Annotated in this window: 43 protein-coding genes, 2 tRNA genes and 1 pseudogene; 25 read left to right on the top strand and 21 right to left on the bottom strand. The window is 32.3% G+C overall.

All coding sequences use genetic code 11. The features are described from left to right. Positions 1–291: 291 nt before the first annotated feature. The 6 genes from L6Q46_RS04295 to L6Q46_RS04270 all read left to right on the top strand — a co-directional run bounded on the left by L6Q46_RS04295 (position 292) and on the right by L6Q46_RS04270 (position 6,226). Positions 292–1,380, top strand: a complete 1,089-nt coding sequence (locus L6Q46_RS04295; protein ID WP_291283270.1) for a glycosyltransferase family 2 protein — start codon at positions 292–294, stop codon at positions 1,378–1,380. Positions 1,381–1,431: 51 nt separating this feature from the next. Next, complete coding sequence (locus tag L6Q46_RS04290; RefSeq protein WP_291283269.1) at positions 1,432–2,451, top strand: polysaccharide pyruvyl transferase family protein; 1,020 nt, start codon at positions 1,432–1,434, stop codon at positions 2,449–2,451. Between the two features lie 10 nt (positions 2,452–2,461). Further along, complete coding sequence (locus tag L6Q46_RS04285) at positions 2,462–3,028, top strand: L-threonylcarbamoyladenylate synthase (protein WP_291283268.1); 567 nt, start codon at positions 2,462–2,464, stop codon at positions 3,026–3,028. Between the two features lie 65 nt (positions 3,029–3,093). Then, positions 3,094–4,509, top strand: a complete 1,416-nt coding sequence (locus tag L6Q46_RS04280; RefSeq protein ID WP_291283267.1) for an HD domain-containing protein — start codon at positions 3,094–3,096, stop codon at positions 4,507–4,509. A 74-nt stretch (positions 4,510–4,583) separates the two neighbouring features. Next, the gene (locus L6Q46_RS04275) at positions 4,584–5,603 is read left to right on the top strand and encodes a COX15/CtaA family protein (protein WP_291283266.1); all 1,020 of its coding nucleotides are present in this window, start codon (positions 4,584–4,586) and stop codon (positions 5,601–5,603) included. 47 nt (positions 5,604–5,650) lie between these two features. Then, positions 5,651–6,226 carry a hypothetical protein gene (locus L6Q46_RS04270; protein WP_291283265.1) on the top strand — a complete coding sequence of 192 codons (576 nt, stop codon included), beginning with the start codon at positions 5,651–5,653 and terminating at the stop codon, positions 6,224–6,226. 31 nt (positions 6,227–6,257) lie between these two features. Here L6Q46_RS04270 and L6Q46_RS04265 read toward each other — a convergent pair whose 3' ends face one another. The 6 genes from L6Q46_RS04265 to L6Q46_RS04240 form a co-directional block, all read right to left on the bottom strand. Beyond that, on the bottom strand, positions 6,258–6,851 hold the full coding sequence (locus L6Q46_RS04265; protein ID WP_291283264.1) for a thioredoxin family protein: 594 nt from the start codon (positions 6,849–6,851) through the stop codon (positions 6,258–6,260). A gap of 93 nt (positions 6,852–6,944) precedes the next feature. After that, positions 6,945–7,433: a TlpA disulfide reductase family protein gene (locus tag L6Q46_RS04260; protein ID WP_291283263.1), complete on the bottom strand. Its 489-nt coding sequence runs from the start codon at positions 7,431–7,433 to the stop codon at positions 6,945–6,947. Between the two features lie 62 nt (positions 7,434–7,495). Beyond that, positions 7,496–8,248: a LytTR family DNA-binding domain-containing protein gene (locus L6Q46_RS04255; RefSeq protein ID WP_291283262.1), complete on the bottom strand. Its 753-nt coding sequence runs from the start codon at positions 8,246–8,248 to the stop codon at positions 7,496–7,498. Positions 8,249–8,324: 76 nt separating this feature from the next. Further along, entirely contained in the window at positions 8,325–8,693 is a 369-nt protein-coding gene (locus L6Q46_RS04250) for a 2TM domain-containing protein (RefSeq protein WP_111566790.1), read from the bottom strand. Positions 8,694–8,717: 24 nt separating this feature from the next. Then, a complete protein-coding gene (locus tag L6Q46_RS04245) occupies positions 8,718–10,055 on the bottom strand; it encodes a 2TM domain-containing protein (RefSeq protein WP_291283261.1) in 1,338 nt (445 codons plus the stop codon). Positions 10,056–10,065: 10 nt separating this feature from the next. Then, a complete protein-coding gene (locus L6Q46_RS04240) occupies positions 10,066–10,686 on the bottom strand; it encodes a hypothetical protein (protein WP_291283260.1) in 621 nt (206 codons plus the stop codon). Positions 10,687–11,043: 357 nt separating this feature from the next. On the opposite strand from L6Q46_RS04240, the gene L6Q46_RS04235 reads away from it, so the two are divergent. The 13 genes and pseudogenes from L6Q46_RS04235 to L6Q46_RS04175 all read left to right on the top strand — a co-directional run bounded on the left by L6Q46_RS04235 (position 11,044) and on the right by L6Q46_RS04175 (position 24,044). Further along, entirely contained in the window at positions 11,044–11,637 is a 594-nt protein-coding gene (locus L6Q46_RS04235; protein WP_291283259.1) for an HPP family protein, read from the top strand. A gap of 27 nt (positions 11,638–11,664) precedes the next feature. Beyond that, positions 11,665–12,481, top strand: a pseudogene (glsA, locus tag L6Q46_RS04230) (glutaminase A). A gap of 81 nt (positions 12,482–12,562) precedes the next feature. Then, complete coding sequence (locus L6Q46_RS04225; RefSeq protein WP_291283258.1) at positions 12,563–13,114, top strand: hypothetical protein; 552 nt, start codon at positions 12,563–12,565, stop codon at positions 13,112–13,114. Between the two features lie 103 nt (positions 13,115–13,217). Next, positions 13,218–14,276: a nucleoid-associated protein gene (locus L6Q46_RS04220; protein ID WP_291283257.1), complete on the top strand. Its 1,059-nt coding sequence runs from the start codon at positions 13,218–13,220 to the stop codon at positions 14,274–14,276. Between the two features lie 142 nt (positions 14,277–14,418). Beyond that, on the top strand, positions 14,419–15,078 hold the full coding sequence (locus L6Q46_RS04215; protein WP_291283256.1) for a TetR family transcriptional regulator C-terminal domain-containing protein: 660 nt from the start codon (positions 14,419–14,421) through the stop codon (positions 15,076–15,078). A gap of 4 nt (positions 15,079–15,082) precedes the next feature. Beyond that, complete coding sequence (locus L6Q46_RS04210) at positions 15,083–16,393, top strand: AarF/UbiB family protein (protein WP_291283255.1); 1,311 nt, start codon at positions 15,083–15,085, stop codon at positions 16,391–16,393. A gap of 129 nt (positions 16,394–16,522) precedes the next feature. After that, complete coding sequence (locus L6Q46_RS04205) at positions 16,523–17,419, top strand: ABC transporter ATP-binding protein (RefSeq protein WP_291283254.1); 897 nt, start codon at positions 16,523–16,525, stop codon at positions 17,417–17,419. 6 nt (positions 17,420–17,425) lie between these two features. After that, complete coding sequence (locus tag L6Q46_RS04200) at positions 17,426–18,277, top strand: ABC transporter permease (protein WP_291283253.1); 852 nt, start codon at positions 17,426–17,428, stop codon at positions 18,275–18,277. Positions 18,278–18,293: 16 nt separating this feature from the next. Then, positions 18,294–20,315 carry a choice-of-anchor L domain-containing protein gene (locus tag L6Q46_RS04195; protein ID WP_291283252.1) on the top strand — a complete coding sequence of 674 codons (2,022 nt, stop codon included), beginning with the start codon at positions 18,294–18,296 and terminating at the stop codon, positions 20,313–20,315. Positions 20,316–20,359: 44 nt separating this feature from the next. Then, positions 20,360–21,370, top strand: coding sequence for a bifunctional oligoribonuclease/PAP phosphatase NrnA (locus L6Q46_RS04190; RefSeq protein WP_291283251.1), 1,011 nt, complete (start codon positions 20,360–20,362; stop codon positions 21,368–21,370). A gap of 2 nt (positions 21,371–21,372) precedes the next feature. Next, positions 21,373–21,930: a gliding motility-associated peptidyl-prolyl isomerase GldI gene (gene gldI / locus L6Q46_RS04185; protein ID WP_111566804.1), complete on the top strand. Its 558-nt coding sequence runs from the start codon at positions 21,373–21,375 to the stop codon at positions 21,928–21,930. Positions 21,931–21,936: 6 nt separating this feature from the next. Continuing rightward, positions 21,937–23,025 (top strand): peptidylprolyl isomerase, encoded by a 1,089-nt coding sequence (locus tag L6Q46_RS04180; protein WP_291283250.1) that lies wholly within the window; start codon positions 21,937–21,939, stop codon positions 23,023–23,025. A gap of 8 nt (positions 23,026–23,033) precedes the next feature. Continuing rightward, positions 23,034–24,044 carry a peptidylprolyl isomerase gene (locus tag L6Q46_RS04175; protein ID WP_291283249.1) on the top strand — a complete coding sequence of 337 codons (1,011 nt, stop codon included), beginning with the start codon at positions 23,034–23,036 and terminating at the stop codon, positions 24,042–24,044. 49 nt (positions 24,045–24,093) lie between these two features. Here L6Q46_RS04175 and L6Q46_RS04170 read toward each other — a convergent pair whose 3' ends face one another. From L6Q46_RS04170 to proS, 6 genes are all read right to left on the bottom strand, one after another. Further along, a complete protein-coding gene (locus L6Q46_RS04170; protein WP_111566807.1) occupies positions 24,094–24,525 on the bottom strand; it encodes a hypothetical protein in 432 nt (143 codons plus the stop codon). A 45-nt stretch (positions 24,526–24,570) separates the two neighbouring features. Next, positions 24,571–26,370 carry a translational GTPase TypA gene (gene typA, locus L6Q46_RS04165; protein WP_111566808.1) on the bottom strand — a complete coding sequence of 600 codons (1,800 nt, stop codon included), beginning with the start codon at positions 26,368–26,370 and terminating at the stop codon, positions 24,571–24,573. A 144-nt stretch (positions 26,371–26,514) separates the two neighbouring features. Further along, the gene (rpsT, locus tag L6Q46_RS04160) at positions 26,515–26,766 is read right to left on the bottom strand and encodes a 30S ribosomal protein S20 (RefSeq protein WP_026724626.1); all 252 of its coding nucleotides are present in this window, start codon (positions 26,764–26,766) and stop codon (positions 26,515–26,517) included. A 156-nt stretch (positions 26,767–26,922) separates the two neighbouring features. Then, positions 26,923–26,994: transfer RNA gene (locus L6Q46_RS04155), tRNA-Glu, on the bottom strand. Positions 26,995–27,024: 30 nt separating this feature from the next. After that, positions 27,025–27,096 (bottom strand) — tRNA-Glu (locus L6Q46_RS04150). Between the two features lie 116 nt (positions 27,097–27,212). Further along, positions 27,213–28,691, bottom strand: coding sequence for a proline--tRNA ligase (gene proS, locus L6Q46_RS04145; RefSeq protein WP_291283248.1), 1,479 nt, complete (start codon positions 28,689–28,691; stop codon positions 27,213–27,215). A gap of 101 nt (positions 28,692–28,792) precedes the next feature. Here proS and L6Q46_RS04140 point away from each other — a divergent pair, with 101 nt between their 5' ends. The 5 genes from L6Q46_RS04140 to L6Q46_RS04120 all read left to right on the top strand — a co-directional run bounded on the left by L6Q46_RS04140 (position 28,793) and on the right by L6Q46_RS04120 (position 33,219). Beyond that, the gene (locus tag L6Q46_RS04140; RefSeq protein WP_291283247.1) at positions 28,793–29,755 is read left to right on the top strand and encodes a hypothetical protein; all 963 of its coding nucleotides are present in this window, start codon (positions 28,793–28,795) and stop codon (positions 29,753–29,755) included. Positions 29,756–29,778: 23 nt separating this feature from the next. Further along, positions 29,779–31,248, top strand: a complete 1,470-nt coding sequence (locus tag L6Q46_RS04135) for an outer membrane protein transport protein (protein ID WP_291283246.1) — start codon at positions 29,779–29,781, stop codon at positions 31,246–31,248. A 1-nt stretch (position 31,249) separates the two neighbouring features. Further along, complete coding sequence (gene rimO / locus L6Q46_RS04130; RefSeq protein WP_291283272.1) at positions 31,250–32,524, top strand: 30S ribosomal protein S12 methylthiotransferase RimO; 1,275 nt, start codon at positions 31,250–31,252, stop codon at positions 32,522–32,524. A 3-nt stretch (positions 32,525–32,527) separates the two neighbouring features. Then, positions 32,528–32,902, top strand: coding sequence for a hypothetical protein (locus L6Q46_RS04125; RefSeq protein WP_291283245.1), 375 nt, complete (start codon positions 32,528–32,530; stop codon positions 32,900–32,902). Between the two features lie 80 nt (positions 32,903–32,982). Then, a complete protein-coding gene (locus L6Q46_RS04120) occupies positions 32,983–33,219 on the top strand; it encodes a DUF465 domain-containing protein (protein ID WP_291283244.1) in 237 nt (78 codons plus the stop codon). Positions 33,220–33,263: 44 nt separating this feature from the next. Here the strand turns inward: L6Q46_RS04120 and L6Q46_RS04115 are convergent, their stop codons facing one another. From L6Q46_RS04115 to L6Q46_RS04075, 9 genes are all read right to left on the bottom strand, one after another. Continuing rightward, positions 33,264–34,682, bottom strand: a complete 1,419-nt coding sequence (locus tag L6Q46_RS04115; protein WP_291283243.1) for an MBL fold metallo-hydrolase — start codon at positions 34,680–34,682, stop codon at positions 33,264–33,266. A gap of 79 nt (positions 34,683–34,761) precedes the next feature. Next, entirely contained in the window at positions 34,762–35,922 is a 1,161-nt protein-coding gene (locus L6Q46_RS04110) for a peptidoglycan endopeptidase (RefSeq protein ID WP_291283242.1), read from the bottom strand. Between the two features lie 95 nt (positions 35,923–36,017). After that, a complete protein-coding gene (locus L6Q46_RS04105) occupies positions 36,018–38,282 on the bottom strand; it encodes an aconitate hydratase (RefSeq protein WP_291283241.1) in 2,265 nt (754 codons plus the stop codon). A gap of 115 nt (positions 38,283–38,397) precedes the next feature. Next, a complete protein-coding gene (locus tag L6Q46_RS04100; RefSeq protein ID WP_291283271.1) occupies positions 38,398–41,169 on the bottom strand; it encodes a bifunctional aconitate hydratase 2/2-methylisocitrate dehydratase in 2,772 nt (923 codons plus the stop codon). Between the two features lie 277 nt (positions 41,170–41,446). Continuing rightward, positions 41,447–42,721, bottom strand: coding sequence for a YCF48-related protein (locus L6Q46_RS04095; RefSeq protein ID WP_291283240.1), 1,275 nt, complete (start codon positions 42,719–42,721; stop codon positions 41,447–41,449). A gap of 1 nt (position 42,722) precedes the next feature. After that, positions 42,723–43,676 (bottom strand): MoxR family ATPase, encoded by a 954-nt coding sequence (locus tag L6Q46_RS04090; protein ID WP_291283239.1) that lies wholly within the window; start codon positions 43,674–43,676, stop codon positions 42,723–42,725. Positions 43,677–43,771: 95 nt separating this feature from the next. Beyond that, the gene (locus L6Q46_RS04085) at positions 43,772–45,127 is read right to left on the bottom strand and encodes a peptidylprolyl isomerase (RefSeq protein ID WP_291283238.1); all 1,356 of its coding nucleotides are present in this window, start codon (positions 45,125–45,127) and stop codon (positions 43,772–43,774) included. After that, positions 45,111–45,962 (bottom strand): hypothetical protein, encoded by an 852-nt coding sequence (locus L6Q46_RS04080; protein WP_291283237.1) that lies wholly within the window; start codon positions 45,960–45,962, stop codon positions 45,111–45,113. The genes L6Q46_RS04085 and L6Q46_RS04080 overlap by 17 nt, the downstream gene beginning before the upstream one ends. Continuing rightward, positions 45,962–47,923, bottom strand: coding sequence for a peptidylprolyl isomerase (locus L6Q46_RS04075; protein WP_291283236.1), 1,962 nt, complete (start codon positions 47,921–47,923; stop codon positions 45,962–45,964). The genes L6Q46_RS04080 and L6Q46_RS04075 overlap by 1 nt, the downstream gene beginning before the upstream one ends. Before the next feature lie 127 nt (positions 47,924–48,050). On the opposite strand from L6Q46_RS04075, the gene L6Q46_RS04070 reads away from it, so the two are divergent. Continuing rightward, positions 48,051–49,088 (top strand): peptide chain release factor 3 (locus tag L6Q46_RS04070; protein ID WP_291283235.1); only part of this gene is annotated, 1,038 nt, incomplete at its 3' end.

Here is a 49,088-nt window from a genome sequence, read left to right as displayed (position 1 = left end):
ATGATTTTGAAGCAACTCCTACATAATCAATTTTATGATTTCTATTTTTAAAATACTGAAGCAAGGCAAACGCTCTGGTATTATTTCCTTGATTTAAAGCGGCTGGATTTTCGGGGTAGAAATAAAGTATCTTCATTAGATTATTACTTATTTTCAGCTAAAATATATTAAATAAGTTATTGAATTATTATAAAAATAAAAGTAACACATTAATTGCTAATTACAGTACTCAATATAACTATTTAATATCTAAAAATAATAATATATTTGTTTAATTAAATAGAGCATTATATGAGGCCTTCTATTTCTATTATTGTCCCTTGTTTTAATGGAGAATCATTCATAAAAAACACGATAAACTCAATAAAAAATCAAACCTTTACAGAATGGGAATGTATAATTATTGATGATGGTAGCAAAGATAACAGCAAACAAATTATTAATAATGAAATAGAAGACGACAACCGATTTTGTTTTATTACTCAAGAAAATAAAGGATTATCAAGTACAAGAAATTACGGTATTAATCTTGCAAAGGGAGCATATATCTTTTTTTTAGATTCTGATGATAGTATCCCCGAAAATGCTTTAACTGATTTATTTCAAATTATTGAGTCAAATAAGAATATCGATATCGTTTTTGGTCAAACCTTATGTACAAATGGTCAGGAATTACAACCTGTTAAACATCTTTTAAATGAATGGACAAAAAATGAATTACTTCATAATATTGAAGATAGTTTTATTAAATTCATGGTTGAAAACACCACGACTTGTATAGCGCAAAATCGTTTGTATCGTTTAGAATTTTTAAAAAATCATAACTTGCAATTTCACAATGGAATCTTACATGAAGATGTGTTATGGTATTTTGAAACTATGTTAAAGGCAAATACGATTTTTTGTTCAGAAAAAACAACCTACTATTACAACGTAAGTAATGAAAATGCAATAACGAAAAACATTAAACAAAAGAATATTTTTGACTATTTAACGATAATTGAGCAAATTTATGATAAGTACTATCTAAAGTGCAACAACAAAAAAACAAAAGATTTAATTGGAGTATATATCATTTTTTTAAAAATCTACATGTTAGAACTTATTGATAAATGTATTGATACTAACAAAGAAGAAATTTTTAAGAAAATTGAAATTTGCTTTAACAAAACAAACGTGGAAAGAAATATTGTAAAACTAAATATGAAAATCGAAAAAAAAATTTTTATATTCAACTACATTATAAATAAAAAATCTATTCAACTTCTAGACTTATACGGGAATAGAAATTTTGCTATGAAAATACTATTTAAATTATATAAATTTATTTATCAAAGCTCATTCAATAAAATAAACAAAAACTATTATAAAATAGCATAATTAAAAATATTTTACTATTTTCATAAATACATAAAATTAAAGAATTCAAGCATGAAAGAAGCTTTATTAAAATATGATTTCACAGACAATGGATTAAATATTGGTGACTATATCCAAAGTTTAGCCGCTAAACAATTTTTAAACAATCAAGATCCTATTTTAATTAGTAGAGAAGCTTTAAACAAATACGATGGAGAACAGGTAAAACTAATTATGAATGGTTGGTTTTTAATGAACGGGGAAAATTTTCCTCCTTCGGAAAAAATAACACCTTTATTGGTTTCGCATCATATTAACACTTCAGTACATTCACATTTTAGAAAGGAAGAAGTTGTTAATTTTTATAAAAAAAACGAACCTATTGGATGCAGAGATTACTTTACACTCGAGTTTTTAGAAAGTTTAGGAGTAAAATGTTATTACACAGGTTGTCTTACCTTAACATTATCAGAAAAATATTGTTCAAACGAAAAAAACGACAACATTTACTTTGTTGACCCAAGATATAAAAAAGCAAGAGGTTTAGCTGATCAATTAACTCGTATGTATTTATTGATAACGAAATTTAATACTATTAGTGTTATCCGTTCCAAATACATTAGATATAACAACAAAAAAAGTTGGAGAAAAACTTTAGATTTTTATCGATCATTTTCTCAAATATTCGAGGACGAAGTTTTAAAAAAAGCAATCTACGTAAAACACTATATGCCAGCTGATAAATTCAACAATGATGCCGAAATATTTGCTTATGGTGAAGAATTATTAAGAAAATATGCTTCGGTAAAATATGTAGTTACATCTAGAATTCATTGTGCTTTGCCAAGTTTATCTTTAGGAACTCCTACGTTGTATATTGATATTCCAAACGACCATAACGTAAGCTCTTGTAGACTAAATGGAATTAAAGAATTTTTTCACATTATCCACACAAACGGAACCAAATTATCTTGTGATTTATTAAAGCAAGGTGAAAAATTCAGTTTAAAATCATCTTTTACAAATAAAGAAGATTTTATTTCAGTAAAAGAAAAAATTAAAAAAACAGTAATCGATTTTATAAAAAATTAAAGATTTACTAATGAATATACCAGAAGAAGTACACAACGCATTCGAAGTCATTAAAAATGGCGGCATTATCTTATATCCAACCGATACCGTTTGGGGAATTGGTTGCGATGCTACTAATGAAGAAGCTGTAAAAAAAATCTATACTTTAAAACAACGTGAAGAAACCAAAAGCATGATTGTTTTGATGAATGGCGAACGCATGATGTACAACGTTTTCAAAGAAATTCCTGATGTGGCTTGGCAAATTCTAGATTTATCGGAAAAACCAACCACTTTAATCTTAGATAATCCTCGAAATGTAGCCAAAAATATCGTCGCAGAAGATAGCACTTTAGGCGTTCGAATAGTAACGGAACCTTTTTGTTTTAAGTTGATGGAACGCATGAAAAAACCATTAGTTTCTACTTCAGCAAATATTTCTGGAGAACCTACACCAAAAACTTTCAAAGAAATTAGTCCCGAAATTATAAAAGGTGTCGACTATGTAGTAAATTTGCAGCACGATAAAGTTTGCAAAAATCCTTCTACGATAATTAAATTAGGTTTAGATAGCCAAGTAAAAGTGATTCGCAAATAATTTCGTTTTAAGCACAAAGCATTCAATAACTTGAAACTTTGAACTTGAAACTTGAAACAAAAAGCATGAATTACAAACAACATTTAGAACATAACATCTTCAAAATCATTTCGCAAGCAGCTCAAGAACTCAACTTGGAATGCTATGTAATTGGTGGTTTTGTCCGCGATATATTATTAAACCGAGACCATAAAAAAGACATTGACATCGTTGCCGTTGGTAGCGGAATTGAACTAGCTTTAAAAGTTTCTGAATTGATTCCTTTCCATCCAAAAGTGCAAGTTTTTAAAAACTACGGTACAGCGATGTTACGCTACGATGATATTGACGTGGAATTTGTAGGTGCTCGAAAAGAATCGTACACACACGATAGCCGAAATCCATTAGTAGAAAACGGAACGCTAAAAGACGACCAAGAACGAAGAGATTTCACAATAAATGCCTTAGCTTTTTCATTGAATTCTGAAAACTTTGGTGATTTAGTTGATCCTTTTAATGGTGTGGAAGATTTGAAAAGCAAAATCATCAAAACACCTTTAAATCCAGATATTACCTATTCTGATGATCCGTTGCGAATGATGCGTGCGATTCGTTTTGCTACGCAATTGAATTTCGAAATCGAATCGGAATCTTTAGATGCGATTTCTAAAAATAAAGATAGAATTAACATCATTTCAGGAGAACGAATTGTTGATGAATTGCATAAAATTTTAGCTTCAGATAAACCTTCCATCGGTTTTTTACATTTGTACCAAACGGGTTTATTAGATATCATTTTACCTGAACTTACAGCTTTAAATAACGTCGAAGAAGTCGAAGGTCACACACATAAAAACAATTTTTATCACACTTTAGAAGTTGTGGATAATATTTGTCCAAATACTGATGATGTTTGGTTGCGTTGGTCGGCATTGTTACACGATATTGGAAAAGCCCCAACCAAAAGATTCAACAAAAAACAAGGTTGGACGTTTCACGGACATGAATTTTTAGGTGGAAAAATGGTCAAAAAAATATTTGAACGTTTGCACATGCCTTTGAATCATAAGATGAAATTCGTTCAAAAAATGGTGATGATGAGTTCGAGACCAATCGTCATTGCGGAAGATATTGTTACCGATAGCGCGGTTCGTCGTTTAGTTTTTGATGCAGGCGAAGATATCGATAGTTTGATGACCTTATGTAAAGCCGATATCACTACAAAAAATCCAAAGAAATTTCAGAAATACCACAAGAACTTCGACATAGTAAAAGAAAAAATTGTGGAAGTGGAAGAGAAAGACCGCGTTCGTGTTTTCCAACCACCTATTTCGGGTGAAGAAATTATGGAACTATTCGGATTAAAACCTTGTAGAGAGATTGGAGTTCTAAAAGAAGCCGTTAAAGAAGCTATTTTAGAAGGTGAAATTCCGAACGAATACGAAGCTGCTAAGGATTTTGTCCTAAACAAAGCTTCAAAAATGGGATTGAAAAAAGTATAAAAATTATAATCTGTTAAAGCACTTTTCAAATGCACATTATGTAAATTTGGGGTGCTTTTTGAATATCAAGAAAAATGAAAACAAATAAATCAGTCATTTATTGGCTACTTTCGGGATGTGTTTTGTTATTTATCATGGTTACGGTTGGTGGAATTACACGTTTAACCAACTCTGGTTTATCCATGACCGATTGGCATTTAATCAACGACACCTTCCCTCCTATGTCAGAAAAAAAATGGGTGGAAGCTTTTGAAGAATACAAGAAATATCCAGAATATCAAAAAGTAAATCAATATAAAGATTTTCAATTAGACGATTACAAATTCATTTTCTTTTGGGAATGGTTTCACCGTTTTATTGGCCGTATTATTGGTGTGGTTTTCATTATTCCATTCATCTATTTCCTAATCAAAAAACAATTAGATAATGAAACCATCAAAAAATGTTTCATTCTATTGGGAATGGGAGCTTTTCAAGGATTCTTGGGTTGGTTCATGGTAGCCAGCGGTTTAAAAGACATGCCCGATGTGAGTCACTTTAGATTAGCAATTCACTTAACGTTTGCTTTTATTACGTTTGCATATACACTTTGGGTTGCTTTAGATTTAATTTATCCTGAAAGAAAATTACCTGTTTTAGAATTGCGAAAAATTGCCCGAATTGCTTTGGTAATACTTATCATTCAAATTATTTATGGTGGATTTGTAGCGGGATTAAATGCTGGTTTAATTCACAATCATTGGCCGTTAATGAGCGATGGACAATTCTTTCATGAGAGTATACAATTAGAACAATCGAATTTATTATTAGCATTTACAGAAGGAAAAAGTGGCGTGCAATTTATTCACCGAACTTTTGCCTATTTTGTAGTTGGAATGATTGTTTTCTTATTTATAAAAAGTAGAAAATTTGTGTTGGACAAAACGCAAGATAATGGAGTTAAAACGTTGTTGGTTTTTGTTTTCATTCAATTCATCTTAGGGATTTTTACATTATTATTCCACGTGCCTCTTTGGTTAGGATTAGCACATCAAATTATGGCGTTCTTTTTATTAACAGCGATGACGTTTACGTTGCATAGATTTAGTAAATAATGAGCCGAATAATTCTTCTGTTTTTTACTTTTTTCTGTTTAAATACATTGAACGCTCAACATAGAGAAGTTGTTATTTTCTTTAATGATTCTACTTCATTAGAGGGTTTTGGAGAAGTTAGAAATGATAAAATTTATTTCAAACTTGAACAAAAAGACGAGCTAACCGAGTGGGATTATAATTCGGTTTATGCAATTCATTTTGTTGGATATGGATTTATAGAAAAATATGAATATGTAAGCTCAGATAAATACAGAAAACCTCGGATAATGGAATTAATTGAAGAAGGAAATGTGTTATTATATGAATTACCCAAAGAAATTATCATAACAAATATTGTTTCAAGAATAAATTATGAAGTTAGAAAAACCAGTAATGACTTTGATATAAATAATAATCCCAATAACCCAGTAAAATCTATTAAAGAATATTTTATAAAAATGCCTAATAATGAAAAGGCAATTGATATAGTTTTTAGCTTCAAAACAAGAGTTGAAAGATATTTTTCTGACTGTCCTGAATTAATTGAAAAAGTAAACAATAAAACATTTACAAAATATACTATCCCTGAAATGATTATTTTTTACAATGATTATTGTAACGATGAACTTTTAAGAGATTAAAAAAGGCGAAACAAATGTTTCGCCTTTTTTATTACTTTTTAACCTTAATAGAACAACCAATTGCTTTCGTTGTATTTGGTGTTGGTTCCTCACCTTTTTCCAATGCGGCAATGGCATTTTCTAAATATTTTTCTTTAACCTGAGAAGCATCTTCAACATTATCATCTATTGCTCCAATGTATTTCACAACTAAATTCTTATCTAATAAAAATACGTGAGGTGTTTTCGTAGCACCATATTGCGGATAAATTTTCTGACCTTCATCAAATAAATACGGGAATGAGAATTTCTTCTCTTTAGCTCTTTTTTGCATCAATTCGAAACTATCTTCTGGTTGCGCTGCTGGATCATTTGGGTTAATTGCTAACAAAACATAGCCTTTTGATTTGTATTTCTTAGCCAAATCAATAATTCTATCCTCATATTTTACGGCAAACGGGCAATGGTTACAAGTAAAAACTACGATAAATCCTTTCGCGTCTTTGTAATCCGCCATGCTGTACATTTTATTGTCGACCGATTTTAATTTGAAATCAGTAGCCTTATCTCCTACTTTATAACCTGTAGGATTTGTAAAACTCATTAAAACGCCCATTAATAAGGCAAAAAATCCAATTCTTTTCATATATGTAAAATTTATTTGTTATCGGTCATATATGTTATCGCCTTTTTTTATTGGTGTTTGCTTAGGCAAACTTGTTTAAGTGGCGATTTCATATTAATTTAATTTGGTTAGTGATTCATTTACAAACTGATTTAATTCTTCAAACGAAGCAAATTCTTGTTCTACGAAAATGCCTTTATTTCCATTAATAATCCAAGTAGCTGGAATGGAACCCGACCAATTTTCATCGACTTTTGAAATCCAATTGTTGAATTTTTTATCAGCCATATAAGTGGTTACAAAAGTGTAATTCTTTTTTTTAAGAAACGGTTTCAATTTATTTTCCACTTGTTTATCAAAATCTAAACTTACAGTTACGACTTTTACATTAGGATTTTCTTCATGTAATTTTTGAAAATAAGGCAACTCTTTCACACAAGGCGCACACCAAGTTGCCCAAAAATTAATTACTAAAGATTTTTCTGAATTATTTTGAATGTAAGCATTCAATTCGTCAAAGTTTTGAAACGTAATTAAGTCTTGAGCTTTCGCAGAAAAACTCAAAAAGAAAATCGAAATTACTATGAAACGAAAATATCTCATCTACTTTTTTATCAAAAATAGTGAGATATTTATTTTGTTTGCTGTTAATTAACAATTCTTTATCAACCAATCCATTCCTTAAAATCACCAACACGTTCTCTTGCTACAATCACCTCATCGTCTTTGTATGTTGGTAAAATGATTTTTAATCTTGAATTCGAATACACTTGAATTTCCTTTACTGCTTTCAGTGGAACAATGAATTTTCGGCTTACGCGATAGAATTCTTTTGGATTGATTTCGGCTTCAACAACTTCTAAAGTAGAATCGATTAGATAATCTCTATTGTCTAAGGTGTGAATATAAGTTCCTTTGTTTTCGCTATAAAAACATTCTACTTCATCAATTGAAATGACTTTTAGTTGTTGTCCAATTTTTACCGAAAAACGCTTTTTGTATTCTTTCTCAACTGGATTGATTAACATGCGCTTTATCGCTTCAAAATCTAATGAAATATTTTGTGCTTGGTTTCTGGCTTTGAATTTATTGACCGCAACCTCTAAATCTTCTTCATCAATTGGTTTCAACAAATAATCAATACTATTCAATTTGAAAGCTCGTAACGCATATTCATCATAAGCGGTTGTGAAAATCACGGCGCTTTTAATATCAATTTGCTCAAATATCTCAAACGACAAACCATCAGACAATTGAATGTCCAAAAAAATCAAATCAGGATGCGGATGGTTTTGAAACCAAGCAATAGCTTCTTCCACAGAATGTAACATCGTATTTACTTGCAATCCTAATTTTTCAACCTTGCGTTGCAACAATCGTGCTGCTGGTTTTTCGTCTTCGATAATTAATATGTTCATTGTATTTTTGTTTCAGGTTTTAAGTTTCAGGTTTCAAGTTCTTGTGTTGTCAACTGCGACTGAAAACTGCGACTAATTATTCCCACTTATTCGCTTTTTCTTTCTCCATAAATTCCTTTATCTTGCGTTCTTCCCAGTTTTGTCCCATGATAAAATCAGGTAAAAATACTGATAATCCGTGAGCTAATAATCCTAATCCCCAAAAGAAAGCGGTGAAGAAATTATGCGCTTGAAAATAACTTTCGCCATCTTTTAAGTTTTGAATATTGATAATCACAATCATAATATTAATAACCAAATAAACAACTGCGTGTGTATAAAATCCTTTAATTTTCTTTACTCTTTTAACTGCTTCATAATATCTTGCTTCTTCTGCATTTGATGGAACAAAGTTTTTAAACGCTTCTTTATCCATTCTACTATTGATTCTATCTTGTAAACTCATAATTTCTTATTTTTTAAAATTTAATTATTCCCACTTATTGCTTTTGTCTTGATCTTTTTTCAAAATCTCTTGAATTTTTCGTTCTTCCCACGAACTTCCGTAACCGAAAACTCTAAAAGCGTGAAAAACTAATCCCATTCCCCAACCTAACATCGGAAACCAAAACCATTGAAATCCTGAGAAAGTTCTAAAATTGATAAACACTAAAACCGGAATTACGATGCAATAGGAAATTAAACTTCCGTAAAACTCTTTTATTTCTTTGACTCTTCTTGACGCTCTGTCGTAAGCCGTTTGTTCATTATAATTGTATGTTGTTTCCATAATACTAATTTGTTTTGTTAAAATCGGTAGAAATACTTTGAACTCTTTTTCGTTTTCTTCTACCAATACTTTTCTTTTGGTTAAAATTCCGTAGCGATTCACAATATTTTGTAATCCTACGCCTTTTCGGTCTTGTAAAACTTCTTTTTTCTGAAGATTGTTAGTGATGACTAACTGACCATTTTCAATACTAATCTTTACATGTAGCGGTTTTGCTTCGCTAACTACATTGTGCTTGATGCAATTTTCTAATAACAATTGCAGCGACAACGGAACTACTTTAGCTTCTTCGTTATCAAAACCTTCCGGAATTTCAAAAGTGATGCTGTTTTCAAATCGCATTTTTAGTAAATTCATGTACGTTTTGGCAAATTGTAATTCTTCAGCTACCGAAACTAATTCCTTATCTTTTTGTTCCAAAACATAGCGATAAATCTTGGAAAGCGAAGTCGTAAATTTTTGAGCACTTTCGGGATTTTCCTCGATTAACGAACTCAATACATTCAAACTATTAAAAAGAAAATGCGGATCGATTTGATTTTTTAAACTTTCAAATTGTGCCGAAGCCGTTCCTGCAATGATTTTTTGCTCTTTTAATTTGTTTTCCTGAAACGATTTGTAGAAATAAACCAGGTGAACTACTAACGAAACGATAATCGTAATCACCATTGCCACAACATAATTAGCGGGCATTTCGTTTTGAATAAATTCTTGAATCGTTTTGTTTTCAAACCCAACGTCTTCCAACATTCGCAAAAAGAAAATAGCTAATCCCGAAACAAAAAACGAAGCTAAAAATCCAATTACTAATCTTTTTAAATGAAATCTGTTCTTTTCAAAATACTTATCTAATTGAATAAAAATTAAAGCATTGGCAAAATAAAGTACAACACTATACAACATTGTAAAAATGAAATTCCATTTTAATGAAAGAAGACTTGGTAAACTTCTAGTGATTACAATATTTATGCCTTGAAGTATTGCAAAAATTACAATTCCAATCACTACTGCTTTAACTATTTCTCTTGAATATTTCATTTTAAAAATTTTATTTACAACCCTTTACTGCTTCTTGTGCTTTGTCTAATCCCCAACTTGGATGAAAAGCCGATTCAGGTTTAAAAGTAGCAAAAAGTTCGATTGCTTTTTCAATTTGGGCACACATTGGTTGCGTATCTTGTCCAAAATATTGTGCCATACCTTTTTCAAACGAAGCTTTTTGAAACACAACTCTCGGGTTTTCAGGAGCTATTTTATACGCTTTATTCAAAATATACATCACGTCTCCTGATAACCTTTGTCCGTTTGTCATTGGATCATATACAATCCAAGCGGTGTGAATCATGGCTTGTAGCACTAAAACTTCTGGATTGTCTTGAGCTAATTCGTTACAAACATCTTGTGCTTTTTGAGCCGAATTCAATAAAGACTCCATTTTAGTTTTGTCTTTTTCGCCAAAAGCTTGTGTTGTAGTGATAAAAGCGATGTAGTAATTTGGCAACCAATTTGTTTTTTCAACCGAAGCAATTTTCTCGAATTGAACTAATGCTTCTTTTGAATTTCTTTCTTTCCAAGTTTGTAAGGCTTTTTGCATTCCTTGATCAAACTGTGTTTGCGCTGATACAATTGAAGCGACAAACATTGCGATGATAGTGATTAATTTTGTCATAATTTTAATTGTTTTTACACAGAGCTTCACCGAGATTTTTTGATTTTGATTGTGTTGATTAGAGATTCTCGGAGACACTTTGCTTTTTTTAATTGATTAATACTAATGTTCGTTTTTTGATTTTTGATTTTGATCTTGTTTTTGTTCTTGCGCTTGAACTATCTTATTTTGATGAAGCAAAGTTGCAACAGAAATCGCACCCATAAAATTGAAACTAACCGAACTGTCATTTTTTGAGGATGAATTGTAAGTTTTAGTTTTCTAGTCATGTTTTAATTTAAAAAATTAACTTTGCATTGTTCCTTCTAAAGGAAAAAAATTACAAAAAATTAAACCTCAATTCTTTAAAAAAACGAAATGACAAAAAAGCTAAAACGCAATTACAGAAAAGCAAAATACGTTTTATACAAAGAAACTTTAGTTGATTTTAAAGAACACTTTTGGGCTTTTTTAGGATCGTTTATAGGTTTAGGAATTATAAGTTTACTACAATTTCGGATTTTCTCTGCTTCGGACAATGTTTTTCTTATTGGTTCTTTTGGAGCTACTTGTGTTTTGATTTACGGAGTTATTGAAAGTCCTCTAGCGCAACCTCGAAACCTTATTGGAGGCCACGTTATTTCAGCAATAATTGGAGTAAGTATTTATAAATTATTACCCGATTTAATTTGGGTAGCGGCTCCTTTAGCAGTTTCCTTATCTATTGTTTTAATGCAAATTACAAAAACCTTACATCCACCAGGTGGAGCCACTGCTTTAATTGCCATTGCAGGTTCCGATAAAATAAAAGAATTGGGGTATTTCTATGTGATTTCGCCCGTTTTATCTGGTGCTATTATTCTTTTGATAACTGCTTTAATTTTTAACAATATCCCCTCAAAAAGACACTATCCTTCAAAAGGTAATTTTTTATCAAAAAAAGAGCTCAAAAAACGCATTCCTTTTCTGTAAGTAACTATTTTTACCAAAATTAGTTTCATGGCATACCAAGATATTTTAGACGGAATTTACAACGAAGTCATACAAATCGAAAACACCGGAAAAGTAGCCGATTACATTCCAGAATTAGCAAAAATTGATGCCAATAAATTCGGAATTGCATTCTAAAATTGGAAACGATTTATGGGAACGCGTTGGTTACGAACCTTCTGGAAATTCATTTAATTCCTTAGTACAATTGGAAAATGAAAATGGTATTCCAAGAAATCCATTTATCAATGCTGGTGCTTTAGTTGTTGCCGATTTAATGTTAGATCATTTTGAAAATCCAAAAGCATTCCTTCTTGATTTCGTAAGAGAACTGACAGAAAATCCAAATATCAATTACAACAAAAATGTAGCACAATCCGAAAAAGCTTTTGGTTATAGAAATGCAGCTTTAGTAAACTTTATCAAATCCTTTGGGAACATCAAAAACGAACCCGAAGCAGTTTTAGATTTTTATTACCATCAATGTTCTATTGAAATGACTTGCGTTGATTTGGCTAAGTGCTTTCAAGTATTTGCTAATAATGGCGTAATTCCAAAAAGTGATAAAAAATTCCTTTCGACTAGCAAATGCAAACGCATGAATGCCTTAATGCAAATGTGTGGTTTTTATGATCAAGCAGGCGAATTTACGTTTAAAGTGGGACTTCCAGGAAAAAGTGGTGTTGGTGGTGGCGTAGTTGCAGTTTTTCCAAATCATTATACGGTAGCGGTTTGGAGTCCGAAATTAAACAAAAAAGGAAATTCATTTTATGGCTTGGAAACCTTAGAACGATTAACGACTGAAACCTCATTATCCATATTTTAAAATCTTATCAACAAATCGCAAAAGCAAAAAAGTTTCTCATAAATAATAATTACTTTTGCATTTCTTAAAATTTCAAAGATTATGATTTACAAATTCCGAGTGATTCTCGATGCTGAAGAAGATATTTTTAGAGATATTGCCATTGAAAGCGACAACACCTTAGAAGATTTACACAATGCTATCGTAAACGCTTTTGGCTTTGATGGAACAGAAACAGGTTCATTCTTTACTTGTGAAGACGATTGGACTTGGAACGAAGAAGACGAAATTCCATTGTTTGATACCGGAGAAGTTCCTGGTGAAATGAAAACGATGGTAGACTTCAAAATTGAAGATTTGATGCACCAAGACAATACCAAAATGGTGTATGTATATGATTTCTTTAGCATGTGGACATTCTTCGTGGAATTAGCTGCTATTGAAGAAGAAAAAGAAGCAGGTGAAACTTATCCAGCTTTATTATTTTCTCATGGCGAATTACCAGCAGAAGCAGGTCAAAGCGGATTAAGAGGTGATATTTCTAATGACGATATTTACGGTGACTTTGAAGACGATTTCGATGACGATGATTTCGACATGTTTGATGGCGATGACAGCTTCGAAGACATGGGATTTGAAGAAAATTGGAATTAAAAAATGGGTTAAAAGTTGATATGTTAAAAGCTTATAAGGAAAATACTCCTTACAAACTCTTTTAAACTTCTAAACTCCTAACCTTTTAAACTTAAATTTAAAAATGATCAACTTATTTAACGCACATATCGAAAACCTATCAATTCATAGGGTAGGAAATAAAAGCAGAAATGAAGCTATTTTCTTATCTGAAAATCCATACGGATTGAATGATGAAATCATGCCTTTGTTGAAGGAATTTTTCTTTAAACCTTTTAGAGAAAAAGAAGAAAACTACTTTCAGTTTGCTCATGAAGTAGATTTAGAATACAACGAGATGTACAATTTTGCTACCGAAGTTTTCAATAATCCTAGCGAAATTCACAACGTTTCTAAAAAAATCACAAAACACCTTTTTGAGCAATCAAATCATCCACATATTAAAAACGGAGAAGTGTATGTAGCCTATTTTACACACGTTTCTATCGATAATAATGTAGTTGATGCTATTGGTGTTTTCAAAAGTGAAGTACAAACCGATTTCTTACAATTTGAAGAAAACGGAAGCAACTTAGAAATGATTTTACAACAAGGAATCAACTTGAATAAGTTGGACAAAGGTTGTATCATTTTCAACTACAAAAAAGAAGAAGGCTACAAAATTTTAACCGTTGATAGCAACCGTTACGATGCACGTTATTGGTTAGAGCATTTCTTATCGGTTGATGCGTTTCAAGATGAAAACTTCATGACGAAGAAATACTTAAAATTCTGTCAAGAGTTTGCTAAAGAAGTTGTTTTACCTGCTGAAGACAAACAACAAGAAGTATTATTCATGAACCGTGCTATCAACCACTTTGCGAAAAATGATGAGTTTGAAGAAACGGCTTTCCTGAACGAAGTAATGCAAAATCCTGAGTTCATTCCAGAATTCAAAAATTATAAAGTAGATAAAGGTGCGAAATACAGCATCGAAGACGTTTCAAGTTTCCCAATTGCAAATGCTGCGGTTACTGATGTTCGTCGTACGTTAAAAAATACGATTCAATTGGATACGAATATCCAAATCAAATTGGATTTCATTAACCCAGAAAGTGCGGAGAAATTCGTGGAGAAAGGTTGGGACGAAGAAAAACAAATGTATTATTACTTGGTTTACTTTAACAAAGAGCAGAAATCGTAAACAGTTTACATACAAATTATTAAACCTCAATTACAGCAATGTACTTGAGGTTTTTTTTGAAAGAACTTTAACAAAATATTTTGTTTAACATTTTTGGTTTTAAATTAAACATTCTGTACCTTTGAGAAAAATATTTAGAATCATGGCAAAGAAGAAAGAAATAAACAAAGAAGGCATTTTAAGTTTATACATCGATTATTTCTTAGAACACAACAAGCAACCGAAATCGGTTTATTTGTTTGCCAAACATGCTGGTTTTGAGGAAGGTTTGTTTTACAAACACTATGCTTCTTTTAACCAAATTGAGCAAAACTTTTTCACTTCGCTGTTCGATAATACATTAGAATTATTAGGAAATAGTGAAGAATTCGCTTCTTACGATGCTCGCACGCAATTGTTGAGTTTCTATTTCACTTATTTCGAAATGCTAACGGCAAACAGAAGTTTTGTTGTTGCATTGTTGAAAGAAGACAAAAACAAATTGAAAAGTTTATCCAAACTAAGTGAATTAAGAAAAAGCTTCAAACAGTTTTACGACACTTTAGAAATTGAAAAAATCGATTTAAAACAAGAAAAATTAATCGAATTTCAAGAGAAAACAATTAGTGAAATGGCTTGGTTCCAATTTTTATTCACTCTAAAATTTTGGATTGAAGACACCTCAATTTCATTCGAAAAAACCGATATTTTCATTGAAAAATCAGTTAATACTAGTTTTGATTTAATGGATACTACTCCATTCAAAAGTTTAATTGATTTTGGAAAATTCATGTGGCAAGAAAGAAGCTCATTTAAAATGTAATCACATGAAAACAATCGATAGTATCCCAACATCAAAAATTCAACGTGCTTCTAAACTGATTCAAACCGGTGCAAAAGTAGGTGTGAATTATCTTAAATATTACGGTGACAAAATCACTAAAACCGAAGAAGAAGCCAAAGAAAATCTGAATTTAAACAACGCTTCTGACATTTACGACGGGTTAAAACAAATGAAGGGTAGCGCTTTGAAAGTAGCGCAAATGCTAAGCATGGACAAAAGTATTTTGCCTCGTGCTTATGTGGAGAAATTTTCATTGGCACAATTTTCGGTTCCACCATTATCGCCACCATTGGTAAACAAAACCTTTAAAAATTACTTTGGTAAACAGCCAAACGAAATATTTGACACTTTTAACGCCACTTCAATAAACGCTGCGAGCATTGGTCAAGTGCACCAAGCGAGCAAGGATGGGAAAAATCTTGCTGTGAAAATTCAATATCCTGGAGTGGCTGAAAGTATTAGTTCAGATTTGGCAATGGTAAAACCAATTGCGATAAAAATGTTCAATATTAAAGGAAAAGATTCCGATAAATACTTTAAAGAAGTTGAAGACAAATTGATTGAAGAAACCAATTACATCAACGAAGTCAAACAAAGTATTGAAATGGCCGAAGCTTGTCAAAACATCCCAAATTTGATTTTTCCAAAGTATTATCCAGATTGGTCTTCAGAGAAAATCATCACGATGGATTGGATGACAGGTGAGCATTTATCAGAATTCACTGCTCATAATACTGATACTGAAAAATCGAATATTTTAGGACAAACGCTTTGGGATTTTTATATGTTCCAAATGCACAATTTGAAAAAGGTACATGCCGATCCACATCCTGGAAACTTCTTAATAACGAAAGATACTAAACTAATTGCATTGGATTTTGGGTGTATCAAAGAAGTTCCGAATGATTTTTATGTACCGTATTTTGAATTGGCGAAAAAAGAAAACTTGAACAATCCTGAATTCTTTAAATCGAAACTTTATGAGTTAGAAATATTAAGAACAGACGATTCTAAAGAAGAAACCGAGTTTTTCACAGCAATGTTTCACGAATTATTAAGTTTATTCGCAAGACCATTTCATGCAGAAGAATTTGATTTTTCAGACGAAGAATTTTTCGGTCAAATTGCCGATTTAGGCGAACGCTATTCAAAAAGCACCGAATTAAGAAACATGAACGGAAATCGCGGTTCCAAACATTTCATTTATATCAATAGAACCTTCTTTGGTTTATACAATTTAATGCACGATTTAAAAGCTAAAAATGTAAAAATCAACAACTTTATACAATATTAATTTTGCTCCAAGTTTACTTAAAATCCCTGACCAAGCCATAATGTTAGGGATTTTTTATTTGCAATAAATTTAATCCGTAACAAATCTAAAATTCGTTCGTCTTATATTTAAATCAAAAAACGAACAAACTTGGAAACCATTTTAAAAATCTCGAATCTAAACAAGATTTTCAATAAACATTTGCACGCAGTTAAAAACGTGTCTTTTGAAATCAAAAAAGGAAATGTTTACGGAATTCTTGGACCCAACGGCTCTGGAAAATCAACCACTTTAGGAATTGTATTAAATGTTGTCAATAAAACTTCAGGCGATTTTGAATGGTTTGGCGGAAAAGTTGCAACACATGACGCCTTGAAAAAAGTAGGTGCCATCATCGAACGACCGAACTTTTACCCATACATGACGGCCAAAGAAAATTTGGAATTGGTTTGTAAAATCAAGGGGACGCCATTTTCAAAAGTAGACGAGAAATTAGAATTAGTAGGACTTTTAGAACGCAAAAACGACAAATTCAAAACTTATTCTTTAGGAATGAAACAACGTTTAGCTATTGCTTCTGCCCTATTAAACGATCCAGAAATCCTAATCTTAGATGAACCTACCAACGGTTTAGATCCGCAAGGAATTCGTCAAATTCGAGATATTATTAAAGTAATTGCATCACAAGGAACAACCATTTTATTGGCTTCGCATTTGTTAGACGAAGTAGAAAAAGTGTGTAGTCATGTGGTAGTTTTACGAAAAGGCGAAATGTTGTATCAAGGAACCGTGCATAACATGATTGAGAACAACAGTTTCTTCGAACTAAAATCAAATGATATTGTTCAATTAAAATCCGTTTTAGACCAACATTCTTTTATAGAAAACACTATTGAAGAAGATGGAAAACTTTTGGTGTATTTAAAACAAGACATTGCTGCTCAGGATTTGAATTCATACTTATTTGAGCAAAACATTGTTTTAGAACACCTTGTAAAAAGAAAAAACAGCCTTGAAGAACAATTCCTTGAATTAACAAAAAACTAACCACCGATGAAAAGATTACTTTCTATAGAATTTCAAAAAATTTGGAAAAACAAAGCCAGTCGCGTTTTATTATTAACCTATTTTGTCTTATTAAGTTTCATTGCCTTAATTGCTTCTATTAAATTTAGCATTGGAACTTTCGAAATCAGAATTGCTGACCAAGGAATTTTCAATTTCCCATACATTTGGCATTTTAATACTTATGTTGCGGCATTTTTCAAGATATTTTTAGCTATTGTAATTGTTTCCATGATGGCAAATGAATACACTTACGGTACGCTAAAACAAAACCTTATTGATGGTTTAAGCAAAAAAGAATTTATACTTTCTAAGTTTTTAGTTGTTGCTAGTTTTGCTATAGCTTCAACAGTTTTTGTATTCATAATGTCATTAATTTTAGGATATTCATTTTCTTCCTACAATGAATTATCAATCGTTTTCACAGACTTAGAGTATTTGTTAGCTTTTTTCATCAAACTTTTTGCCTTTTTCTCTTTCTGTTTGTTCTTAGGGATTTTAGTAAAACGAAGTGCTTTTGCTTTGGGATTTTTATTTGTTTGGTTTGTTGCAGAAAATATCTTTTATTGGATAGTAAAATTTGTAATCTTAGGTGGCGATGACAAACATAAAAACTTCGGAGACACTATTATTCAGTACTTTCCAATTGAAGCGATGAGTAATTTAGTAAAAGAACCAATCACCAGATTAAGCGCAATTAAAACAATAGAAAATGCAGTTGGAGGAGCTCAAGCCGCAAAAGATTACAGCATTCATTTCTCACAAATCAGCATTGTTTTAGTCTGGACATTTATATTTATTTTAACATCTTATTACATTTTGAAAAAGCGCGATTTGTAGTATCTTTGCCGATGCTATGAGTATATTAAAATATATCATTTTCTGTTTAATTTTTGGGCTTGGAATCCAATTTGGAAACGCACAAAATATTTCGGTTGATGAAAGTTACACCCCGCAAGATTTAGTTGAAGATATCTTAATCAACAGTCCTTGTGCTAACGTTTTTAATGTGAGTGTTTCAGGAGGAAATTTTGCCACTGGAGAAAAAAGTTTTGGCTATTTTGATGCTACAGGAACTACATTTCCTTTTGAAAACGGAATTATTCTTTCTACAGGAAAAATAAATAACGCTCCCGGACCAAATAGTTATCTTTCAGACGACGGTGGTGGCATGGGTTGGAATGGCGATTCTGACTTAAACGATGCTTTAGGATTAAGTAACACTTTTAATGCTACTGTTTTAGAATTCGATTTTATTCCCTTAGGAAATAGAATCAGTTTTGATTACATTTTTTCATCCGAACAATATTTAACAAGTCCATCTTCTAATCAATGTAATTTTACTGATGGTTTTGCATTTTTACTAAAAGAAGCAAGTGCTACTACCTATGATAATTTAGCCATAATTCCTGGCACAAATATACCCGTAAAAGTGAACACCGTTCGTGGTCCTGGCACAATTTGTCCGCCAGCAAATGCAGCTTATTTTGATGCTTTCAACGGAACTACTCATCCTACCAATTTTAATGGACAAACCACCGTTTTAACAGCCCAAGCCGATGTAGTTCCTGGTCAAACTTATCATATTAAATTAGTCATTGCAGATGAAGGAAATTACCGTTATGACTCAGCCATATTCTTAAAAGGTGGAAGTTTTAATTTCGGAATCGATTTAGGAGTAGACCGCTTAATTGCAACAGGAAATCCACTTTGTCCTGGCGAAACTTTAACTGTTGATGCAACTCAAGTTGGAGCAACGGGTTACCAATGGTTTCAAAATGGGAATCAAATTCTAGGCGCAATAAATTCGACTTATACTATTACATCAGCTGGAGATTATACGGTAGATATTTTTTATGGCACCACGTGTTCTCCGCCTTCAAATACACTTAAAATCGAATACGCAGAATCGTTAGTAATCAATCAGGATTTATTTACAGAATGTGATGCTGACGCAAATCAAGATGGCAAAACAGTATTTAATTTAGATAACATTAAAAATCTATTATTTACTAATCTTCCTGCAGGTTATGTCGTTTCATTTTTTGAAATTCCTACAAGCACAACTGCTTTGCCAACAAATTATACCAATACAATTCCAAACAATCAAACCATTTATGCCAGAATCATGAATGTTCAAGGTTGTTATTCTGATTATCCTGTGAATTTAGTAGTAAATATATTTGATACAATTTTAGTAGATGAAACTATCGGTCTTTGCGAAGATTCTATTTTAACTTTAGATGCTGGAAGCGGATTTTCATCTTACGAATGGAATACAATTCCACCACAGTTTACCCAACAAATCACAGTAAACTCAGGAGGAATTTATGAAGTAACACTTACCAATGCTTTAAACTGTTCTAAAACTAAAACGTTTACCATTGAAGCATCAGGAATTGCAACAATTGAAGATATAATTATTAACGATTTTCAAGAAAATAATTCAGCAATTATTCAAGTTGCTGCTTCAAGTTTAGGTGATTATGAATTTTCTTTAGATGGAGTTAACTATCAAGATTCTAATGTTTTCAGCAATCTGAATGCAGGCGAATACACGGTTTATATTCAAGACAAAAAAGGTTGTGGTATTGTTTTCGAAACGTTTTACATTTTAGATTATCCAAAATATTTCACTCCAAATAATGATGGGTACAACGATACTTGGTATATTAAAAATCTCGAAAAACGAAATTTAGAAAATAGTATTATTACCGTTTTTGACCGATATGGAAAATTACTTAAACAAATATCAGGTTCGAGTGAAGGCTGGAACGGAACTTTCAATGGAAATCTTTTACCTGCAAGCGATTATTGGTTTGAAATCAAATTAACAAACGGCAAATCGGTAAAAGGACACTTTACATTAAAACGTTAGGTATAATAATTGCAGAATAGCTTACAAAATAATATATTCGCAGTATGATGCAAATACACGAAATTGAAGCTATAAAATCGCTTTTAGCTACACCAAAAAAAATTACAATTGTACCACATAGAAATCCAGATGGAGACGCTATGGGTTCAACTTTAGGCTTATATCACACATTAAAACAATTACAACATGAAGTAATTGTTATGGCTCCAAACGAATTTCCCGATTTCTTAGATTGGTTACCAGAAAGCGAAAAAGTTATAATTTTTGAACGCAGTTTTGATACTTGTAAAGCCATTTTAGAAAAAACTGAATTACTTTTTACATTAGATTTTAACGCTTTGCATCGAACTGGTGACCAAATGGAAAATGCACTGAAAACACTAACAGTTCCAAGTGTAATGATTGACCATCATCAAGCGCCAGATGGTTATGCAACATATACTTTTTCAGATACCGCTTATGGTTCAACTTGTGAAATGGTGTATGATTTTATTCACCAATTAGGCTTTGAAAATCTAATCAACAAAACAGTTGCAACGTGTTTATATACTGGAATTGTTACCGATTCTGGAAGTTTCCGTTTTCCAAAAACTACCAGTGCTACTCACAAATGTGTTGCCAATTTAATTGAAAAAGGCATCAACAACAGCGAAATTCATAATTTACTTTTCGATAATTCATCATACAATCGTTTGTTGTTATTAGGAAAAGCTCTTCAGAATTTGAAAATGCTTCCTGAATACAAAACAACTTATATTACTTTAACCCAAGACGAGTTAAACGAATTTGGGCATCAAAAAGGAGATACAGAAGGAATCGTAAACTACGGTTTAAGCATCAAAGGAATTGATTTTACTGCCATTTTCATCGAAAACAAAGAAGAAGGAATTATCAAAATTTCATTCCGTTCACAAGGTGATTTTGATGTAAATCAATTTGCGCGAAATCATTTCAATGGAGGTGGACACATCAATGCCGCTGGTGGAAAATCTTTTTCAAATTTAGACGAAACGATACAACAATTTATTGCTATTTTAGCAACAGAAAAAAAATAATTATGAAAATTCAAAACCTATTCCTATTTGGAGCAATGATTTTCTTAGCAAGTTGTTCGCAACAGCAACAAGCTAGAAAACCTATTTCTCACACTTCAGGAACTTTCATAAAAGAATCTATTGAGCGAAACAAAATATTAATCGCTGACGAAGAAGATTTAATTGCTGAAATTATTAAAAACGATTCTTTAAAATCATACATCGCTTCAAACAAGGGATATTGGTACAAATACGAAACAAAAGTAGACGAAATTACACCTACTCCTAAAAGAGGTGATATTGCTTTTTTTGATTATGAAATCAAAGATTTAAAAAGCAGAATTATTTACACAATTGCCGATACAAAACCTCAAGTTTATTACGTAGATAAAGAAAACATTATGATGGGATTGCGAGACGGAATCAAATTAATGAAAAAGGGAGAAACTGTCACTTTCTTGTTTCCATCACACATGGCGTACGGCTATCATGGTGATGATAAAAAAATTGGGACTAACGAACCTCTAATTTGTACTGTAAGTTTAAACGATATAAAAGTTGATACTCAAGCTAAAAATTAATACCTAATGAAAATTACTTCCATTTTATTATTAAGCATTGTTACATTTTTTGCTTCCTGTTCGAAATCTTATGACAACCTTAAAGAAGGTTTGTATGCCGATATTGAAACCTCAAAAGGAAACATGATTGTAAAATTAGAATTTGAAAAAGTTCCGAATACAGTTGCTAATTTCGTAACCTTAGCCGAGGGAAAAAATCCTTTCGTAAGCGAAGAATTTAAAGGAAAACCTTTTTACGACGGATTAAAATTTCACCGTGTAATTGCTGATTTTATGATTCAAGGTGGCGATCCGAATGGAGATGGTTCTGGTGGACCAGGTTATAAATTTAAAGATGAATTTCATCCTGATTTAAGACATTCAAAAGCCGGGATTTTATCAATGGCTAATGCTGGACCAAGTACTAATGGAAGCCAGTTTTTCATCACTCACAAAGAAACACCTTGGCTAGATAATATGCATACTGTTTTTGGTGAAGTAGTTGAAGGATTAGAAATCATTAATACTATCACTGCTGATGATGTGATAGAAAAAATCACAATTATTAGAATTGGAAATACGGCTAAAAAGTTTGATGCCGTAAAGATTTTCAAAAACTACTATTCTTCGGTTGCTAAAGAAATTAAAGAAGCAGAAGAAAAAGCAAAGCAAATTATTGAAAATAAAGCTAAAGAAATTACCACTTTAAAAGCAACAGGAACCAAAACAAAATCAGGTTTAATTTATCAAATCATTAAAAAAGGTGGCGATAAAAAACCTTCAAATGGAACTCAAGTTAATGTTAATTACGCTGGATATTTAGAAAACGGTCAGCTTTTTGATACGAGTTACGAAGATGTTGCAAAATTATTTGGGAAATTTAATCAACAAAGAGCACAACAAGGTGGCTATACTCCTATTCCATCAACAATAGGAAATCTTCAATTTATTCCTGGATTTATTGAAGGAATTAACATGATGAACTTTGGAGACAAATTAATGTTGTATATCCCTTCAGAATTAGGATATGGTCAAGAAGGCGCTGGTGATGTTATCCCTCCTAACGCAAATATTGTATTTGAAGTGGAACTTTTAGAATTTAAACCAACAAACTAAAAAATAAAATGAAAAACATTTCTAAATTATTAATACTAGTGTTAAGCTACACCACATTTTCTGTAGCACAAAACAAAACACAAGAAGGAATTTTTGCTGAATTCAACACAACAAAAGGAAAAATTGTAGCAACTTTAGAATACAAAAAAACACCTGTTACAGTTGCTAATTTTATTTCGCTTGCTGAAGGGAAAAATCCAAAAGCAGATGCGAAATTTAAAGGAAAACCATACTATAACGGTTTAAAATTTCACCGCGTTATCGCTGATTTTATGATTCAAGGTGGTTGTCCTGATGGAAAAGGTTCGGGTGGTCCAGGTTATAAATTTGATGATGAAATTGTTGCTGATTTAAAGCATTCTGGTAAAGGAATTTTATCAATGGCAAATGCTGGACCAGCTACTAACGGAAGTCAGTTTTTTATCACTCACAAAGCTACACCATGGTTAGATGGAAAACACACCGTTTTTGGACATGTAACTAGCGGATTAGACATTGTTGATAAAATTGTACAAGATGATATAATTACTTCTATAAAGATTATTAGAGTAGGAAAAGAAGCTAAAAAATTCAATGCCGAAAAAACGTTTGCTGATTACTTTGTAAAAAAAGAAGCAGCTGAAAAATTAGCTGTAGAAAAACAAAAAGAAGCTAAAGAAAAAGCTTTAAAAGAATTTGCAAATGCAGCAACTACACCAAGTGGTTTAAAATATATTGTATTACAAGAAGGAACAGGAAACAAACCAGTTGCAACAAGTAACGTTAAAGTACATTATACAGGAATGTTATTAGACGGAAAAGTTTTTGACAGTAGTGTACAAAGAGGAGAAACTATCGATTTTGGCTTAAACCAAGTAATTAAAGGTTGGACAGAAGGTGTTCAATTAATGCCTGAAGGTTCTAAATACAAATTCTATATTCCTTCTAATTTGGCTTATGGTGAAAGAGGTGCTGGCGGTGTTATTCCTCCAAATGCAGATTTAATTTTTGAAATTGAATTAATCAAGATAAACCAATAAATAAAAAAGCCGCTAAGTTAATTAGCGGCTTTTTTTATACTTACTTGAATTAAAATCTCCAGTCAAATTCGTCTTTATCACTAAAAACAGCTCCTACTTCAATCTTAACAATTTCGTTATAATCTACGTGGAAAAACACCCAGTTTTCCTCGTTAAAATAACTTATCATTCCTTCTATCGTATCGGTTTCAAATGGTTTAATTTTATTTTTTTCCAAAAGCGGATACACATCACTCCAATTTTTACCAATTACAGTTGTATTGAACAACTTAATAATCGGATTTGTTGTTGTCATATATCCTAATCTAAAATCTTCTTCTTTATAAAAAATCAAGCGAAGTTTTCTAGCGTTATACATGAACACAACATTCTCTTCTTCATCTTTATATTGCGTATCGGGTTTACCCAAAATTTTAGTAACATCTTGCTCTTTCATTCCGAAAAGCAAATTGTCAATTCCGTACTTTAATTTAATTTCCATTCTTGTTTATGCTAAAAAATCCCGACTTTCATCGGGATTTAAAAATTATGCTATTTTGAAACGTTTTCTATCGTTTTCATTCAAATAGATTTTACGTAAACGTAACGATTTTGGTGTTACCTCAACATATTCATCTTTTTGAATGTACTCTAATGCTTCTTCTAATGAGAATTTGATTGCAGGAATAATTCTTGCTTTATCATCATTTCCAGAAGAACGTACGTTTGTTAATTTTTTAGTTTTAGTTACATTCACTACCATATCATCTCCACGTGAATTTTCACCAATTACCTGACCTTCGTAGATATCTTCATTCGGGTCAACGAAGAATTTACCTCTGTCTTGTAATTTATCAATAGAATAAGGAATTGCTTTTCCGTTTTCCATAGAAATTAATGAACCACCTAAACGTCCTGGAATTTCGCCTTTGAATGGTTGGTAATCAATAAAACGGTGCGACATGATAGCTTCACCAGCTGTAGCTGTTAATAATTGATTTCTTAATCCGATAATTCCACGAGATGGAATGTTGAATTTGATAATCATACGCTCACCTTTAGGCTCCATAGATAACATTTCACCTTTACGGATCGTTACAAATTCTACGGCTCTACCTGAAAGATTTTCTGGTAAATCAACTGTTAATTCTTCAATTGGCTCACATTTAACACCATCGATTTCTTTGATGATAACTTGTGGTTGTCCAATTTGTAACTCATATCCTTCTCTTCTCATCGTTTCAATTAAAACTGATAAGTGAAGTACACCACGACCAAATACTAAGAATTTATCAGCAGAATCAGTTTCATTAACTCTTAATGCTAAGTTTTTCTCTAACTCTTTGTTCAAACGATCTTTAATGTGACGAGAAGTTACAAATTTTCCTTCTTTACCAAAGAAAGGAGAATCGTTAATAGTAAATAACATACTCATTGTTGGCTCATCAATTGCAATAGAAGTTAAAGCTTCTGGATTTTCAAAATCAGCAACAGTGTCACCAATTTCAAAACCTTCTAAACCTACAATCGCACAGATATCACCTGCTACAACTTCTTCTACTTTTTTACGACCTAAACCTTCAAAAGTATGTAATTCTTTAATTTTTGATTTGCTTATTTTTCCATCTCTTTTTACTAAAGAAATATTCATTCCTTCACGTAAAACACCTCTTTGTAAACGACCAATCGCGATACGACCTGTAAACGAAGAGAAATCTAAAGATGTAATTAACATTTGAGGCGTTCCTTCAGAAACTTTAGGAGCTGGAACATGTTCCAAAACCATATCTAATAAAGGCTCAATATTTTCTGTTTGATTTCTGAAATCATCAGACATCCAGTTGTTTTTAGCCGAACCGTAAACTGTTGGGAAATCTAACTGCTCTTCAGTTGCACCTAATTCAAACATTAAGTCGAAAACTTTTTCGTGAACTTCTTCTGGAGTACAGTTTTCTTTATCTACTTTGTTAATAACCACACAAGGTTTTAAACCTAAGTCAATCGCTTTTTGTAATACGAAACGCGTTTGTGGCATTGGTCCTTCAAAAGCATCTACTAAAAGACAAACACCATCTGCCATATTAAGTACACGCTCTACTTCACCACCAAAATCGGCGTGACCTGGAGTATCGATAATGTTGATTTTTGTTCCTTTGTAAGTTACAGAAACGTTTTTAGAAGTAATAGTAATACCTCTTTCACGCTCTAAGTCATTATTATCTAAGATTAAATCTCCTGTGTTTTCGTTTTCACGAAACAACTGACAGTGGTACATGATTTTATCAACCAAAGTAGTTTTACCGTGGTCAACGTGGGCAATAATTGCGATGTTTCTAATAGAAGTCATTTATAAAATTTTTGAAGGTGCAAAGGTAATGTTTATTTTGATAAAAACACTATAGTAATCAATACTTTAGTAGAAATAACATAATAATAACGTATAAAAAAAGCCCTCAAAATGAGAGCTTTAGTATATTTCACTAACAGTAGACTATAAAGAAGCTACGTGTTTAGTTAATTTAGATTTTAAGTTAGAAGCCTTATTATCGTGGATAATATTTTTCTTAGCTAATTTATCAATCATAGAAATTACAGTTGATAATTTTGCAGAAGCCTCAGCTTTGTCAGTAGCTAAACGAATAGCTTTGATAGCGTTACGAGTAGTTTTGTGTTGGTATCTGTTTAATACTCTTCTTTTCTCGTTACTTCTAATTCTTTTTAAAGCAGATTTATGATTTGCCATTTTGTTCTTTTTTTAATTGTAATAATTGTTATAAACTACTAGTTAAAAAAGAAAAACCTCCCACAATTACATTTGCAATCACTTTGGTTTTAACTAATAAAATAATAACCGAGACACCAATTATTATTTTATAAAACTTATTTACAACTAATTTTGTAGCCCGTAGGGGAATCGAACCCCTCTTACCAGGATGAAAACCTGGCGTCCTAACCGATAGACGAACGGGCCATTAACCAATTCTTTTAATCTCAATATTTGTAGCCCGTAGGGGAATCGAACCCCTCTTACCAGGATGAAAACCTGGCGTCCTAACCGATAGACGAACGGGCCATCTCATACTCTGAACTCTTAAAGACCTCATTTCTGTAATGCGAGTGCAAAGATAAACACATTTTTTATTCCTGCAATAGCATCAATATTTTTTTTTCGCTTTTTTTACTATTTTTTTAGTAAGCCTTTGCAAATAAGACTCTTCCGGTTGAAGGCTTTCCTGTTAAAACACAAGTCCCAGCTTCTTCTACTCTATCTAAAGCGATACAACGGATAGTTGCTTTTGTTAATTCTTTGATTTTTTCTTCTGTTTCTGCAGTTCCATCCCAATGTGCCGCTAAGAAGCCACCTTTTGTGTCTAAAACTTCTTTAAACTCTTCAAAAGAATTCACTTCCGTAATGTGAGTATCTCTGTAATCCAATGCTTTAGCAAACAAATCATTTTGAATCGTTGCTAATAAATTTTGAATGTAAGCTACTACTCCTTCTTTAGCAACTACTTCTTTTGATAAATTATCTCTACGCGCAATTTCGTAAGTTCCGTTTTCTAAATCGTTTGGTCCAAGAGCAATTCGCACCGGAACACCTTTTAATTCCCATTCTGCAAACTTGAATCCTGGTTTTTGAGTATCTCTATTATCGTATTTAACTGAAATACCTAATTTTCTCAATTCAGCAACTAAACCATTTACTTGTTCAGAAATTGCATCAAACTGCTCGTCTGTTTTATAAATTGGAACAATCACTACTTGAATTGGCGCTAAGTTTGGAGGCAATACCAATCCTTTATCATCTGAATGCGTCATAACTAAAGCTCCCATCAAACGTGTTGAAACACCCCAAGAAGTTCCCCAAACATGTTCTTGCTTTCCTTCTTTATTAGCAAATTTAACATCAAAAGCTTTAGCAAAATTTTGACCTAAGAAATGTGAAGTTCCCGCTTGCAACGCTTTTCCGTCTTGCATTAACGCTTCAATACAATACGTTTCATCAGCTCCAGCAAAACGTTCTGTTTCCGTTTTTAAACCTTTGATAACTGGAATTGCCATAAAATTTTGAACGAAATCAGCATACACATTCATCATTTTTTCAGATTCTTCAATCGCTTCTTGACGTGTTGCGTGAGCCGTGTGTCCTTCTTGCCATAAAAATTCAGCTGTTCTTAAAAACAAACGCGTTCTCATTTCCCAACGAACCACATTTGCCCATTGATTAATTAGCAAAGGTAAATCTCTGTACGATTGCACCCACCCTTTGTAAGTTGACCAAATAATAGCTTCAGAAGTTGGACGAACGATTAACTCTTCTTCTAATTTAGCATTTGGGTCTACCATTAATTTCCCTGGTCTTTCCTCATCATTTTTCAAACGATAATGCGTCACAATGGCACATTCCTTAGCAAAGCCTTCAGCATTTTTCTCTTCTGCTTCAAACATGCTTTTTGGAACAAACAAGGGGAAATAAGCATTACTATGTCCTGTTTCTTTAAACATTCTATCTAGTTCAGCTTGCATTTTTTCCCAAATTGCATAGCCGTATGGTTTAATCACCATACATCCTCTTACTCCTGAATTTTCTGCTAAATCAGCCTTTACGACTAGTTCGTTATACCATTTGGAATAATCTTCCGCTCTTGTTGTTAAGTTCTTGCTCATTATGAATATTTTGGCACAAAAATTGTTTGTATAAATTTTAACTAATTTGTTTGGCAAAAATAGTTAAATTTGAAGTGTCCAACAATAAAAAAATAAGAGTTATGAAAACTTATTACTTGTTTACCAAAAAAAATGCCATATTTTCTTTGTTTGGATTATTGGCAATAATCACAACTTCATGTGGTTCCTATCAAAATTCATCCTACTATGATAATGATGGAGTTTATGGTTCTGAAAGATCTAACACAGTAGTTGAAAATAAATATTCTGAGCAAAATTTAGAAAAATCTAATAAATATGCTGAGCAATTTAAAACAATGCAACAGGATTATTCCTATTTTACTGACGTAGATAGTTATCAATCTCAAGAAGCTCAAGATACTGTTGTAACCGTTTATAGAAATGAATCTAACAACAATTATGCTGGATGGGGCAATAACTCATCTGATGTAACCATCAATTATTACAATAACGGTTGGGGCTGGAACAACTGGTATTCTCCATATTGGGGAATTGGATGGAATTGGGGTTGGAACTCTTGGTATGGAAACAACTGGGGATGGGGATGGAACTCTTGGTACGGTCCTGGATGGGGCTGGGGTTGGAATAATTGGTATGGCCCAGGATGGGGAGGTTACTACGGAGCTGGATGGGGATGGAACGGATACTATGGTTATGGCAGAGATGTTGTATACAATGGTGGAAGAAGAGGCGGATCTGCTTATCATAATCCATCTAGAGGAAGAGATAACTATTCAAATGGAAGAACAAACACTTCTAGACCAAACTTCAACAGTACAAGAAGTACTCCTAGAACAAGAGAAAATGGTACAAGATCAAATGTAACACCAAGAACTCCAAGAGAAAATTCAACTGGAACTCCTAGAAATAACAACTATTCTACCCCTAGAAGCAACAACAACTCTACTCCTAGAACTAACAACAACTATTCTACTCCTAGAAGCTCTTCTGGAGGTAGTTTTGGTGGAAGCCGAGGAGGTAGTTTTGGTGGTAGCTCTGGAGGTGGTCGTTCAGGTGGCGGATCTAGAGGCGGTAGAGGTTAATTATTTAATAGTATAAAATGTATATGAAAAAGATATTTTTAATTGCAGCACTTAATATTTCATTTCTATCAATTGCTCAAGAAATGACAACCGCGGATGCACTTAGATACGCTGTTGAAAACATGAATGGAACCGCTCGATTTAGAGGGATGAGTGGTGCTTTTGGAGCTGTAGGTGGCGATTTATCGGCTATAAGTATTAACCCTGCTGGTTCATTATTTTTTAATAATAATTTTGCAAGTGTAACAGTTTCTAGCTTTAATAATAGTAATAATGCTAATTACTTTGGAACAAAAAGCAAAGAAAACTTTAGTACTTTAGACTTAAATCAAGTTGGAGCAGTACTAGTATTTAGTGATGCATCTGGAAAATCTGATTGGAATAAAATTTCTGTTGCACTAAATTATGATAACACAAATAATTTTGACAACAGAATGTTTATTGCCGGAAGAAATCCTTCTAACTCAATTTCACAATATTTTGTTGATCAAGCTAACTTTATAGCAAACACCCCATTTAATGATTACCAATACGAAATGGGTTATGATACTTACATAATAAACCCATCTGAAGACGATCCTAATGTTTTTGTCTCTAATGTTTCGCCAGGAGGCAATTATTATCAAGATTATTTCTCAACTTCTAATGGATACAATGGAAAATTAACGGCAAACGTAGCTACTAGCTATAAAGACAAGTTATTCTTAGGAATAAACCTTAACGCACATTTTACTGATTATGTAACCACAAGTCGCCTTTATGAATATAATAGCAACCCCGAAAACCCTAACACTCAACCAACAGTTCGAGAAATTGTTTTTGACAATCAATTAAGCACTTATGGTTCTGGTTTTTCGTTTAATTTAGGTGCTATCTACAAAATAAATGAATCGTTACGAATTGGAGCAGCTTATGAATCACCAACATGGTACAGATTAAATGATGAATTAGTTCAGGATTTATATACTTATGGAAATGTTAATGTTCCTTCTGGAGATGAAAACCGTTCCTACGCAAGTCCGATTTTTGTTTTTCCAACATACAAATTGAGAACTCCAAGCAAAATTACGGCAAGTGCAACCTATATTTTTAACAAAAAGGGATTAATAAGTATTGACTTAGCTGAAAAAGATTACAGCAACACCGAATTTAAAAACACGAATCAAAATGATTTTAGAGATTTGAATTCTCAAATGAGTCTAGAATTGAAAAAAGCTTTTGAACTAAGAATTGGTGGCGAATACAAAATTAAACAATGGAGTCTTCGTGGCGGATATCGTTTTGAAGAAAGCCCATATGAAACTGGAGATATTATTGGAGACTTAACAGGATATTCTGCTGGAGTTGGATACAATTTTGGAGAAAGTAAATTAGATTTATCTTACGCAAATTCTCACAGAAATTACAATCAGAATTTAATTTCTTCAGGAATGACAGATACTGCTAGAATTAGAAACGTTCAAAACAATGTAAAAATCGTTAAAGAAAAATAAAATCAATGTAATTACTCTTGGATGTTCTAAAAACACTTACGATAGTGAAGTTTTAATGGGACAACTAAAAGCCAACGGAAAAGATGTAGCACACGAAGAAGAAGGCAATATCGTGGTAATTAACACTTGTGGTTTTATTGATAATGCAAAGGAAGAATCGGTAAATACGATTTTGGAATATGTAGATAAAAAAGATCAAGGCTTAGTAGATAAAGTATTCGTTACCGGATGTTTATCTGAAAGATACCGTCCTGATTTAGAGAAGGAAATTCCTGATGTTGACCAATATTTTGGAACTACAGAATTACCTCTTTTATTAAAAGCTTTAGGAGCTGATTACAAACACGAATTATTAGGAGAACGTTTAACTACAACTCCAAAAAATTACGCCTATTTAAAAATTGCGGAAGGTTGTGATAGACCTTGTAGTTTTTGTGCGATACCGTTAATGCGTGGAAAACACGTTTCGCAACCTATTGAAAAATTGGTAAAAGAAGCGGAAGGTTTGGCTAAAAAAGGAGTAAAAGAATTGATATTAATTGCTCAAGATTTAACTTACTACGGATTAGATTTATACAAAAAACGTAATCTTGCCGAATTACTAGAAAACTTAGTAAAAATTGAAGGGATAGAGTGGATTCGCTTGCATTATGCATTCCCTAGTGGTTTCCCAATGGATGTTTTAGATGTAATGAAACGCGAACCAAAAATTTGTAATTACATTGATATTCCGTTACAACATATTTCAGATGATATTTTAAAATCGATGAAACGCGGAACAACTAAAGAAAAAACAACAAAATTATTACAAGAATTTAGAGAGCGTGTTCCTGGAATGGCAATTAGAACTACTTTAATTGTTGGATATCCTGGCGAAACACAACAAGATTTTGAAATTCTTCGTGATTGGGTACAAGAAATGAAATTTGAGCGTTTAGGTTGTTTTACGTATTCGCATGAAGAAAACACAGGTGCTTTTGTCTTAGAAGATGATGTTCCACAGGAAGTAAAACAAGCACGTGCTGCTGAAATTATGGACTTACAATCGCAAATTTCTTGGGATTTAAATCAGGAGAAAATTGGACAAACTTTTAAATGTGTTATCGATAGAAAAGAAGGGCAATACTTCATTGGAAGAACTGAGTTTGATAGTCCAGATGTGGATAATGAAGTATTAGTTGACGCTTCTAAATACTATTTAAAAACAGGTGATTTTGTAAACTTAAAAGTAATAGATGCTACAGAATTTGATTTGTATGCAGAACCAATATCATAAACTATGAAAAAAATATTTTTTTTAATTCTTTTCGTTTTTTCATTTATAAATTCAAATGCGCAAATTGATAGGCGAATTGGAGCAGGTCAATATAGTAATGGGGACCAAAATAAAAAAGTAGATATAGTTGAATCTTCTGTTGAATTATTAAAGAAAGAACTAAATCTTGATGGTTTCCAAGAAGCTATTGTTCGTAATCTTATAAAGGACAATCAATCTAAATCAAAAGAAATCATTGAAACATCTATTTACAGTGATATAGAAAAAAAGAATCTACTAACAGAAATAGGTGAAAAATTCAACACTGAAATAAAGAAAATACTTTCGCCCGAACAATTAGAAAAATACGAAAAATTCATTGCAAAAAAGAAAAAATAGCATTTCCAAAATGATATTTATCATACGCAATACTAGTTAAATTTAGTAAATTTGAGTATACTAATTTAAAAACCAGCGTTATGATAACTAAACATCCTATTTATCAAGATTTTCCTGAATTTGCAGACAAAATTAAAAACCTATATCACAACAATGATGAATTTCAGGTTTTGTTAAAATCGTATACAGATTTAGATGAGAAAATATACAAAATTGAAACCGACGAAGAATTAGCTATGGATGATGAATTATCACATCTTAGAAAAGATCGCGTGTTTCTAAAAGATGAAATATTTAACTTTTTAAAAGATAGTTAATTTTTACTAAATAAATAAACCGCTTAAAAGCGGTTTATTTATTTCTATAACAAAGTTGATGGACAAACATAAACCGTTCTGGGCAAATCAGTTGTTTTAGCTATTTCATTAAAACCACCAGAAACATCAACAAAATTATCAAAACCTCTTTGTTTTAAAATCGAAGCTGCTATCATGCTGCGATAACCTCCTGCACAATAAATTACGAATGGTTTCTCTTTAGGAAAACTACCTAATTTAGTATTCAACTGATTTAGTGGAATATTAGTAGAATTCAATAAATGCTCAGAATCAAATTCGCTTTTCTTACGAACATCAAACAATGGCAAATCTGCTGTTTTTAGCATCACTTCTAGTTGTTCTCCAGTAATTCGCTTTAAAAAATCGGTTTCTTTTTCGGCTTGTTTCCAAGATTCAAAACCACCTTCTAAATAACCGATGGTATTATCATATCCTACTCTCGAAAGACGAATCATACATTCTTCTTCCCTACCAGGTTCTGTAACTAAAAGAATAGCTTGATTGATATCGGAAATCATTTCACCAACCCACATCGCAAAACTGCCATCAATTCCAATATTAATACTATTCGGAATAAACCCTTTTGCAAAATCATTGGCATTTCTAGTATCTAAAATTAAAGCGCCAGATACATTTGCTAAAGTTTCAAATTCATTTGGATTCAAAGGCTTTTTACCTTTCTCAATAACTTTATCTAACGATTCATATCCTTTTAAATTCAATAATACGTTTTTTGGAAAATAGCCAGGTGGCGTTGTCAACCCAGTAAGCAATTCTTTTACAAACTCATCTTCTGTCATATTTGGTCGAAGCGCATAATTGGTTCGTTTTTGATTACCTAAAGTATCCGTAGTTTCCTTACTCATATTCTTTCCGCACGCACTTCCAGCTCCATGATTTGGATACACAATTAAATCATCAGATAACGGCATTATTTTCTCACGAAGCGAATGATATAATAAGCGCGCTAATTTATCTTGCGTTAAATCAGCAACCACATGTTGGGCTAAATCAGGTCGACCAACATCACCAATAAATAAAGTATCACCCGAAATAATTCCATGTTCCTTATCATTCTCATCAATTAAAAGATAAGTTGTGCTTTCCATGGTATGACCAGGCGTATGAATGGCTTTTATTTTATAATTTCCAATAGTAAAAATTTGTCCATCAGAGGCTATTAAAGCTTCATAATTAGGTTTTGCTGTTGGACCGAAAACAATTTGAGCTCCCGTTTTTGCTTTTAAATCCAAATGACCGCTAACAAAATCGGCATGAAAATGTGTTTCAAATACATATTTGATTTTAGCATTATCCTTTTTAGCACGATCGATATAAGGTTGGACTTCACGTAATGGATCAAAAATAGCGGCTTCACCATTATTTTCAACGTAATAAGCAGCATGCGCAATGCAACCTGTATAAATTTGTTCTACTTTCATGACATAACTTTTAGAAGTTACGAATTTACATGCTATTAGTTGGAAGTAAAATGATAAATATCATGTAGAAAACTATCGATTAATTTTCTAAAACACGATTAATTTGGATAAAACGTTTTTTGTAATAAGGTTCTTCTGTAGATGAAATAATAACTCCAGCTTGTACAGAGGAATGAATAAATTTAATTTCATCGCCGTTAATTTCGGTAATCATTCCCACGTGATTAATACTTCCTCTACCATTGGTTGTAAAGAAAATTAAATCGCCTTTTTGCGCCTGACTCCTATCAATTTTATAACCTGCTCCAACTGCCATTGAGCTTGAAGAACGAGGCAAAGTCATATCAATATGTTTAAAAGTAGAAAACATTAAACCAGAACAATCAAAACCAGCACTCGTAGTTCCGCCACCTCTATATCTAGTTCCGATGTGCTGCGAAGCTTTCGCAATTAAGAACTCGGCTTTAGACATGTTTTCTGGAGAAAGTTCTTCCACCTCTTTTGGACTACTTACAATTTCATTTTGATGTTTTGCTAACTCTACATCTCCTTTTTTAATTACAACTTCATATCCGATTGGTAAATTGGCAATAATTTCAGGATTCATTTCTTCTAAATCCTTCACACTAACTTTGTACTTTTTTGAAAGTCTATATAAAGTTTCGCCTTTAGTTACTGTGTGCACCTTATTTCCTAATTCATCCGTACATAAATTAGAATCCATATTCGTTGGATTAACCGGATTAGCTACTTCAGTAACCACTGTTTTTGTTTCTTTAGGCTTTTTTTCTTTTGGAGTTTCTTTTTCTTTTGGAGTTTCTTTCTCTTTTTTGGCAGAAACCACTATTTTATCACCAATTTGAATCGACTCTGGCTTGATATCTGGATTTAATTCTTTTAATTTTTCTAGACTGATATCGTACTTTTTTGCAATCTTATATAGTGATTCACCTGATTCAACGATATGAGTTTCTGTACTAACTTTTTTAGAAGAAACAACTTCTTTGCTGTTTTTTGATTTTGACTTTTTGTTGGGAATTAACAAAACAGTTTTTAACTGTAATAAAGCGCCTTTCGATTTTGGATTTAATTCATAAATGTCGGATTCACTAACATCATACTTTTTAGCAATGGAATAAATGGATTCACCCGAAACCACTGTATGTTTAATTGTCTTTTGAGAAAAAACAACACCACTACAGAAGAAAAGAAAAAAAGTTATAATTTGGAATAATTTCATTTAGAATTAATTTAGATGGATTGTATAATTTGACGGTCGCAAGATAAAAAAAACTCCCTTTAAAAAGGGAGTTTTAACATTATTTTAAATTTAAATTACGCTTTTCCTGCCGCAATTAAGTTCAAAGCAGAACCCGCCACAAACCATCCAATTTGACTATCATTATAGGTATGATTTGCCATGACGATATCTTTAGAACCATCAGCGTGAACAAATTCTAATGACAATGGTTTTCCTGGTGCAAACTCGGTTAAATCTAAAAAGTTGATTGTATCATCTTCTTGAATTTTATCATAATCCGATTCGTTTGCAAAAGTTAAGGCTAACATTCCTTGTTTTTTCAAATTGGTTTCATGAATACGTGCGAATGATTTTACTAAAACTGCTTTTACACCTAAGAAACGTGGTTCCATAGCCGCGTGCTCACGTGAAGAACCTTCTCCATAATTATGATCTCCAACAACAATTGAAGGAATTCCAGCAGCTTTATAAGCTCTTTGAACTTTTGGCACTTCGTCATAAGCGCCAGTTAATTGATTTTTAACTGAATTTGCTTTTCCGTTGAATGCATTTTCTGCACCAATTAACATGTTATTCGAAATATTATCCAAATGTCCACGGAAACGCAACCAAGGTCCAGCCATCGAAATATGGTCTGTAGTACATTTTCCGAACGCTTTGATTAGTAATTTTGCTCCTGTATAATTTTTACCATCCCAAGCTTCAAAAGGCGCTAACAATTGTAATCGGTCTGAAGTCGGAGAAACCACAACTTCTACGCTTGAACCATCAGCTGCAGGCGCTTGAAATCCCGGATCTTCTACATCAAAACCTTTAGTCGGTAATTCATCCCCAAAAGGCGGAGTTAATTTTACAGCTTCTCCTTTATCATTTATTAAAGTATCCGTAATTGGATTAAAATCTAAACGACCTGAAATCGCTAAAGCGGCTACCATTTCTGGAGAAGTCACAAAAGCATGTGTATTTGGGTTTCCATCGGCTCTTTTTGAAAAGTTTCGGTTGAACGAATGCACGATGGTATTTTTTTCTTGTTTGTCCGCTCCTTCTCTATCCCATTGTCCAATACAAGGTCCGCAAGCATTCGTAAATACTTTGGTTCCCATCTTTTCGAAATCAGCGATGATGCCATCTCGTTCAATAGTGTAACGAATTTGTTCCGAACCTGGATTGATTCCAAATTCTGCTTTAGGCGAAATTCCATGAGCTACAGCTTGTCTAACAATAGAAGCAGCGCGCGACATATCTTCGTAAGAGGAATTGGTACACGAACCAATTAATCCCCATTCGACTTTTATTGGCCAACCATTTGCTTCTGCTTCTGCTTTCATTTTGGAAACTGGTGTTCCTCTATCTGGAGTGAAAGGTCCATTGATATGCGGTTCCAATTCAGACAAATTTATTTCAATTAATTGATCGAAATATTGTGCTGGATTTGCATAAACTTCGGCATCGGCTGTTAAGTAAGATGCTACTTTATCGGCAGCATTTACGACATCTTGACGACCAGTTGCTGCCAAATATCTTCTCATTGAATCGTCGTAACCAAATGTTGAAGTGGTAGCTCCAATTTCAGCTCCCATATTACATATGGTTCCTTTTCCAGTACATGACATCGATTCGGCACCTTCTCCGAAATATTCTACAATAGCGCCTGTTCCGCCTTTTACAGTTAAGATATCCGCTACTTTTAGAATAACGTCTTTAGGTGAAGTCCAACCGTTTAATTTACCAGTTAGCTTTACTCCGATTAATTTTGGAAATTTTAACTCCCAAGACATGCCTGACATTACATCAACTGCATCAGCACCTCCAACACCGATGGCTAACATTCCTAAACCACCTGCATTTACGGTATGAGAATCGGTTCCAATCATCAAACCTCCTGGAAATGCATAGTTTTCTAAAACGATTTGGTGAATAATTCCTGAACCCGGTTTCCAAAATCCGATTCCGTATTTGTTTGACACCGATGATAAGAAATCGAATACTTCTTTTGATTGCTTATTGGCTAACTCCAAGTCTTGTTTTGCCCCATTTTTTGCTAAAATTAAGTGGTCACAGTGAACGGTTGTTGGAACTGCAACTGTTTTTTTTCCAGCATGCATAAATTGTAATAATGCCATTTGCGCTGTCGCATCTTGACAAGCTACTCTATCGGGAGCAAAATCAACATAATCTTTACCTCTTGTGAATGCCTGAGTTGGCATTCCTTCCCATAAATGCGAATACAAAATTTTCTCAGACAACGTCAATGGATGACCAACTACGTCTCGAGCTTTATCTACTCTAGCCGCCATGTTAGCATACATTTTTTCAATCATTTCAATATCAAATGCCATAGTAATTTATTTTGTGTGTTATTTAATCCCACTAATTTACAAAAATTTGAACAGATAAAAACAAAAAAGCCCAAGTAAAAAACTTGAGCTTTCTGATTTGATATATCGAATTAAATTATCCTACTAACAATTTGTGCGATGGAGCAAACTTAGTTAAGTTGATTCCTTCTACAGCTAATTTATATTCTTCAATTGAAGGAGTTCTTCCTAAAATTGTTGATAAAACTACTACCGGTGTAGATGATAATAAAGATTCTCCTTTTTTCTCAGCAGTATCTTCAACCACACGACCTTGGAATAAACGCGTTGATGTTGCCATAACCGTATCTCCTTTAGACGCTTTTTCTTGGTTACCCATACATAGGTTACAACCTGGACGCTCTAAATACAACATGTTTTCGTATTCTGTACGAGCTGCTGCTTTTGGTGCATTATCATCAAATTCGAAACCTGAATATTTTTGTAATACTTCCCAATCACCTTCTGCTTTTAATTCGTCAACAATGTTGTAGGTTGGAGGAGCCACTACTAAAGGCGCTTTGAATTCCACTTTACCTTGTTGTCTCTCGATATTTTTAAGCATTTGTGCTAAGATTTTCATATCGCCTTTGTGAACCATACAAGAACCGATGAATCCTAAATCTACTTTTTTGTCACCTCCGTAGAAAGAAAGCGGACGAATTGTATCGTGAGTATAACGTTTAGAAACGTCTTTATTATTAACGTCTGGGTCAGCAATCATTGGCTCAGCGATTTGATCTAAATCTACTTCAACTTCTGCATAATATTTTGCATTAGCATCTGGACGTAACGCTGGTTTTTCACCTGATTTGATTTCGGCAATACGCTTGTTTGCTTTATCGATTAATCCTTGAAGCACACGGTTTTTGTTGTCCATGCCTTTATCAATCATGATTTGGATTCTTCCTTTTGCAATTTCTAATGATTCGATTAACGTTTCATCTTCAGAAATACAAATAGACGCTTTTGCTTTCATTTCGGCAGTCCAATCTGTGAATGTAAACGCTTGGTCAGCGGTTAAAGTTCCTAAATGTACTTCGATAATTCTTCCTTGGAAAACGTTTTCACCACCAAATTTATGTAACATTTGCGCTTGCGTAGCATGAACCACGTCACGGAAATCCATATAACTTGCCATATTTCCTTTGAAAGTAACTTTCACTGATTCTGGAATTGGCATTGAAGCTTCACCTGTAGCTAAAGCTAAAGCAACTGTTCCTGAATCTGCTCCGAAAGCAACTCCTTTAGACATTCTAGTATGTGAATCACCACCAATAATGATAGCCCATTCATCAACCGTAATATCATTTAATACTTTGTGAATTACATCGGTCATCGCATGATAAACACCTTTTGGGTCACGAGCCGTGATTAAACCAAAGTCGTTCATGAATTGCATTAATTTAGGAATATTAGCTTGTGCTTTTTTATCCCAAACAGAAGCCGTGTGACAACCTGATTGATACGCTCCATCAACAATAGGAGAAATCACAGTCGCTGCCATTGATTCTAATTCTTGAGCCGTCATCAAACCTGTAGTATCTTGCGAACCTACGATGTTTACAGTAACACGAACATCTGAACCTGCGTGTAATGCTTTTTTAGAAATAGTTCCAACCGCATTTCTATTGAAGATTTTTTCAACCGCAGTTAAACCTTGTCCTTCAACTGAAACTTCTTTTGAAGGTGCGTAAACTAAGGGCGCTTCAATTCCAAGAGTTTTAGCTGCAAACGTTTGGATTTTTTTACCAAAAACGATAGCATAAGAACCACCTGCTTTGATAAATTCCATTTTTTGTGGTGTGAACGATCTTGAAATATCAATCAATTCTTTATCACCGTTGTATAATTTTTTTGTTTTAGTATTGATAGTTAAAACAGTTCCAGTTGCAACTGAATACACTTGCTCTAAAATTGGTTCTCCATTTTCATCACGAACTAATTCTCCGTTGGCGTCTGTCTTTTTAACCCAGTTTTTTAAATCAATTCCGATACCACCAGTTACGTCAACTGTAGTAAGGAAGATTGGAGAAATTCCGTTAGTTCCTCCTACGATTGGAGCAAAGTTTACGAATGGTACATAAGGACTAGCTTGTTTTCCTGTCCAAAGCGCCACGTTATTTACTCCTGACATACGAGAAGAACCAACTCCCATCGTACCTTTTTCAGCAATTAACATTACCGATTTATCTGGATGTTGCGCTTGTAAGGCTTTGATTTCTTCTTGCGCTTGAGGCGTAATCATACATTTTCCGTGTAATTCACGGTCAGAACGCGAGTGCGCTTGATTACCTGGGGACAATAAGTCAGTTGAAATATCACCTTCTCCAGCGATGAAGGTTACTACTTTAATTTCTTCTTCAATTTCTGGAAGTTTAGTAAAGAATTCTGCTTTAGCATAACTTTCTAAAATATTTTTAGCAACGGTATTTCCATTCTCATAAGCTTCTTTGATACGAGCCATATCAGCATCGTAAAGGTAAACTTGTGTTTTTAAAACTTCAGCCGCTTGATTTGCAATATTTGAATCATTTCCTAATGCTAAATCTAAAAGTACTTCAATAGAAGGTCCACCTTTCATGTGAGATAACAATTCAAAAGCAAATGTTGGAGTAATTTCAGCAACTATTTCTTGACCAAGAATAATCTCTTTTAAGAATTTTGCTTTAGCTCCAGCTGCAGGAGTTGTTCCTGGCAAAGTGTTGTAGATAAAAAACTTCAAACAATCTTGTCTGTTTGCGTTGTTTGTATCTTTAATTTGAGCAATGATTTCATTTAACAAATCAGCTCTATCAATTGGTTTTGGGTGTAATCCTTGACCTTTTCTTTCTTCGATTTCTTTAATATACTCGTTATAAAGATTCATTTCAGTAGCTAACGCCATACTATAAATAAGTTAATTAGTGTTTGTTGTATTTTTTGGTGGCACAAATTTAATAAATCTTAATTGGATTTAAAAATTTTTAATAAAAAGACTAAATAGAAGAATTATTATTTACAAACATTCTATTTTAATGGTTATTTTTCAATATTAATAAGAAAATAGGTTAATTATTTACAAATTATTTATTTTGAAGGCAAATTTTAAGAATTTCGAAAAAAGATAATAAAAACCAAATAAAGTTTTTAATTTAAATTAAAAATTATTTTATGATTTTTATGCTTTGACGCCCTGTATTACTATGTAAATTCACAAAATAAACACCTTTTGGGTAGGGAAAGTCAAAAGAGTATAATTTTTCACCTTGCTGGGTAATTTCTTCAAAGAAGAGGTCTTTAAGTTTTCTACCTAAATTATCGTACAATTCAATATTGAGGTTATCCGAATCTTTAAAATTAATACTCAAATTTAATTTATCGACTATTGGATTTGGCACAACTTTTACCAACAAAGGAACTCTCGGAACTTCCTGAAAATCTGTACTACTTAATGTTTGATCATATTTATAAACTGTTGTGCCTGAAGCGTAAGCCAAATTTTCGTTTATAATAAAAATTCTATTGAGATTACTACCAACATTCAGGCTTACCCAAGTATTTCCTCCATCATTCGTTTCATAAAATCCAGTACTATGACCGCCCATCCAACCATGATCTAAAGAAATAAAACCAACTGCTTGAATTTCAACCTCAGGAGCATTTTTAGTTTCCCAAGTAACACCAGCATTTGTAGTTCGTATTAGTTTACCATTATTTGGAGTAACAGATTCAATTGAACCAAAAATAACATCTGAATTTCCTTGTAAAAGTTGCATTTTCCATACATACTCACCTGGAATTCCACTATTGTAAATTTCAACCCAACTTTGACCTCCATCAGTTGTTTTTAGAACTATACCTCCTGTAGCACTTCTTCCTGAAACATAACCAAAATTCTCATCTATAAACATAATTTCTACCAAACCCGTTGCATAACTTGACATATTAATATATTGCCAAGTTGCACCGCTATCGACAGATTTTACAATAAATGGCGTAGTTGAAAAATAAGCTCCACAACCGTAAACAGTTGATGTTCCCACTGCATCTAAACCACAAATAGCTCTTGGTGCAGGAGAAATATTTGTTATTTCAGACCAAGTAGTACCTCCATCAATTGTTTTAAAAAATTTATTATTTGTTAAAGTTCCTACAAAACCTACATTCTGATTTAAAAACTCAATATTTCTAAAGTAATAATTAGCACCTAAAGCCGTTTCATTCAACTGTTGTGTCCATGTTACTCCACCATCTATAGTCTTATAAACAGATGCATAACTTCCATTTAAAGCCCAACCAAGGTTTTCATCTAAGAAAAAAACATCGTCAAATCGTTGGTTATTTGGATTAGAAATAGCAGACGACAAAGCTCTCCATTGCGATTGTGAAAAACTATTCAAGGAAACAAAAACGAGTGCAATTAAAAACTTTAAATTCATATTAAAACAGCTTTTTAATAATATCATCTTCCGAAATTCCTTCGGCATCAGCTTTATAATTTTTTACAATTCTATGACGAAGAATTCCTACTGCAACTGCTTTCACATCTTCAATATCTGGTGAGAATTTCCCATTAAAAGCGGCATTAGTTTTTGCAGCTAAGATTAAGTTTTGTGAAGCTCTTGGACCAGCACCCCAATCGATATATGTTTTTACAAATTCATTCGATAATGGATTATCGGGACGTGTTTTACTTACTAATGAAACCGCGTATTCAATCACATTATCAGCCACAGGAATTTTACGAATTACATTTTGAAAATCGATAATTTCCTGAGCCGTGAATAAAGAATTTACTACTGGTTTAAAATCAGAAGTGGTTGCTTTTACCACATTTACTTCTTCTTCAAAACTTGGATAATCTAATTTTACGGCAAACATAAAACGGTCTAATTGCGCTTCTGGTAACGGATACGTTCCTTCTTGCTCAATTGGATTTTGAGTTGCTAATACAAAATAAGGCAAATCTAATTTATAATGATGTCCGGCTACAGTTACTGCACGTTCTTGCATAGCTTCTAAAAGAGCTGCTTGCGTTTTTGGTGGAGTTCTGTTGATCTCATCAGCTAAGATAATATTGGAAAATATTGGCCCTTTGATAAATTTAAAGTGACGATTTTCGTCTAAGATTTCACTTCCTAAAATATCGGAAGGCATTAAATCGGGTGTAAACTGAATTCTTTTGAAATTCAATCCTAAAGCTTGAGAAATGGTGTTTACCATCAAAGTTTTTGCTAAACCAGGCACACCAATAAGCAAAGCGTGACCTCCAGAAAAAATACTCATCACAATTTGATGTACTACTTCATCTTGACCCACAATTACTTTTGCAATTTCTTGCTTTAATGCTTTTTGTCTTTGAACTAATTCCTGAATGGCTGCTACGTCTGACATATTGAATTTAGAATTTAGAATTCGGAAAATTGAACTTAATTATTAAACCTCTAAAATAATAAAAAACCCTCTGAAAATTCAAAGGGTTAGTTAATTTATTTTTTTAACCAATTATTAGCGAAATCACAATCTTTATATTCATCACTAATTTTAATGTAGGTTTCTTTAATTTTCTCTTCAGACCATTTTGCAATTTCTTTGATTTGTTTATCTCTTAAAGCTAATTCTTTAATTTTTAAATAATCTCTAGAAAAATCTGCTTGGTGCTCTTCGATTCTGTTATTAACCGTAATTATTTTATAGAACTTACCTGACCCTCTTTCTTCATCTAAAATTGGCAACGAAACTTCACCATCTTTTAAAGAAGAAACTTGAGCATATAAAGTAGGATCCATTTTAGTTAATTCAAATCTTGGTTCCATAGTTCTTGGGTTTAATAAAACACCTCCACTATTTCTTGTTTCTTTTTCGTCAGATGAAGATTTTGCTGCTTCTGCGAAAGTAATTTCTTTGTTTACGATTTTATTTCGAATCTGTTCGATTTTTTCCTTAGCATCTTTCATTGCTTGAGTTGATACTTTTGGAGCAATTAAAATATGACGCAATTCTACTTCCTGACCTTTAATTTTATCTACCATAATGATATGATAACCAAACTCTGTTTCAAATGGTTCAGAAATTTCACCTTCAGCTAAACTAAAAGCAACATCTTTAAATTCTTTAACGAAAGCAGTTTTACGATTCATTTTGTAATAACCACCGTTTGAACTTGATCCTGGATCTTCAGAAAACAAAACCGCTTTACTAAAGAAACTAGAACCATTTAACACGTCTTGTTTAATTTCTTTTAATTTATCGATTACTCTTTTCTTTTCTTCTTCAGAAATAACAGGCTTTACAACAATTTGAGCCACTTCCATTTCGGCACCAAAAGTTGGAATTTCGTCTGCTGGAATTCCTTTGAAAAAATTTCTAACTTCTTCTGGAGTAATAGTAACACCTTCTACAATCTTATTTCTCATTTGAGACGTAAGTTTGTTCATTTTTACAGCATCAAAAAAATGATTTCTTAATTCTTCTTCATTTTTTTTGTTGTAATATTTAACTACTTTTTCCATAGAACCTATTTGTTCTACGGCTGCGTCTAATTGTTCATTCAAATAGGAATTCACTTCTGCATCAGTAACTACAATACTATCTTGAACAGCTTGATGAGCATATAACTTATCTTCTAATTGCTTTCCAAAAAGTTCACATCTTGAAATATCTTTAACATCAACTCCTTGAGCTTTTAAGGTGATGTAATCTAAATCGATGTCAGAGTCAAGTACAACATAATCTCCTACAACTCCTATAACTCCATCAACTTTTTGTTTTTTAGGCTGTGCAAATACTGTTGTTGATGTTATTAAAAGTAATGCAAAAAGTAATTTTTTATTTATAAATTTCATATTTATTGTCTTTGATTGCGTCATTCGTAATCTCTTTTTCTAAGGTGTTAATTAATTCTAATTTTCTATTATTGATAATAATTTGTTTAATTGTTGGTTTTAAAAATTCTAATGGTGTAGCGCTATCTTTTGGCAAAACACTATTAACTTTTACTAGCCAAATAGTTGTTGAATCAGGATACTGAAAATTCATTCCGCCAGAAATATATTTCTGTTTATTTTCTATGTTGATGAACGGAATTTTTTCATAAATCTGATTAATATCAACCCAAATGGAATCGTTAAAAGCATAACTTTTAAACTGAACCGCCATTTGCTCTAACTCCTTTTTATCTTTTTTGGTAAAGGAACTAAACTTTGATTTAATTTTTGCAAATTTTGGATTTTCTTTAACTAAATTGATATATCGCAACTTAACCAATTCTGACGAATTCTTAAAGTATTGCTTGTTTTTACTATAATAATCAACTATTTGACCATCAGTAACAGAAGTATCTACTTGTCTAATTACTAAATTTTCTAAATAGGCTTTAGTATATAAATCAACTTTATATTGATCTATTAAAACATTAAATTCGTCTAGTTGTTCTTTTCCAATATTTTTCTCAGCAGCTTCAAAAAGTAATTTTTGAGTAGCCCATCTGTCTATAAATGACTTAACGATTGCTATACTATCTTTTTTTGAAGTTCCTTTTGGTACTAAATCTAAAATATCAGATTCATATAAATAACTTTTACCTACACGAGCGATTGCTTTTGGTTCTCTTGGCGCTTTAAAATAATCGCACGAAGAAACCAATAGTGTAAGTAAAATTATTTGAATCCAATACTTCATTAATTATTCAATTGATTTTTAACTTTAGCGAATACGTCTTGATTTACGTTGATACTAAACTCTTTTCTTAATTCGTCTACCCAATGATTTTCTAAATATTGCTGATAATCGCTAATAACTTTCCCTTTGCATTCGGTTAATTCTTTTGCACCAGCCGGTTTTTCATCGGTAATATTTACAACAAAATGGTATTTATCTTTAGAAACAATAGAAGATACTCCTTTAGACAAATTATTAAATTGTGGCAACACATCATAATCTTCCTCATACATTCCCGATTTTGACATGATGTTTATTTTACCATCTTTATTTAGTTGCTCTTTAATATAGTCTATTGATTTTCCTTTTTTCAAAAACTTTTGTGCTTTTTCAATTACTTTTAAATCTGTAGATGATAAAATATCGGCACTATATCTTTTTTTCCATTGGTAATTCTTGATGTTTTTTTGGAAATATTCATTTAATCCGATAGTATCATTTTTGGCTCTATTCCAAATTTCTTTTTCCATCAAATCAAAAAGCAATAAACCGTCTCTGTATTCGTCCATTACATTTTTGAATTCAGTAAACTCGCTCTCTAAATTATCATTGTAATAAGCTATCAATTGCTCATCAATAAATTTTTCAAACAATTCGTCTACTAATTTAGCAACAGGTTTTGTTTTAATATTTGATTTTTGCTTAGAAGCAATAAAATCTAAAAATACTTTAGAATTTACTTTCTTATCTTTATTTATAGTTAAAATAGTTCCTTCTAATTCTTTAGTTTTTTCTGGAACAACCCATGTTTGCGAATAAAATTCGTCGTTTATAACACCTTTTATTTTTGCAATTAATTTAGCGTCTTTTGTAAACAAATATTTCCCTCTAACCTTCTTAGCTAACGAATTTGTAATTAACAAAGAACGTTCGTCTTTTCTAATTTTGTCTTCTAATTCCATCTTCATATCATCAAAAGAACGCACTGGATGCTTTTCAATTAGTTTTACAATATGCCATCCAAATTGCGATTCAAATGGTGCCGAAATTTGATTTTTCTCTTTTAATTCAAAAGCTACATTTTCAAATTCTTCAGAACTCAATTGTCCTGAACCAAAACGTTGCAAAACACCACCTTTTGGTGCTGAAGATTTATCTTCCGAAAATTGCTGTGCTAAACTTTCAAAACTTTCACCTTGTTGAATTTTTTTATAAATATCATCAATAGTAGTTTTAGCTTTCTCTTGTTGAGTTGCATCGGTTTGTTTTAAAACCATAATATGCGCCACAGTAACTTCTCCACGATTTACTCTTTTATCAACCACTTTTATAATGTGATATCCAAAACGAGTGCGAAATGGTTTTGAAACCTGACCTACTTTAGTTTTATAAGCTGCATTTTCAAAAGGATACACCATTCTAAAAGCTGAAAAATAACCTAAATCGCCATTGTTTTCTTTTACTGATGGATCTTCAGAAAATTGCTGCGCTATTTTTACAAAGTCTTCACCAGCATCTAATCTTTTCTTAATATCTAGAACTTTATTATAGGCTTTTAAAGTATCTTGAGGAGATGCGCCTTCATCAACCAAAACTAAAATATGCGAAGCTCTTACTTCTTGTTGCATTCTATCGTAAGCTTCACGAACCAATTCGTTAGTTACTTTTGAATCATTCAAATAATTTTTAGATAATTGGTTGCGATATGACTTCAATTCGTTTTGATAGTTCGCACCATTTTGCAATCCTAGTTTATTTGCTTTCTCAACTTTTAATTTATATCCCAAAAACAAATCTAAATACTTATCTAAATCTTTTTGAGAATCATCTTTTACTAAATCTAAGTTTTTATTGTACACCCTAATAAATTCGTCAGTGTAATAAGGATGATTGTCTATGGAAAATAAAACTTCCTTTGTTTGAGCAAACAAAAAAGACTGAATAAATAAAAAACCAAAAATAAGTAGGCGATTAATTTTCATATTAATTTATACATTTTAAGTTGTAATCGACAAAAATAACAATTCGAGACTATTCCACAACATTTATAAGCGACTATTAACAGAAATTTCTACAAAAAAAAGTTACTTTTGCACAAAATTTTGAATAATGAGTTTTATAGAAGAAATAGCAAGAAGACGAACTTTTGGAATTATCTCGCATCCCGATGCCGGAAAAACGACTTTAACCGAGAAATTATTGTTGTTTGGAGGTGCTATTCAGGAGGCTGGAGCTGTAAAAAGTAATAAAATTAAAAAAGGAGCTACTTCCGATTTCATGGAAATTGAAAGACAAAGAGGAATTTCGGTAGCAACTTCTGTCTTAGCTTTTAATTATAAAGATAAAAAAATTAATATCTTAGATACGCCGGGTCACAAAGACTTTGCAGAAGATACTTTTAGAACACTAACTGCCGTAGATAGCGTAATTGTTGTAATTGACGTTGCAAAAGGGGTTGAGGAACAAACCGAAAAATTAGTAGAAGTTTGTAGAATGCGAAACATTCCAATGATTGTTTTCATTAACAAATTAGACCGTGAAGGAAAAGATGCCTTTGATTTGATGGATGAAGTAGAGAAAAAGTTAAAACTTCGTGTTACACCATTGAGTTTTCCTATTGGAATGGGATACGATTTTCAAGGAATTTACAACATTTGGGAAAAGAACATCAACCTTTTTGAAGGTGATAGTCGAAAAAACATTGAAGAAACGATTGCTTTTGACGACATTAATAGTCCAGAATTAGAAAAAATTATTGGTGAAAAACCTGCTAATCGATTAAGAGAAGAATTAGAATTAATTGATGAAGTTTATCCACCATTTAGCCGTGAAGAATATTTAGAAGGCGATTTACAACCTGTTTTCTTTGGTTCGGCTTTGAATAATTTTGGAGTTCGCGAATTGTTAGACTGTTTCGTAGAAATTGCTCCAACACCAAGAGCAAAAGAATCAGACACCAGATTAGTAAAACCTGAAGAAGAAAAATTAAGCGGATTTGTATTTAAAATACATGCCAACATGGATCCAAAACACAGAGACCGTTTGGCGTTTATCAAAATTGTATCAGGAACGTTTGAAAAAAACAAACCGTATTTGCATGTTCGTTTAGGAAAGAATTTAAAATTCTCGAGTCCAAATGCGTTTTTT

It is taken from the genome of Flavobacterium sp. (assembly GCF_023151265.1).
Lineage (GTDB): Bacteria > Bacteroidota > Bacteroidia > Flavobacteriales > Flavobacteriaceae > Flavobacterium.
This window is presented reverse-complemented; position numbering and strand designations above follow the sequence as displayed.

Excerpts from the sequence above, each read along its gene's own strand:
- L6Q46_RS04285 (WP_291283268.1), top strand. The coding sequence starts at position 2,462 with ATGAATATACCAGAAGAAGTACACAACGCATTCGAAGTCATTAAAAAT.
- L6Q46_RS04265 (WP_291283264.1), bottom strand. The coding sequence starts at position 6,851 with ATGAAAAGAATTGGATTTTTTGCCTTATTAATGGGCGTTTTAATGAGT.
- L6Q46_RS04080 (WP_291283237.1), bottom strand. The coding sequence starts at position 45,962 with ATGAAGTATTGGATTCAAATAATTTTACTTACACTATTGGTTTCTTCG.
- L6Q46_RS04090 (WP_291283239.1), bottom strand. The coding sequence starts at position 43,676 with ATGTCAGACGTAGCAGCCATTCAGGAATTAGTTCAAAGACAAAAAGCA.
- L6Q46_RS04255 (WP_291283262.1), bottom strand. The coding sequence starts at position 8,248 with ATGAACATATTAATTATCGAAGACGAAAAACCAGCAGCACGATTGTTG.
- L6Q46_RS04245 (WP_291283261.1), bottom strand. The coding sequence starts at position 10,055 with ATGAAATATTCAAGAGAAATAGTTAAAGCAGTAGTGATTGGAATTGTA.
- L6Q46_RS04125 (WP_291283245.1), top strand. The coding sequence starts at position 32,528 with ATGAAAAAAATATTTTTTTTAATTCTTTTCGTTTTTTCATTTATAAAT.
- L6Q46_RS04275 (WP_291283266.1), top strand. The coding sequence starts at position 4,584 with ATGAAAACAAATAAATCAGTCATTTATTGGCTACTTTCGGGATGTGTT.
- L6Q46_RS04115 (WP_291283243.1), bottom strand. The coding sequence starts at position 34,682 with ATGAAAGTAGAACAAATTTATACAGGTTGCATTGCGCATGCTGCTTAT.
- L6Q46_RS04075 (WP_291283236.1), bottom strand. The coding sequence starts at position 47,923 with ATGAAAATTAATCGCCTACTTATTTTTGGTTTTTTATTTATTCAGTCT.
- gldI (WP_111566804.1), top strand. The coding sequence starts at position 21,373 with ATGAAAATTCAAAACCTATTCCTATTTGGAGCAATGATTTTCTTAGCA.
- L6Q46_RS04195 (WP_291283252.1), top strand. The coding sequence starts at position 18,294 with ATGAGTATATTAAAATATATCATTTTCTGTTTAATTTTTGGGCTTGGA.
- L6Q46_RS04280 (WP_291283267.1), top strand. The coding sequence starts at position 3,094 with ATGAATTACAAACAACATTTAGAACATAACATCTTCAAAATCATTTCG.
- L6Q46_RS04215 (WP_291283256.1), top strand. The coding sequence starts at position 14,419 with ATGGCAAAGAAGAAAGAAATAAACAAAGAAGGCATTTTAAGTTTATAC.
- L6Q46_RS04095 (WP_291283240.1), bottom strand. The coding sequence starts at position 42,721 with ATGAATTTAAAGTTTTTAATTGCACTCGTTTTTGTTTCCTTGAATAGT.
- L6Q46_RS04190 (WP_291283251.1), top strand. The coding sequence starts at position 20,360 with ATGATGCAAATACACGAAATTGAAGCTATAAAATCGCTTTTAGCTACA.
- rpsT (WP_026724626.1), bottom strand. The coding sequence starts at position 26,766 with ATGGCAAATCATAAATCTGCTTTAAAAAGAATTAGAAGTAACGAGAAA.
- L6Q46_RS04250 (WP_111566790.1), bottom strand. The coding sequence starts at position 8,693 with ATGAGTTTACAAGATAGAATCAATAGTAGAATGGATAAAGAAGCGTTT.
- L6Q46_RS04240 (WP_291283260.1), bottom strand. The coding sequence starts at position 10,686 with ATGACAAAATTAATCACTATCATCGCAATGTTTGTCGCTTCAATTGTA.
- L6Q46_RS04225 (WP_291283258.1), top strand. The coding sequence starts at position 12,563 with ATGATTTACAAATTCCGAGTGATTCTCGATGCTGAAGAAGATATTTTT.
- L6Q46_RS04170 (WP_111566807.1), bottom strand. The coding sequence starts at position 24,525 with ATGGAAATTAAATTAAAGTACGGAATTGACAATTTGCTTTTCGGAATG.
- L6Q46_RS04260 (WP_291283263.1), bottom strand. The coding sequence starts at position 7,433 with ATGAGATATTTTCGTTTCATAGTAATTTCGATTTTCTTTTTGAGTTTT.
- L6Q46_RS04085 (WP_291283238.1), bottom strand. The coding sequence starts at position 45,127 with ATGAAATTTATAAATAAAAAATTACTTTTTGCATTACTTTTAATAACA.
- L6Q46_RS04290 (WP_291283269.1), top strand. The coding sequence starts at position 1,432 with ATGAAAGAAGCTTTATTAAAATATGATTTCACAGACAATGGATTAAAT.
- L6Q46_RS04180 (WP_291283250.1), top strand. The coding sequence starts at position 21,937 with ATGAAAATTACTTCCATTTTATTATTAAGCATTGTTACATTTTTTGCT.
- L6Q46_RS04200 (WP_291283253.1), top strand. The coding sequence starts at position 17,426 with ATGAAAAGATTACTTTCTATAGAATTTCAAAAAATTTGGAAAAACAAA.
- L6Q46_RS04100 (WP_291283271.1), bottom strand. The coding sequence starts at position 41,169 with ATGAATCTTTATAACGAGTATATTAAAGAAATCGAAGAAAGAAAAGGT.
- L6Q46_RS04235 (WP_291283259.1), top strand. The coding sequence starts at position 11,044 with ATGACAAAAAAGCTAAAACGCAATTACAGAAAAGCAAAATACGTTTTA.
- L6Q46_RS04175 (WP_291283249.1), top strand. The coding sequence starts at position 23,034 with ATGAAAAACATTTCTAAATTATTAATACTAGTGTTAAGCTACACCACA.
- L6Q46_RS04120 (WP_291283244.1), top strand. The coding sequence starts at position 32,983 with ATGATAACTAAACATCCTATTTATCAAGATTTTCCTGAATTTGCAGAC.
- L6Q46_RS04140 (WP_291283247.1), top strand. The coding sequence starts at position 28,793 with ATGAAAACTTATTACTTGTTTACCAAAAAAAATGCCATATTTTCTTTG.
- L6Q46_RS04135 (WP_291283246.1), top strand. The coding sequence starts at position 29,779 with ATGAAAAAGATATTTTTAATTGCAGCACTTAATATTTCATTTCTATCA.
- L6Q46_RS04210 (WP_291283255.1), top strand. The coding sequence starts at position 15,083 with ATGAAAACAATCGATAGTATCCCAACATCAAAAATTCAACGTGCTTCT.
- L6Q46_RS04295 (WP_291283270.1), top strand. The coding sequence starts at position 292 with ATGAGGCCTTCTATTTCTATTATTGTCCCTTGTTTTAATGGAGAATCA.
- L6Q46_RS04110 (WP_291283242.1), bottom strand. The coding sequence starts at position 35,922 with ATGAAATTATTCCAAATTATAACTTTTTTTCTTTTCTTCTGTAGTGGT.
- L6Q46_RS04105 (WP_291283241.1), bottom strand. The coding sequence starts at position 38,282 with ATGGCATTTGATATTGAAATGATTGAAAAAATGTATGCTAACATGGCG.
- L6Q46_RS04220 (WP_291283257.1), top strand. The coding sequence starts at position 13,218 with ATGATCAACTTATTTAACGCACATATCGAAAACCTATCAATTCATAGG.
- proS (WP_291283248.1), bottom strand. The coding sequence starts at position 28,691 with ATGAGCAAGAACTTAACAACAAGAGCGGAAGATTATTCCAAATGGTAT.
- typA (WP_111566808.1), bottom strand. The coding sequence starts at position 26,370 with ATGACTTCTATTAGAAACATCGCAATTATTGCCCACGTTGACCACGGT.